The organism is Streptomyces sp. NPDC002324 (assembly GCF_053593335.1).
In genome coordinates, this window is record NZ_JBSFCF010000001.1 from 430155 (window position 1) to 486459 (window position 56305).

The following is a 56305-nucleotide window of genomic DNA, read 5'->3' on the forward strand; positions in this document are numbered from 1 at the left end:
CAGCCGCTCAACCGGCGGGCCCTCGCGGCGGGTGCCTCGGCGTGGCGCATCGCGCTGGCGGGCTGGCTTCCGGTCGCCGCCCTGGGCGTGCTGCAGACGGTCGCGCTGATGGCGGTGCTGCACTGGGCGGTCGGCCTGGAGATGGCGAGGGCGGCTGGGACGGTGGGCTTCCTGTTCCTCGTGACGGCGTGCTTCGCGGCGATCGTGCAGTGGCTCAACGCGCGCTTCGGGGCGGCGGGCCGGATCCTCGTCCTCGCCTTCCTGATGCTGCAGTTGACGTCCGCGGGCGGCACGTACCCCGTGCAGACCAGCCCCGGCTTCTTCAACGCGGTCCACCCCTTCCTGCCGATGAGCCATGTCGTCGACGCACTCCGCAGGCTCATCACCGGTGGCGGTCTCGGCCCGGTGTGGCAGGCGTGCGCGGTGCTGGTGGCCTTCACCGCCGGCGCCCTCGCGCTGACCGCCCTGTCCGCCCGCCGCAAGCAGGTGTGGACCCTGGACCGACTGCACCCGGAGTTGAGCCTGTGACCGCGCACGGCACGGTTCCTGTGACAATCAGGGCCATGGAAAGCACCAACGCCCCCGGCGGCGCAGGCGGGGGCCGCCGCGAGGCGACCCGGCAGAAACTCTACGAAGCGGCCGTCACCCTCATCGCGGAGCAGGGGTTCTCCGCGACCACGGTGGACGAGATCGCCGAGCGCGCCGGTGTCGCCAAGGGCACGGTCTACTACAACTTCGCGAGCAAGTCGGTCCTCTTCGAGGAGCTGCTGCGGCACGGCGTGGGACTCCTCACCGCCTCGTTGAGCGAGGCCGCCGAGCGGACCGCGCGGGAAGGCGGCAGCAGGGTCGACTCGCTGGACGCGATGATCCGGGCCGGCCTCGTCTTCATCGATCGCTACCCGTCCTTCACCCAGCTGTACGTGGCCGAGCTGTGGCGCACCAACCGTGCCTGGCAGTCCACGCTGATGGTCGTCCGGCAGCAAGCCGTCGCGGTCGTCGAGAGAGTGCTGCGCGAGGCCGTCGAGGGGGGCGAGCTGAGCGACGAGATCGATGTCGGCCTGACGGCGTCCGCCCTGGTCGGCATGGTCCTGGTGGCCGCGCTGGACTGGAAGGCGTTCCAGCCGGACCGCTCCCTGGACGATGTCCACGCGGCGCTGTCCCGGCTGCTGCAGGGCCGGGTGAGCGGAAACCGCTGACCGGGCCGGGACGGACGAGAAGCGCCGGCCCGAACTGGCAGCGTCCCCCGCGTGCCACCTCGAACCGGCGCTTTCCCGATCCCCCGTGCTCCCCCGTACTCCCCCGTGCCTCGCTCCCGCCGACTCCCGTCGACGGAAGGAGCGGTCGGAGCGCGGATGCCGTTCCGCCGCCCCGTGTCGGCGGTACCGCGGCCGCGCCCTTTCCCGTGCCTCCACCTTCTCCTTCGCGCAGGTCGGAGCCCATCCGCGCGCGTACTCATCTCACCCGCTGAGTACGTGTACTCAGCCCTGCGTACTCAACCCCAGCCCCGCCTGTTGCCGACTGGTGACGATCACGCCCGCGTTCGTACTCGCCGCGGGGCCCGGCCGCTCCCGCGAAAGTCCGGGGAAGCGGCGCCCGATAAGGTCGCCGACATGGCAAGAATCGCGGTGATCGGCGCCGGCCTCGGCGCCATGGCGGCCGCCGCCCGGCTGGCCGTCGCGGGCCACCACGTGGTGGTGCACGAGAGCACGGAGACCTACGGCGGGGCCGTGGGCCGCTTCGAGCGCGACGGCTTCGTGTTCGACACGGGTCCCGGGCTGCTGCCGCTGCCCGCCGTCTACCGCGACCTGTTCGTCAAGACCGGCAAGGAGCCGCTGGAGAAGTGCGTCGACCTGGTCCAGGTGGACCCGGCGGCCCGGCACGTCTTCGCCGACGGCACCGACCTTCGCCTTCCCAACGCCTCACGCGCGGGCGTGGTCGCCGCCCTGAACGCCGCGCTCGGCCCGGGCGCCGGCGACCGCTGGGGCGACTTCCTGGTGCGGGCCCGCGAGGCCTGGGACCACACCCGGCGGCCCCTTCTGGAGGAGCCGCTGCGGCCCGACCGAACGGTCCTCGCCGAGCGCGAGCCGTACCCCTCGGTGCCCCACAGGCGTCTCCTGCGCACCCGCCGCGCCACCACTCTGGCGGAGGTCGGCGCGTGGGAGCTGCGCGACCCCCGGCTGACGGCCCTCCTGGAGAGCCACGCCCTCGCGTACGGTCTGGATCCCCGGTCCGTCCCGGCGAGCGCGGCCGTCCTGCCGTACATGGAGCACGCCTTCGGGACCTGGTACGTCCGGGGCGGACTGCGGGAGTTGGCGCGGGCGCTGTACGAGCGGTGCCTGGCGCGGAAGGTCGAGTTCGTCTTCGGCGCCGAGGTCACCGGGATCGTCGAGAAGGACGGCCGGGCGGCCGGCGTGGAACTGGCGGACGGCTCGGTCGCCGAGGCCGACTTCGTGGTCGCCGGGGTCGCTCCCGATGTGCTGGAGCGAGGGGTGCGGCGGTCGGCCGTACGGAGCGAGGGCGAGGTTCCGGCGCAGCGGGGGGCGCCGAGCCGGCTGACCGTGCTGCTGGCGCTGCGGGGCGGTCGGCCGGAGGGCACGGCGCACCGGACGGTGGTGCACGCGCAGGACCGCGACGCCGAGCTGGACCTCCTGTTCGGCCCCTCCCCCGGGACGGTCGCGCGGCCCACGGTCACCGTGCTGCGCCCGGACGATCCGGCGCCGGTGCCGGACCCCGGCCATGAGGCGGTCACCGTCACGTGCGTGGTCCCGGCCGGGGAGCCGGACGCGGTCGAGGGGTACGCGGAGCGGCTGATCACCGCGGCCGAGCGTGCCGTCCCCGATCTGCGGGAGCGCCTGCTGTGGCACGAGGTCCGCACCCCGGCCGACATCGCCCGGACAACCGGTGCGCAGGGGGGCGCGATCCCGGCCCCGGCGCTCGCGGCGGCCGGCGGAAGGTTGCTGCACCCGTCCAACTCCACCGCGACACCGGGTCTGTTCACCGTCGGCGGCTGGTCCCACCCCGGCGGCGGCCTTCCGCACGCCGGGATGTCGGGGGCGCTGGTGGCCGGGCTGATCGTGGAGGGACCCGGTTTCCGCGGCTCACAGTGAGACGCCGGGGCTCATCGGGGCCCCGGCGTCCTTCGGAAAGCTGCGGAGAAGCCTTCAAAAACGGTACTGCTGCTCGTCGTAGCCGTTCTGGCCATTGCCATTGCCGTTGCCGTTGCCGTTGCCCTGGTACGGGTACTGCTCGTCCGCCGGGAGTTCGGAGCCGAAGGGGTCGTCGGTGTTGCGCTGTTGCGGTACCCAGACACCGCCGGGCGGGGTCTCGCCGTAGCCGCCGTTGCCGTACTGATCCTGGCCGTAACCCTGTTGCGCGTATCCCTGCTGCCCGTAGGACTGGTCGTACGAGGCCGTGGCGTCGTACGTCTGTGTGCCGATGTACGGGTCCGAGTAGGCGGCGTACTGCTGCTGGTTCGGGTCGTAGCCGTAGCCCTGCTGCTGGTCGTAGCCGTAGTAGGCGAAGGCCTCGTCCTGCGCGGACTGGTCGGCGGTCGCGTAGGGCTGGTCGGCGGCCCCCGCGTAGGCGTTGTCGTCGCGGTAGACGCCGTAGGTGTTCGTGTCGTCCGGCATGGGCTCCGGCGAGTACACGGTGGCGGGGGCGGACTGCGGGCGGACGAACACGTCGTCGTCGCGGTCGTCGAACGGGTCGTCGCCCTGCCGGTACGTTCCGGCGGCGGTGGAGTCCAGGTCCATGGCCTCCAGGGCCGGGTCCTGGGCCGGCTCGCCGCGCCGCCGCTTCTTGCCGGCCTTGGCGAACCCGGACTTGGGGGGCTTGACGCCGTCCTGCCCCTCGCTCTCGCCCTCGCCGGTGCGCGGTCGGACGGCCCACCCGGCCTCGAAGCCGCGGCGGAACGAGAGGGTGACGTAGGTCTGCCCGGTGGCGAACGCGATCGCGCCCAGCGCGATGACGATCACGTTGGGGATGAGCACACCGAGGACGACACAGAGGAAACCGGCGAAGGCGAGCAGCCGCCAGCGCAGACGCGCCTTGTACTGCAGCAGCACCTCACCCAGCAGCCACAACGCGACGACACCGAACGCGATGTAGAGGACCGTCCAGCCCATGTACGCCCCTCTCCCTGTGGCCGCTACGCAGTGTGTCGTACGCGAGTGCGACCGGTCTAGGCCCGTGACGGGTGGTGCGGACCCAGGTTCTCGTAGATTTCCAGAGTCGCGGTGGAGTTGTTCAGGGTGATGAAGTGAAGTCCGGGGACTCCTTCGTCCAACAGCCTCGCGCAGAACTCCGTGGCGAACTCGATGCCAATGGAGCGTACAGCGGCCGGATCGTCTTTGGCTGTGACGATCCGCTCTTTCAGGGCGTTCGGGATGGCGGCGTTACTGAGTTGCGGCAACCGTTCCAGCATCTTCACGCTGGTGACGGGCATGACCTCCGGGATGACGGGGGTCTCGCAGCCGGCCTTGGCCACCGCGTCCCTCAGACGCAGGTACGACTCCGGCTGGAAGAACATCTGCGTGATCGCGTAGTCGGCGCCCGCGCGGCACTTGTCGACGAAGCGCGCCACGTCGCTGTCCCAGTCCGGGGAGCGCGGGTGCATCTCCGGGAAGGCCGCGACGCCGACACAGAAGTCGCCCGACTCCTTGATCAGTCGGACGAGTTCGGCGGCGTAGGTCAGGCCCTGCGGGTGCGCGATCCACTCGCCCATCGGGTCGCCGGGCGGGTCGCCGCGGACCGCGAGCATGTTGCGGATCCCGGCGTCCGCGTACTGGCCGATGATGTTGCGCAGCTCGGCGATGGAGTGGCTGACCGCGGTGAGGTGGGCGACCGGGGTGAGGGTGGTGTCGGCGGCGATCTGCTCGGTGGCCTTCACCGTGCCGGCCCGGGTGGAGCCGCCGGCGCCGTACGTCACGGAGACGAAGCTGGGGGCGACCGCCTCGATCCTGCGCAGGGCGTTCCACAGGTTCCGCTCGCCCTTCTCCGTCTTGGGCGCCCAGAACTCGAAGGAGTACGTGGTCCTGCCCGTGGCGAGCATGTCGCGCACGGTGCGTGCGTGATCAGTCCTGGTCGAAGCGGTTCCTAGGGCCATACCGGCAGGTTAGTCAGGTCACGGCCGTCCCCCAACCAGAGAGGGGAAATTTGTCCGCTTTGCCGACCTGCTGTCCACGCCTTGGACAGCCGTGGGCGGCGGCCGGACCGGTCAGAGGGCCCGCAGGCGCTCGGTGAACTCCGCCGCGGCGGCTCCGGGGTCGTCGGCCTCCGTGATCGCCCGGACGACGACGGCCCGGCGGGCGCCGGCCTCGACGACCTCGTCGAGGTTGCCGAGGTCGATGCCGCCGATGGCGAACCAGGGGCGCTCGGTGCCGAGGGCGGCGGTGTACCGCACGAGGTCCAGGCCGGGGGCGTGGCGGCCGGGTTTGGTCGGGGTGGGCCAGCAGGGGCCCGTGCAGAAGTAGTCCACGCCTTCCTGGACGGCCGCGGCGGCCGCCTCCTCCTCGGCGTGCGTGGAACGGCCGACGAGGACGCGCTCACCGAGGATGGCGCGGGCGGCGGGGACCGGAAGGTCGCCCTGGCCGAGGTGCAGCACGTCCGCGCCGATGGCGTGCGCGACGTCCGCGCGGTCGTTGACGGCCAGCAGTCTGCCGTGCCGCCGGCACGCGTCGGCGAAGACCTGGAGGTGCTCCAGCTCCTCGGCGGCCTCCATGCCCTTGTCGCGCAGCTGCACGATGTCCACGCCGCCACCCAGGACCGCGTCCAGGAACTCCGGCAGGTCGCCCTGGCGCCTGCGGGCGTCCGTGCAGAGGTAGAGCCGGGCGTCGGCGAGCCGGGCTGCGGCGTCGGGCATGGGTGGGTCCCCCGTCGGCGGTGGGCCGTCGGTGCGGCGTACGGGACCGCGCCCCTCATGGGCCACGGCTTCCGTACGCCGTCCGGGCGGCTGCGTCGGTGCTGTCTCGGTGCTGCGGGTGTGGCGGGCGTCCGGGTCAGACGGCGAGCGCCTGGGCGCGGCGCTTCACCTCCGTGCCGCGATTCTCGCTCAGGGCCTGGGCCGGCGTGCCGGGCAGGCTCGGGTCCGGAGTGAAGAGCCACTCCAGCATCTCTTCGTCGCTGAAGCCGTCGTCCCTCAGCAGGGTCAGGGTGCCGGTCAGGCCCTTGACCACCTTGTCCTCGTCGATGAAGGCGGCGGGGACGTGCAGCGCGCGGTTCTCACCACGGCGTACGGCGATGAGCTGGCCTTCCTTCACCAGCTGCCGCACGCGGGTCACCTCGACGTCCAGCATCTCTGCGATGTCGGGCAGGGTCAGCCACGCGGGGACGAGAGCATCGATCTTTGCGTCAATCTCGGTCACGTCCCCAAGACTGCCATCTGGGACTGACAGTGGGTAGCCGGGCCTCCCCCGACGGGGGCGGCCCGGTGCGCGGGGCGGCGTCGGACGGCGGGAGGACGCGCCCGGTCTAGGCCGTCGCCGCCTTCAGGGGCCGGGCCGGGTCCCGCAGCAGCTCCGGGTCCATCGGCGTGCCCGCCTCGATCAGGCGGCGGCCCTGGGCCAGGTCCCGGGGACGGCCCACGGCCAGAAGAGCGACCAGCCGGGTCTCGCGGAGCCAACAGACCGACCAGGCGGCGCCGGTGGGGTCGCCGCGCCGGACCATGGTGTCGGCCGCGGCGTGGTGACCGGCGTACTGGACGAAGCGCCCGAACTGCTCGGACCAGAAGTAGGGGACCGGGTCGTAGGGCTCGGGGGTCTCGCCGACGATGTTCGCGGCGACCGTGCGGGGACCCTGGAGGGCGTTGTCCCAGTGGTGGACGAGGAGGCGCCTGCCGTACCGGCCCGAGGGGAAGGAGGCACAGTCGCCGACCGCGTAGACATCGGGCGCGGAGGCGCGCAGGTGGTCGTCGGCCACCACCTCGCCGTGCGCGCCCAGCTCGATGCCCGAGCCCGCCAGCCAGGCCGTGGCCGGGCGGGCGCCGATCCCCACGACGACCGCGTCGGCAGGCACCCGGGTCCCGTCGTCCAGGACCACCGTCCCGGGCTCGACGCGCTCCACGCGCGCGTGCGTGCGCAGGGTGGTCCCGCTGTCGGCGTACCAGGCGGTCATCGGCGCGGCCACCTCCGCCGGGAGCGCGCCCGCGAGCGGGCGTTCGGCGGCCTCGACGACCGTCACCGCGCAGCCCGCCTCGCGCGCGGCCGTGGCGAACTCGGCGCCGATCCAGCCCGCGCCGACGACCACGATGTCGTGTCGGCGGGCCAGGACGGGCCGCAGCCGCTCGGCGTCGTCCAGGGTCCGCAGCAGATGCACCCCGGGCACGCCCTCGGCGCCCGGCAGCATGATCGGTTCCGCGCCGGTCGCGAGGACGAGGACGTCGTACGGGACGGGCCCGGCGGCCGTGTCGAGCGCGTGGTCGGCGGGGCGCAGGCCGGTCACCTCGCGGCCCAGCCGGAGTTCGATGCCGAGCGCCTCGAAGTCGACGTCGAAGGCGGAGCCCTCGGCCTTGCCGAGCAGCACGGCCTTGGACAACGGCGGGCGGTCGTAGGGCTGGTGGGGCTCGGCGCCGATCAGTGTCACGTCGCCGGTGAAGCCCTGTTCGCGCAGCGCGACCGCGGTCTGCACGCCCGCCATGCCCGCGCCCACGACGACCACGCGCCGCGCCGGCGTCCCGCTCCTGTGCTGCGTCTGCTCGCTCACCCGGTCACCATAGACAACCGGCATTCGGTCGGTCAGCCGGTCGCGCGGCGGTCGCTCCCCGGCGGCGGGTCCGCGCGCTCGCCGACCTCCTCCACCACGCTCGTCCCGCTGCCCGGCCCCGACTCCCACTCCCAGGTCTCCTCCAACTGGACGCGCCCGTCGGCGAGTTCGGTCACCAGGGAGAGGCAGTGCCCGCAGGCGGTGGTCCCGTCGGTCTTCAGCTGCACGTACCGGAAGTCCAGCCGGTCCCCCGCGCGCGTGCCCACGAGATGGCCCCGCACGACGTCACCGCCCGCGTACTCGGCCCAGATCTCGCCGTCCCGCTCGTGGTAGACGAACCGGGTGCGGGTGCCCACCTGACCGGGGGCCTGGTCGGCGACCGGGGCGAGGACGAGACCGTCGAGCGAACGGGCCATGGGCGGAGGCTCCCTTTCTGGGACGAACGGCGAGGGCTAGGGTGGGCCACCGTAGAGCACTCGCGGGAGCCCGGACGCACCGGGCTGAGAGGGAGGCTGGCGGCCTCCGACCGTACGAACCTGATCCGGGTCATGCCGGCGAAGGGAGGGGCTGGACGCCCATGTCGCGTACGCACACGTCAGACGTCCTCGTCGTGGGGGGCGGAATCATCGGGCTCGTGACGGCGTGGCGGGCCGCGCTGCGCGGGTTCACCACGGCCGTGGCCGATCCCGCGCCCGGCGGCGGGGCCGCGCAGGTGGCGGCCGGGATGCTCGCCGCCGTCACCGAACTGCACTACGGCGAGCAGACGCTGCTGGGGCTCAACGTGGAGTCCGCGCGCCGCTATCCGGACTTCGTGGCCGAGCTGACGGAGGCGACCGGCCTCGACCTCGGCTACCGCCGCTGCGGCACGCTCGCCGTCGCGCTGGACGCCGACGACCGCGCCCATCTGCGTGAACTGCACGCCCTGCAGCGCCGGTCGGGCCTGGAGTCCGAGTGGCTGAGCGGCCGCGACTGCCGCCGCCTGGAGCCGATGCTCGCGCCGGGGGTGCGCGGCGGACTGCGGGCCGACGGGGACCACCAGATCGACCCGAGGCGGCTCTCCAGGGCCCTCGTCGCGGCCTGCGAACGCGCGGGGGTCGTGTTCCACCGGGCCAGGGCCGAGGAGCTGTCGGTGGTCCGGGAGCGGGCCACCGGGGTCCGGACCGGCGAGGGTGACCGGCTGACCGCGGAGCGGGTCGTCCTCGCCGCGGGCAGCCTCAGCGGGCGGCTCGCCGGGATCCCGCGGGACGTGGTGCCGCCGGTGCGGCCGGTGAAGGGACAGGTGCTGCGGCTGACGGTGCCGGAGCCGTACGCGCCCTTCCTGAGCCGTACGGTACGGGCCGTGGTGCGGGGCAGTCATGTCTACCTGGTGCCGCGCGAGAACGGCGAACTCGTCGTCGGCGCGACCAGCGAGGAGCAGGGCTGGGACACCACGGTGACCGCGGGCGGGGTGTACGAACTGCTGCGGGACGCCCATGAACTCGTCCCCGGGATCACCGAACTCCCGCTCACCGAGACCCGCGCGGGACTGCGCCCCGCCTCCCCCGACAACGCGCCGCTCCTCGGCCCCACCGGGCTCGACGGTCTGATCCTCGCGACCGGGCACCACCGCAACGGGGTGCTCCTCACCCCGGTCACCGGTGACGTCCTGGCCCATGTGCTGACCACCGGTGAACTGCCCTCGGAGGCGCGCGACTTCACCCCGCTGCGGTTCCGCGCCGGCGCGGCCCGCGAACTCCTGGAGCAGCCCGTATGAACACCACCGGGACGCTGACCGTCCTCGTCAACGGGGAGCGCCGGCGGATCGCTCCCGGCACGGCGCTCGACGCGCTGGTGCGGACGCTCACCCCGTCGCCCTCCGGTGTCGCCGCCGCGCTCAACGAAACCGTCGTCCCGCGCGCGCGGTGGACGACCACCGCACTCGCCGAGGGGGACCGTGTCGAGGTCCTCACCGCCGTCCAAGGAGGCTGATCCCATGGCAGACGACCCCTTCGTCCTCGGCGGTACGACCTACTCGTCCCGCCTGATCATGGGCACCGGCGGAGCGGCCGGCCTGGACGTCCTGGAGCGGGCGCTGGTGGCCTCCGGCACGGAGCTGACGACGGTGGCGATGCGCCGTGTGAACGCGTCCGTGCACGGCTCGGTGCTGTCCGTGCTCGACCGGCTCGGCATCCGGGTGCTGCCCAACACGGCCGGCTGTTTCACGGCGGGCGAGGCCGTGCTGACGGCCCGCCTCGCGCGCGAGGCGCTCGGTACGTCGCTGGTCAAGCTGGAGGTCATCGCCGACGAGCGCACCCTCCTGCCCGACCCCATCGAACTGCTCGACGCCGCCGAGACCCTCGTCGACGACGGTTTCACCGTGCTGCCGTACACGAACGACGACCCCGTGCTCGCGCGGAAGCTTCAGGACGTGGGCTGTGCCGCGGTCATGCCGCTCGGTTCGCCCATCGGGTCGGGGCTCGGCATCCGCAACCCGCACAACTTCCAGCTGATCGTGGAGCACGCGCGTGTGCCGGTGATCCTCGACGCGGGCGCGGGGACGGCCTCGGACGTCGCCCTCGCGATGGAGCTGGGGTGCGCCGGGGTCATGCTCGCCTCCGCCGTGACCCGGGCCCAGGAGCCGGTCCTGATGGCCGAGGGCATGCGGCACGCGGTGGAGGCGGGCCGGCTGGCGTACCGCGCGGGCCGTATCCCGCGCCGGCACTTCGCGGAGGCGTCGTCACCGGGCGAGGGGCTGGCGCGGCTGGATCCGGAGCGTCCCGCTTTCTGAGTCGGATCTCACGCCGCCAGGCCCTCACTCGAACAGCCGAACGAGTTCTGGCGCGCGGCCGCCTGTCACAGCCCTCCGACCCGGGTCACAGCTCTGCTGCAGTACGGCCCCGGAGCCCTGCGGCCCCTGGGCCCGTCGGCGGCGGCTCGTACACTCACCTGCGTGGACACGACCCTTCAGGACCCGCTTGTCGGCCAGGTGCTCGACGGCCGGTATCGAGTCGAGGCGCGGATCGCGGTCGGCGGGATGGCCACGGTCTACCGGACCGTGGACACCCGCCTCGACCGCGTGCTCGCGCTCAAGGTGATGCATCCGACGCTGGCCGCGGACCGGACGTTCGTCGAGCGCTTCATCCGCGAGGCCAAGTCGGTGGCACGGCTGTCCCACCCGAACGTGGTGGGGGTCTACGACCAGGGCACGGACGGCTCGTACGTCTATCTCGCGATGGAGTACGTGGCCGGCTGCACCCTGCGTGACGTGCTGCGCGACCGCGGGGCGCTACAGCCCCGGGCGGCGCTGGACATCCTGGAGCCGGTGCTCGCCGCGCTCGGCGCCGCGCACCGCGCCGGGTTCGTGCACCGGGACATGAAGCCGGAGAACGTGCTGATAGGGGACGACGGCCGGGTCAAGGTCGCCGACTTCGGGCTCGTACGGGCCGTGGACACCGTCACCAGCACCACCGGCAGCGTCCTCGGGACCGTCTCCTACCTCGCCCCCGAGCAGCTGGAGCACGGCACGACCGACGCCCGTGTCGACGTCTACGCGTGCGGTGTGACGCTCTACGAGATGCTCACCGGCGGCAAGCCGCACGCCGGGGACTCCCCCGCGCAGGTGCTGTACCACGCGCTGCACGACGACGTGCCGCCGCCCTCGGCCGCCGTGCCGGGGCTGCCGTACGAGCTGGACGCGCTGGTCGCCTCCGCGACCGCGCGCAATCCGGAGCTGCGGCCCTACGACGCCGTCGAGCTGCTCGCGCAGACGCTTCAGGCGCGGGCCGGGCTGAGCGAGGAGCAGCTGGACGCGGTGCCGCCGCAGGCGATAGCCGGGGGTCATGACAACGCGGAGGACCGGACGAGCGTGATTCCGCGCTCGCTGGCCGTGTCACGGTCCGTGGGGCTGGACCCCGACCCGGTCGACCGCACGAGCCGCTTCCAGTCGCCCCCGCCGCCGTCCCGGCGCACACGGGCCGTCCCCGCTTCCCGGCGCGGGCTGCTGGCGATCGTCGTGGCGGTGCTGCTCGTCCTCGGCGTGGGCGGGGGCATCTGGTACATCAACTCGGGCCAGTTCACCCAGGTCCCGGCGGTGCTGCAGCAGAGCGAGGCGGACGCCACGAAGCGGCTGGAGGGCGCGGGGCTGGACGTCGACGTGAAGGAGGCGTACAGCGACACGGTCAAGCGCGGCAGGGTGATCAGCACCGACCCGGCCCCCGGGGAGCGGATCCGGGACAACGACTCCGTGACGGTGACGATCTCCAAGGGCCCGGAGACCGTGAGGGTGCCCGAGATGAAGGGCCTCCGGCTGGACCTCGCGAAGGACCGGCTGAAGGGCGACGGTCTCGAACCGGGCCTGGTGAACAGGGAGTTCAGCGACGAGGTCGTCCGGGGCCAGGTGATCCGCACGCAGCCGGGCTCCGGCACCGAGGTGTCCGCGGGCACGGCCGTCCGGATCGTGGTCAGCCGGGGCGCCCCGGTGGCGGTGCCCGAGCTGGGCGGCGCCTCGGTCGAGGACGCCAGAGCCCAGCTGGAGGAGGCCGGCCTCAAGGTGAAGATCGCCTCGCGGCGGGTCAACTCCGAGTACGACAAGGGGCTGGTGGCCGAGCTGTCGCCGGGCGTGGGCAAGCAGGTCGGCACGGGCGACACCATCACCCTGACGCTCTCCAAGGGGCCTGTGATGGTCGAGGTCCCCGACGTCGTGGGCGAGAACGTGGACGAGGCCACGCGTCGGCTGGAGGCCGCCGGCTTCGAGGTCGAGGAGGACCGGGGCATCCTCGGCTTCTTCGCCGACGAGGTGAAGGGCCAGTCGGTCGACGGCGGCGACACGGCACCCAAGGGCTCGAAGATCACGATCGAGATCGGCTGACGGGGCGGCCGCCGGAGCCACCGGCCGGGCGCCGTCGGCCGCATGACACCCTGGGTGCCGTGAGCACCCAGCAGTCCCCCGGCCTTCCCGCCCTCTCCCGCCTTCCCGGCCCGTCCCGGAACCCCGTCGGCGGGCATGTCCCCGTCGCCGGTGGCCTGAACTCCGTCGGGCTGGCGTACGCGCGTGATCTACGGGCCGAGACGGTCCAGGTCTTCGTGGCCAATCCGCGCGGCTGGGCGACTCCGACCGGGAATCCCCGGCAGGACGAGGAGTTCCGGGCGGCCTGCGCCGAGGAGTCGATCCCCGCGTACGTGCACGCGCCGTACCTGATCAACTTCGGCTCGCACACCGAGGCGACGGCGGAGAGGTCCGTGGAGTCGATGCGGCACTCGCTGCGCCGGGGCCGGGAGATCGGCGCGCTGGGGGTCGTCGTGCACACCGGGAGCGCGACGGGCGGGCGGGACCGGTCGGTGGCGCTGAAGCAGGTGCGTGAGTATCTGCTGCCGCTGCTGGACGAGTTGACCCACGACGACGACCCGTATCTGCTCCTGGAGTCGACGGCGGGCCAGGGATCCTCGCTGTGCTCGCGCACCTGGGACTTCGGGCCGTACTTCGAGGCGCTGGACGCCCATCCGAAGCTGGGCGTCTGCCTGGACACCTGCCACATCTTCGCGGCGGGGCACGACCTGACCGGGCCGGACGGGATGCACCGAACCCTCGACCTGCTGGTGGAGACCGTCGGCGAGGGCCGGCTGAAGCTGATCCACGCCAACGACTCCAAGGACGTGGTCGGCGCCCACAAGGACCGCCACGAGAACATCGGCTCCGGTCACATCGGCGAGGACCCGTTCCGCGCGCTGATGACCCACCCCGCCACCGAGGGCGTACCCCTGATCATCGAGACCCCCGGGGGCAAGGAGGGGCACGCGGCGGACGTGGAGCGCCTGAAGAAGCTCCGGGACGGCTGACGCACCCGGGCACGCCGCGTCAGAGTTCGGGGCCCTCCCCGGGCTCCTCCTGGTAGGAGTAGCGCTGCTCCTGCCAGGGATCGCCGATGTTGTGGTAGCCGCGCTCCTCCCAGAAGCCGCGGCGGTCGGCGGTCATGTACTCGATGCCGCGGACCCACTTGGGGCCCTTCCAGGCATAGAGGTGGGGGACGACGAGGCGGAGCGGGAAGCCGTGCTCGGCGGTGAGGAGTTCGCCGTCCTTGTGGGTGGCGAAGATCGTGCGGTCGTCGGCGAAGTCGGCGAGGCGGAGATTGGAGCTGAAGCCGTACTCGGCCCACACCATCACATGGGTGACCTCGGGGGCGGGCGGCGCGGTCCCGAGGATCGTGCGGGCCGGGATGCCGCCCCATTCCGCGCCGACCATGCTGAACTTCGTCACGCAGTGCAGGTCGGCGACGACCGAGGCGTACGGCAGGGCGGTGAACTCGTCGTGGTTCCAGCAGTGCTTCTCGCCGTCGGCGGTGGCCCCGAAGACCCGGAAGTCCCAGCGCTCGGGACGAAACTTGGGGACGGGCCCGTAGTGGGTGACCGGCCAGCCGCGCTGGAGCCGCTGTCCCGGCGGGAGCTGCGACGACGCCGCGTTCTCAGATGCGCGATCTCCTGATTCGCGTTCCACCGGCTGACCCATGACTCCATCCTGACAGACCTCGACCGGTGCACATGACCAGGGTCCACCCGACTCGGACATTTAGAACTAAGGCTGTACTTACTTACTAAGCTCGCACTTACTGGACGATCTTCGACTGCGGTGCAATCATCGCGGCGCAACCTCCCCGTTCCCCCGCTTGGAAGGAGCTTCTGCGATGCAGGGCGACCCCGAGGTCATCGAATTCCTCAACGAGCAGCTGACCGCGGAGCTCACCGCGATCAACCAGTACTTCCTGCACGCGAAGATGCAGGAGAACTTCGGCTGGACGAAGCTCGCGAAGTACACGCGACACGAGTCCTTCGACGAGATGAAGCACGCGGAGGTGCTCACCGACCGGATCCTGTTCCTGGACGGGCTGCCGAACTACCAGCGGCTGTTCCACGTCCGGGTGGGCCAGACGGTCAAGGAGATGTTCGAGGCGGACCGCCAGGTCGAGGTCGAGGCGATCGACCGCCTCAAGCGTGGCATCGAGGTGATGCGCAACAAGGGTGACGTCACCTCGGCGAACATCTTCGAGTCGATCCTCGCGGACGAGGAGCACCACATCGACTACCTCGACACCCAGCTGGAACTTCTGGAGAAGCTGGGCGAGGCGCTCTACATCGCACAGCTGATCGAGCAGCCGGAGAGCTGAGCCGGGCGCGGGCCGAGGGCGGGCCAGGCCTCGACTAGGCCGCTTCCTCGAGTTCGGCGTAGACCGCCGCCCCCTGCTCGACCGGCTCCGGGCGCGGGTACGCGCCCCTGCCGAGGAGCGCCTGGATCCGGCGCACGCACGACCCGCAGTCCGTGCCGGCCTTGCAGGCCGACGCGATCTGGCGAGGGGTGCAGGCGCCGTCCGCCGCATGTTTCTTGACCTGCTGCTCGGTGACACCGAAGCAACTGCAGACGAACACGCGGTCCACCTCCCGCCGGGATCGAATACGAGGCGCCGTCCCGATGATCGGTGAGGCTAACCTAACCTTACCCGGCGGGTCCGAAGCGCAAAAGTGGAGTGGGGCGCGGATCGTATGTGATCCGCGCCCCACCTCGCGCTCCTGTAACAGGCGCATCCCCTGCTGATCAGCTACTAGTCCCGGTACAGCTCCGCGACGAGGAACGCCAGGTCCAGGGACTGGCTGCGGTTGAGCCGGGGGTCGCAGGCGGTCTCGTAGCGCTGGTGCAGGTCGTCGACGAAGATCTCGTCGCCGCCGCCCACGCACTCCGTGACGTCGTCGCCGGTCAGCTCCACGTGGATGCCGCCCGGGTGGGTGCCGAGGCCCTTGTGGACCTCGAAGAAGCCCTTGACCTCGTCGAGCACGTCGTCGAAGCGGCGGGTCTTGTGGCCGGAGGCCGCCTCGTAGGTGTTGCCGTGCATCGGGTCGGTGATCCACGCGACCGTCGCACCCGAGGCCGTGACCTTCTCGACCAGCTCGGGCAGCTTGTCGCGGACCTTGTCCGCGCCCATGCGCACGATGAAGGTGAGCCGGCCGGGCTCGCGGTCCGGGTCGAGGCGCTCGATGTAGCGCAGGGCGTCCTCGGCCGTGGTCGTCGGGCCGAGCTTGATCCCGATCGGGTTGCGGATCTGCGAGGCGAACTCGATGTGCGCGTGGTCCAGCTGCCGGGTGCGCTCACCGATCCACACCATGTGCGCCGACACGTCGTACAGGCGGCCCGTGCGTGAGTCCACGCGGGTCAGCGCCGACTCGTAGTCGAGCAGCAGCGCCTCGTGCGAGGAGAAGAACTCGACGGTGCGGAACTCCTCCGGGTCGGTCCCGCAGGCGTGCATGAAGTTCAGCGCGTTGTCGATCTCGCGGGCGAGCTGCTCGTAGCGCTGGCCGGACGGGGACGACTTCACGAAGTCCTGGTTCCAGGCGTGCACCTGGCGCAGGTCGGCGTAACCGCCGGTGGTGAAGGCGCGGACCAGGTTCAGCGTGGAGGCGGAGGCGTGGTACATCCGCTTCAGGCGCTCGGGGTCCGGGATGCGGGCGGCCTCGTTGAAGTCGAAGCCGTTGACCGAGTCGCCGCGGTAGGTCGGCAGGGTGACGCCGTCGCGGGTCTCGGTGCCCTTGGAGCGCGGCTTGGAGTACTGGCCGGCGATCCGGCCGACCTTCACGACCGGCACGGAGGCCGCGTACGTGAGGACCGCGCCCATCTGGAGCAGCGTCTTCAGCTTGTTGCGGATGTGGTCGGCCGACACGGCGTCGAAGGCCTCGGCGCAGTCGCCGCCCTGGAGGAGGAACGCCTCTCCCTTGGCGACGGACGCCATCCGGGCGCGCAGCTGGTCGCACTCGCCCGCGAAGACGAGCGGCGGATACGACTCGAGCTCCGCAACGACTGCGCGCAGAGCCTCGGTGTCGGGGTACTCGGGCTGCTGCGCCGCGGGCAGGTCTCGCCAGGTGTTGCCAGCGCTCGCGCTGGACTTAGCGTTCACGGTCACGACCTCCACATTACGGGGTCGTGTCGGGCGTCCATCCCCTTGCTCATCAAGTGAGACGAACCCCGCTCGATCGGGAGCGGGGTTCGTCGGACCCTCGGCCCCGCCGGTGACGGCGGTGCCGCGGGTGTCAGTGCAGGTTCATGACCGCGCTGTCGTCGAAGCCGACGGCGAAGACCGTCCGCAGCGACAGGTTGGCGGCGGCGCTGTAGCCGTCACAGGCGTTCTGCTTCTCGTCGGGCTCCTCCACGGCCTCGAACTCGTGAGGGAAGCTCGCCCGCAGCGTCGTACCGGCGCAGATGTGCTCGGTCAGCCCCCACAGCTCCTCCACCGGGTCCGCGCCGAGCTTCGGCCAGTAGCTCAGGGCCTGGGGCGTGCCCACCGCCCAGTTGCCGCCTGCGTACACCTTCCCGTCGACCGTGCGGTTGCAGGCCGTGGTCGCCCGGGTGTCGCCCACCCAGGTGTGCGAGAAGACGGCGGGCTGGAGCGCGCAGCCCTTGTGGAAGGCGAAGTTCAGCAGTCCGGCGCCGTCGGTCCAGGTCATGCCGCCCTGCAGGCCCACATAGCGGGACGCGGCGTAGGCGTCCTGGATCACGGTCTTGCCGCCGGACATGTTGAGCAGCCCCGGGTAGGTCGAGGCGCTCGTCGGGTTGAGCTGGTAGCGGACCACCCGTCCGCCCGCCGCGGTGCCGAACCACTCGCCGGTGACCAGCTTGTACGGGCTGCCGCCGGTCTTGTCGAGGGAGAGCCAGGAGTAGCACAGGGAGTCGGCGTCGGGCGTGCCGTTGACGGCGTCCGAGTCGCACGCGCCGGAGGGCGGCGGGGAGGTCTGCTTGTAGTAGTGGACCTGCGGCAGCACGTACGGGTAGCCGCAGGCGCTGGACTTTCCGGAACCGTCGATGCCGTAGGAGTTGATGCCGGAGCCGTAGGTGTCGACCTTGCCGAGCTTGTTGATGTCGAAGACGCGGATGCCGCCTGAGGTGTCCGTGACGTAGAGGTAGCTGCCGTACCAGACGATGCCGCCGCCGTGGCCGGTGACGAACTTGAAGTCCGCGCCGCCCTCCGTCGGCTCGGCGAGGAGGATGTGGCGGTACTTCCCGGTGTCCCGGTCGATGAGGCTGAGCTTGAGCAGGTTGTTCGTCCTGCACTTGTCGTTGGCCTCGTAGTCGCCGGCCGCGTTGGTCTTGAACGTCTCGTAGTGCCAGGCGACCGCGGTGACGCGCTTGTCCTGGATGGCGCCGTCGGCCCCGTCGGCGGTACCGGTGCTGCTCATGCCCTGCGGCCACCAGCGCGGCGTGGTGTCGTCGCCGTGCGCCGAGGACCAGCACCAGGAGATCTTCCTGGTCACCGGCGGCAGCGCCTTCGTCTCGTCGCCGGCGCACGCGCGCATGGTGCGCAGGTTCATCCAGGGGTCGGTCGCCCCGGCGGAGTTCTTCGTGTACTCGGTGGTGACGACGTCGGCGAGGTCGGCGTCCGCCAGCTCGCCGTCGAGGGTGGTGGCGGCCGACTCGGTGCTCGTGTCGGTCATCCTGAACCGGTCGCCGCTCAGCGTCAGCTTCGTCATCACCGGCTCGTCCGCCGCCACCGCGGGCTGTCCGGTGAGCCCGGTGAACAGAGCTGCCGCCGCCGCGACGCAGGCCAGGGGCCTCATTCTCCCTATGAGTGACACACTCGCCCTTCCGTATCACAGGTCGTCTCGCTCATGACAAGACTGCACAGTAAGTGATCTCGGGACGAACCCCCGCGCCGATCGCATGAGTTCCGGGGAGATGTCGGGTAGGGTGCGGCGCATGCTCGCGCACTCGATCCAGAACTGGTGGTGGACCGCTCATCCGGCGGCCCACTGACTGCGCGTACGCAAGACTTCGCGAAGGCCGCCCGAGGGGCGGCCTTCGGCGTTTCCAGGGCCCGGCCGCTCCTCCCCGATCACCGCGACGACCGTGATCCTTAAGGGAAGAGGAACCCATGGACCTGACCCGGCTGTTGTCCGACGACCGCCCGTTCGCGCTGCTGCGCCGCCGCACACCGGGCCTGCACGACCACGACACGGTCGAGCTGCTGATCGGTCCGGTGACCACCTGCGAGCGGCTCGCCGACCTGCCCGACGAGGGGCTGGCGCTCGTGCCCTTCCGGCAGATCCGGGAACGCGGCTTCGACGTCCGCGACGACGGTACGCCCCTGTCGGTGCTGGTGCCCGAGGAGTCGTACGAGCTGCCCCTGGACCGGGTCCTCGCCCAGCTGCCCGCGCACGACGTCCGGGTCGAGGGCGGGGGCTTCGACGTGGACGACGAGGAGTACGCGGAGATCGTCGGCCGGGTCCTGCGCGAGGAGATCGGGCGGGGCGAGGGCGCGAACTTCGTGATCCGGCGGACGTACGAGGGCATGGTCCCGGGCTTCGGGCGCGCCGACGCGCTCGCGCTGTTCCGGCGCCTGCTGCGGGGTGAGCGGGGCGCGTACTGGACGTTCGTGGTGCACACCGGTGAGCGCACGCTGGTCGGCGCCAGCCCGGAGGTGCATGTCCGGATGTCCGGCGGGACGGTCGTGATGAACCCGATCAGCGGGACCTACCGCTATCCGGCCGAGGGGCCGACACCGGAGGATCTGCTGGCCTTCCTCGCCGACGGCAAGGAGATCGAGGAGCTGTCGATGGTCGTCGACGAGGAGCTCAAGATGATGTGCACGGTCGGCGACATGGGCGGGGTCGTGGTCGGACCCCGGCTGAAGGAGATGGCCCACCTCGCGCACACCGAGTACGAGCTGCGCGGGCGGTCCTCGCTGGATGTGCGGGAGGTGCTGAAGGAGACGATGTTCGCCGCCACGGTCACCGGGTCGCCGGTGCAGAACGCGTGCCGGGTGATCGAGCGGTACGAGCCCCTCGGGCGGGACGGTGTCGGGCGCGGGTACTACGCGGGGGCGCTGGCGCTGCTGGGACGGGACTCGGGAGGGGCGCAGACCCTGGACTCGCCGATCCTGATCCGGACCGCCGACATCGCGGCGGACGGACGGCTGAAGGTGCCGGTGGGGGCCACGCTCGTCCGGGGGTCCGATCCGGCGGGCGAGGTCGCCGAGACGCACGCGAAGGCGGCGGGGGTGCTGGCCGCGCTGGGGGTGCGACCGGGGCGGCCCGTCCCCGAACGGGTGGGGCCGGCGCTGGCGGACGACCCCCGGGTGCGGGCCGCGCTGGACGGGCGGCGGGGGGCTCTGGCGCCGTTCTGGCTGCGGATGCGGGAGCGGACGGCCGAGCTGAGCGGGCATGCGCTGGTCGTGGACGCGGAGGACACGTTCACCGCGATGCTCGCGCACCTGCTCAGGTCCTCGGGGCTGGAGGTCACGGTACGGCGGTACGACGAGCCGGGGCTGCGGGAGGCCGTGCTCGCGCACGAGGGGGTGGTGGTGCTGGGGCCCGGCCCCGGGGATCCGGGCGACCTCGGCGACCCGAAGATGCGTTTCCTGCGGTCGCTGACCGCCGAGGTGCTGCGGGGGCATCGGCACGGGGTGCTCGGGGTGTGCCTCGGGCACGAACTCATCGCGTCGGAGCTGGGGTTGGAGATCGTGCGCAAGGAGGTGCCCTACCAGGGGGCGCAGACCGGGATCGATCTGTTCGGGCGCTCCGAGACCGTCGGTTTCTACAACAGTTTCGTGGCCCGCTGCGACGACGGGACGGCCGGGGAACTGGCGGCCCACGGGGTGGAGGTCAGCCGGAGCGGGAGCGGTGAGGTGCACGCGCTGCGCGGGCCCGGGTTCGCGGGGGTGCAGTTCCATCCGGAGTCGGTGCTGACGCTGGACGGGGTGAGTGTGGTGCGGGAGTTGGTGGCGGGGGTTGGGTCGCTGAGCGCGAGTTAGGGGCTCCCAGTAGCTCGGGGGTGCGGGTTTGCTTGGCGGGTGCGGCTCCGGTGGGGCTTCTCGCGCAGTTCCCCGCGCCCCTGAAAAGCAGGGGCCGCGCCCCGTGCTTTTCAGGCCCGCCGCCGGTTGCCTTGCAGGCCGCGTAGGGCTGGTCTCCAGGCCCGCAGGGCCTGGTCTTTCAGGGGCGCGGGGAACTGCGCGACCGGCTCCCACCGGACCCGCACCCGCCGAAGCGACCCGCACCCCCGAGCCGTGACGCGCCCGTCTCAGCCGAAGAAGACCCCGACCTCCTCGTACAGCTTCGGGTCCACCGTCTTCAGCCTGGCCGTCGCGTCGGCGATCGGGACGCGGATGATGTCCGTGCCGCGCAGGGCGACCATCTTGCCGAAGTCGCGGTCACGGACCGCGTCGATGGCGTGCAGGCCGAAGCGCGTGGCGAGCCAGCGGTCGAAGGCCGAGGGCGTGCCGCCGCGCTGGACGTGGCCGAGGACGGTCGTACGGGCCTCCTTGCCCGTGCGCCGCTCGATCTCCTTGGCCAGCCATTCACCGACCCCGGAGAGCCGGACGTGGCCGAAGGAGTCGAGCGAGCCGTCCTTGAGGACCATCTCGCCGTCCTTCGGCATAGCCCCCTCCGCGACGACCACGATCGGCGCGTAGGAGGCCTTGAAACGGGACGTCACCCAGGCGCACACCTTGTCGACGTCGAAACGCTGTTCGGGGATGAGGATGACGTTGGCGCCGCCGGCCAGGCCGGAGTGGATGGCGATCCAGCCGGCGTGCCGGCCCATCACCTCCACCACCAGCACGCGCATGTGCGACTCCGCGGTGGTGTGGAGGCGGTCGATGGCCTCCGTCGCGATGCCGACGGCGGTGTCGAAGCCGAAGGTGTAGTCCGTGGCCGAGAGGTCGTTGTCGATGGTCTTGGGGACGCCCACGCACGGCACCCCGTACTCGTCGGACAGCCGCGCGGCCACCCCGAGCGTGTCCTCGCCGCCGATGGCGATGAGCGCGTCGACCTCCTGCTTGGCGAGGTTGTCCTTGATACGGCGGATGCCGTTCTCCTGCTTGAGCGGGTTGGTGCGCGAGGAGCCGAGGATGGTGCCGCCGCGGGGCAGGATGCCGCGGACAGCGGGGATGTCGAGGCGGACGGTGTCGTTCTCCAGCGGCCCCCGCCAGCCGTCCCGGAAGCCGACGAAGTCGTAGCCGTACTCCTGCACGCCCTTGCGGACGACGCCCCGGATGACGGCGTTGAGCCCGGGGCAGTCGCCGCCTCCGGTGAGTACTCCGACGCGCATGGAAAAGTCCCTTCGCCGCGGTTGCCTGGTGAGGGTCACGCTAATAGTGATCCAGGTCACTTCGACATGCGCGGGAAGGTCAATTCCGGCGAATTACTGTTGATAGAGGGTGAGTTGATCGAAGTTGATCAAATCGCCTTCACTCTATGGGGTGATTCATGGCGTTTACTCGTCGTCGAGACCGCGCTCTATGGCATAGCGGACCAGCTCCACCCGGTTGTGGAGCTGGAGCTTGCCGAGGGTGTTCTGCACATGGTTCTGGACCGTGCGGTGGGAGATGACGAGGCGCTCGGCGATCTGTTTGTAGCTCAGCCCCTTGGCGACGAGCCGGAGCACCTCGGTCTCGCGGTCGGTCAGCTGCGGCGCCTTGGGCTCGTCGGCGCCCGGCGCGGGGGCGGGCTCGGAGGCGAGACGGCGGTACTCGCCGAGGACCAGGCCCGCGAGACCGGGGGTGAAGACCGGATCGCCGACCGCGGTACGGCGTACGGCGTCGACCAGCTCCTCCGTCGAGGCCGACTTCAGCAGGTAACCCGTCGCGCCGGACTTCACCGCCTCCAGGACGTCCGCGTGCTCCCCGCTCGCCGACAGGACCAGCACCCGCAACGCCGGGTTCGCGCCGACCAGTTCCTTGCAGACCTGCACCCCCGGCTTCGCGGGCAGGTTCAGGTCCAGGACGAGGACGTCCGGTGCGACGGCGCGGGCACGGCGTACCGCCTGCTCGCCGTCGCCCGCCGTGGCGACCACGTCGAAGCCGGACTCGGTCAGGTCGCGGGCGACGGCGTCGCGCCACATGGGGTGGTCGTCGACCACCATGACCCGGATCGGGCCGCCCCCGCCGGACGGTGCGCCCATGTCCACCGGCCCGCCGTCGCGCGCACCCTCTTCGCTCTCCACGCTCTCCACGCGCTCCGTCATCGCTTCTCCGCCTTCCCCCGTACGCCCTTGGGCTGTTCCGCGGCCCTGGGCACCTTCAGTTCCACTTCGGTGCCCTGTCCGGGCACCGAGATCAGTTCGGCCGTGCCGCCGATGTCGCGCAGCCGTCCCCGGATGGAGAGGGCCACGCCGAGCCGGCCCTCGCCCTCGGCCTGGGCGAGCCGGCCGTCGGGGATGCCGGGGCCGTCGTCCCGTACGGTCACGACGATCTCGTCCGGCCAGTCCTCGACCAGGATCCAGGCCCGTGCCCCGTCGCCCGCGTGCGCGCGCACATTGTCCAGGGCGGCGCCCACGGCCGCCGCCAGCTCCCGCGCGGCCGCCGGGGGCAGCGGCACCGGGCCGCCGGGCTCCGAGAAGGTGACCGTCGCGCTCGCGTACGGGGCGAGGAGGGCCCGCAGATCCACCGGGTTCCCGGCGGCGTCCGGGTCCGGCTCGTCAACCGCCCGTACGAGCGCTCCCCGGGCCGTGTCCTCGGAGATCCGGGATACGGGGACCAGGCCGCCGGAGACCAAGGTGCGCAGCGCGACCTCCTGCTCGCCCGCCATGCGCCCCAGCTCGGCCGCCTCGCCGCCGAGGGCGGTGCCCCGCCGCTGGACCATGGCGAGGACCTGCAGGACGCCGTCGTGGATGTCCCGGGCGAGGCGTTCCCGTTCGCGGGTGGCGGCCTCGATCTCCAGGGCGCGGGCGAGGGTGCGCTCGGAGGCGCGGGCCACCTCGACGACGTACCCGATGGCGATGGCGGCGACCCAGACCAGGATCACGTTGTGGACGGTGTCGCGGGTGGGGGCGCCGCGGTGGACCAGGTTGGCGACGGCGATGAGCGTGGAGGCGAAGGCGGCCCAGCGCCAGCCGCCCTTGATGGCGAAGGCCAGCACGGCGCCGGCGGTCCATATGGACGGCAGGGTGGGGCCGCCGGCCTCGACCCGGGCGGCCGAGTCGGCGAGCCGGGTGAGCAGGATGCCGACGATCGCGATGGTGAGGTCGGCCGCGAGGAACCGCTTGGTGCAGCCGGCCGCGCTCGCCACCTTCGGCAGGGTCAGCAGCGTCCAGCCGGCCAGCACCACGAAGTAGGCGATGGCCAGCCACGGACGCTGGAACTTGTCGTACGCGCTGACGAAGAGGCCGACGGCGTAGACCGTCGTCAGGATCCGGTAGCCGGTGAGCGCACGCCACAGCGGCTGCTCGACCGACATGCGCATGACTCGTTCGCGCTCAGGCATATCCCCCACCCCGCCCACCGGACCCCACGACGATCGCGTCCGGGAACGCGACCGTACCCGGGAAAGCGGCCGTTACGAAGCCGGCCGGTCCCGGTCGGTCCGGGTGTTCTCCGCCTGTCCCCGCTGTTCCCCGGCCGACCGGTCCTTGGCCGCCTGTTCCTTCTCGGCCTTGGCGAGGGCCGCCCTGGCGGCCTTGTCGGCCTCCTTCTCGGCCTTCGCCGCCTCCGCGATCTGCCGCTTGGCGGCGGTCGCGTAGATGTCCACGTACTCCTGGCCCGAGAGCTTCATGATCTCGTACATGACCTCGTCGGTCAGCGCCCGCAGCACGAAGCGGTCGTGCTCCATGCCCTGGTAGCGGCTGAAGTCGAGGGGCTTGCCGATCCGGATGCCGGGGCGCATCACCTTCGGCAGGACCTTGCCCGGCGGCTGGATCTTCTCCGTGTCGATCATGGCGACGGGGATGACGGGCGCGCCGGTGGCGAGGGCCACCCGCGCCAGGCCGCCGGGCTTGCCCCGGTAGAGGCGGCCGTCGGGCGAGCGGGTGCCCTCGGGGTAGATGCCGAACAGCTCGCCGCTCTCGATGACCTGTATGCCGCTGTTGATGGCGGCCTCACCCGCGCCCCGCGCACCGGAGCGGTCCACCGGGAGCTGACCGACGCCCTTGAAGAAGGCGGCCGTCAGCTTGCCCTTGATCCCGGGGGTGGTGAAGTACTCCGCCTTCGCGATGAAGGTGACCTTGCGGTCGAGGACCGCGGGGAGGAAGAACGAGTCCGAGAAGGAGAGGTGGTTGCTCGCGAGGATCGCCGCGCCCTCGGGCGGAATGTTCTCCAGGCCCTCCACCCAGGGCCGGAAAGTGACCTTGAGCGGTCCCCCGATAGCGACCTTCATCGCGCCGTACAACACCCGAGTGCCTCTCTCTGTTCTGAGGATCAGACCTTAACCCGGACGCCGGGAGAACAGTCCTACGCCCCTGGCCGGTGTCGGCCCCCGCCGGGCGAAGCCCCTGGTCGGTGTCGGAGCGGTCGCGTACGGTGAACCACATCCGCACTCATTCACACCCTTCTCACGAACAGGAGACCGAACCGTGCCGGTCCTTCCTGGAGCCGAGCCGTACCACCACGAGGGCGGGGAGGCCGGAGTCCTCCTCTGTCACGGGTTCACCGGGTCCCCGCAGTCGATGCGCCCCTGGGCGGAATATCTGGCCGCGCGGGGGCTGACCGTCGCGCTGCCCCTGCTGCCGGGACACGGCACCCGCTGGGAGGACCTCCGTCCGACCGGCTGGCAGGACTGGTACGCGGAGGTGGACCGCGAGCTGCGGGCCCTGCGCGAGCGCTGTGCGCACGTCTTCGTGGCGGGGCTGTCCATGGGCGGCGCGCTGGCGCTGCGGCTGGCCGCCAAGCACGGGGACGCGGTCGACGGCGTGGTGGTCGTCAACCCGGCGAACAAGGTGCACGGCCCGGCCGCGCACGCCCTCCCCCTGCTCCGGCACTTCGTCCCCACCACCAAGGGGATCACCAGCGACATCGCGAAGGAGGGCGTCGAGGAGGTGGGGTACGGCCGTGTGCCGCTCCACGCGGCGCACTCGCTGCGCAGTTTCCTCCGTCTCGTCGACGGCGAACTGCCCCAGGTGACCCAGCCGTTGCTGCTGCTGCACAGCCCGCGGGACCATGTGGTTCCGCCCGTCGACTCCGAGCGCGTCCTCGGCCGGGTGTCGTCCACGGACGTCACGGAGATCCTGCTGGAACAGAGCCACCACGTCGCGACGTTGGACCACGACGCGGGCCGGATCTTCGAGGAGAGCCTGGCGTTCGTCACCCGGCTCGTGACGGAGTCCGGGGCGGCGCGGGTGAAGGAGTCCGACGCGGAATCCGTACAGCAGTCTGACTCGGGATCCGCGAGGCAGACCGGTCCGGGATCCTTGGAGCAGAGGGAAGGGACGGCCACTGGTGGCTGAGCACGACTCCGAGCGTGAGCCGGAGGAGAAGGGAGCGCCTCTCGGCGCCTCGCCCGGCGACACCCCGGGCGGCTCCTCGGGCGGCTCCGCGGGCGCCTCGTCCGGCGAACCGCCGGGCGGGTCCGCCGGTGAGGAGCAGCACGTGCCGTTCGACGAGGACGCCGCGTGGCGGGCCATCGTGGCCGGGTTCGGCACCGAGCCCCCGGACCCGCCAGGCACCAAGCCCTTCCGGTCGGTGGAGGATCTCGCCCTGCTGGAGGCCGAGCCGGAGGACGCCGAGGACAAGTCCCCCGACGCCGCGGACGCCGCCGGCCCCGCTGCCCCCAGGCCGCTGGGCAGCTCGGTGGCGTTCGCCCCCGGCGTCGGCGCGGGCCCGCGCGACTACAGCGTGCCCGACCCGGTCGGCGAGGACCCGGACCAGGGCGACCCGGACGCCGACGACGAGGACGGGGAGGGCCACTTCGTACCGCCCGAGCCGCCCCCGCTGCCGGAGGCCGACGCGACCGCCAAGTTCGCCTGGCTGGGGGTGATCGGCGGCCCGGTCCTGCTGCTGCTCGCCGTCCTGCTCGGCTGGGAGATGACCTGGTGGCTCACCACCCTCGGCATCGGCGGCTTCCTCGGCGGTTTCGCCACCCTGGTGATGCGGATGAACGGCGACGACGAAGGTGACGACGATCCCGGCCGGGGCGCGGTCGTCTGACCCCGCGGCCACCGTCGTACGAGGGCCCGTCCGGGAGTGTTCCGGGCGGGCCCTCGCCGCTGCCGCGGAAAGGGCCGGGGCGGAGGCCGGGTCGCAGCGGTCCCCGCCGGCCCCGGCTAGGGCTCGGCGGGGACCCGGAGCGCGGCCAGGACCGGCAGATGGTCCGTGGCCGTCCTCAGGTCGTCCTCGCGGACGCCGGGGTGGTCGAGGGGGACGCCGCAGCCGAGGACCTCGATGCCGGGGGTGGCCAGGATCGCGTCGATGCGCTGGTGGGGGTCGGTGGGCGTGGAGCTGTACTCGCCGCCCCAGGGTGTGGTGGTCCAGCAGTCCTGGAGTTCTCCGGCGAGACGGCGGAAGGTGCGGCCGTCCGGTCGCTCGTTGAGGTCGCCGCCCGCGACCGCGTGCGGCGCACCGAGGGCGGCCAGCCGGTCCAGGAGCAGGCCGCCCTGTTCGTACCGCTCGTCCTTCTGCAGGGAGAGGTGGCAGGACAGGACGCCGAGCCGGGCGCGGCCGAAGCGGACCACCGCCGTGGCGAAGCCGCGTCGGTGCAGGCCGGGGGTGAGGGGCAGGAGCACGTCGTCGGTCTGTTCGACGGTGGCGCGCAGGCTGCACAGCAGCGCGGGGCCGGAGGCGGTGGCGCCGCCGGAGAGGGTGACCAGCTGGGAGGCCGCGGCGAGCCTGGCGAGTTTCTTGCGCCAGCGGAAGAAGCGGGGGGCCTCCTGGACGAGGACCAGGTCGGGGGCGCAGGCGGTGATCACTCGGGCGAGGGCGTCGGTGTCGTCCCGCATCGAGCGGATGTTGTAGCTGAGGACGCGGATGATCGCCGAACCGTCGGGGTTCGTGCGGGAGTTGGGCAGCGGCGTCATGTGGATCAATGTACGCCCAAGGACTCGGGTGCATTTGTCCTTGTGCGGGTGCCGGTGCGGCGTGTTCCCGGGCCACGCGCCGGGCGTACGCCGATACGCCCCCGTGCCCCCGGCCCGGAGAACCAGGACGGGGGCACGGGGGCGTACCTCTCGGCTACATGATCGGGTCGGGCTCTCTCGCCAGGTCCGCCGCGCCCACCAGGCCCGCCTCGTTGCCCAGTTGGGCGGCGATGACCTCGGCCACGGGGCGCCAGTTGCCGCCCACGAGCCAGCGCTTGTAGGACTTGCGGATCGGGTCGAGGACCAGCTCGCCCTCGTCCGACAGGCCGCCGCCCACGATGAACGCGGAGGGGTCGAAGAGGGAGGCGAGGTCGGCGAGGCCGGCGCCGGCCCAGCGGGCGAGTTCGCGGTAGGAGTCGACGGCGACGGGGTCGCCCTGGCGGGCCGCCATGGAGATGTGCTTGCCCTCGATCCCGTCGGGGGTGCCGTCGCCGAGGCCGAGGAGGATGTCCGCGTTCTCGGGGGTCGCGTTGGCGCGCTGCTTGGCGTACCTGACCAGGGCGCGCCCGGACGCGTACTGCTCCCAGCAGCCCTGCGAGCCGCAGCCGCACAGCAGCCCGTCGGGGACCATCCGGATGTGGCCGAACTCGGCGGCCACGCCGTAGTGACCGCGGCGCAGCTTGTTGCCGATGATGATGCCGCCGCCGAGGCCGGTGCCGAGGGTGATGCAGATGACGTTGCGGTGGCCCTTGCCGGCGCCGAACCTGTACTCGCCCCACGCGGCGGCGTTGGCGTCGTTCTCCACGACGACCGGCAGGCCCACGCGGGCCTCGACCTTCTCCTTGAGCGGCTCGTTGCGCCAGTCGATGTTGGGGGCGAAGTAGACCATCGACCGCTGCCGGTTGACGTAACCGGCCGCGCCGATGCCGACACCGACGATCTCGTGTCCGGCTCGCGCGCCCTCGACGGCGGCGGCGATGGCGTCCACGATCCCCTCGGGCGTGCCCGGGGTCGGCACCTTGTGGGTCGAGAGGATGTTGCCTTCCTCGTCGACCACACCGGCCGCGATCTTGGTACCGCCGATGTCGACGCCGATGGTGAGTCCCATGAATCCCTCAGTTTCGGTCGAGCCCCGCTACGGCCAACCGTACCCGAGGCCCCGCCCCCGCAGCCCCGGCGTCCGCCGGGCGGACGGCCCGGCGTCAGTCCAGGTCGATCCGCTCTCCGGGGCCCGGTTCGTCGCCCTGGCCACGGCCTTCCCGGTGGGAGGCGTCCCGGCTCGTCCAGCGGCGCTCCTGGGCCTCGACGGCGGAGCGGTAGGCGGCGAGCAGTTCGCCGCCCGCGGAGGCGAGGTGGTCGAAGACGTCCGGGTTGCGTTCGATGACCGGTTCGACGGCGGCCTTGGCCTGCCGGACGACCTGGCTGACCATCTGCTGTGCCGCTCCGCCGGCGACCGCGCCGAGCAACGGCGACTGGAGCCCGGACAGTTTCTCCGCGACGGTGTCGACGAGCTTGCGCAGTTCCTCGGCGGCCGAGCCCGGCGGCGGACCGTACTTCGCCCGGCGGCGGGCCTTCTCCGCGGCGAGGTCCTCCTCGCACGCGGTCGCCCAGGCGTCGGAGTCGGTCGCGCGCGCCCGGTCGGTCGTGCGGTCCTGCTCGGCCGACCGCGCCTCCTCGGCCGCGTCCTGACGACCGGCGTCGGACGTGGGGCGCTCTTCGCTCATGGCGGGCTCCTGCCTACGGTTCGTACCTTCGACGTTACCCGAACGGGGGTATGCGGTTCACCGTGTCCGGGGCCACAACAGCGGGTCCGGCGCGAATCGGATCCTCAGTTCGCCGTCGCGCAGGGCCGCGCCGTCGACCGTGCAGCGACGCAGTGCCGACGGGAGCGGAACGATACGGCGGAACTGCCCCACCGTGACGACCAACTCGTCGCCGCGCCGGACGAGATCCAGCTCGTCCCGTATCGCCCCGGGCAGCGGGATGTGCCACACGAGCACGCCCTCGTCCCCGAGGTTGTCGGTGACGGCCCACTCGACGCGCGCGGAAACGTCACCCGTACCGGGGACCCCGAGGGCGTCGAGGTCTTCGCCGCCGCGGGGGTCGTGGCCGAGGTGGGCGACGCGCCGCACGGAACGGGCCCCGCTCGGCGCGGGCGCCTCCTCCCACTCCTCCAGAGCCTTGCGCTGCTGGGAGACGAGGCCGGCGAGCCAGGTCTCGTGCGTGCCCTCGGGCAGCACACGGTTGGCGATCAGCATGTCGACGGGCAGGGCCCGCAGGGCGAATCCGACGCCCGCGAGGCGCACGTGGTCGGCGCCGGCCGGGCCCGGCTCGGCGACCAGCCGCACCGTCGTCCCCGGGTCCTCGACGATCGCCGCGACGGCGGCCAGCTCCACGTCCCACCGGCCGGCCGTCTCGTACAGCCACTCGGCGGGCATCGGCACTCCGGCGAGCCGGCCGAGGACCGGCCGCAGCGCGCGGGCCGCCTGCCGCTCGGGCGGGAGCAGCCGCCGCAGGTAGCGCCGCAGCTCCTCCGGCAGGGCGAGCAGCGCGAGCGCCTGGGGGGCGGGCGGCAGGTCGACGACGAGCAGGTCGTAGGCCTCCGACAGCGCGGCGTCGCGCAGCGCCCGCAGCAGGGCGAGTTCCTCGGCGCCGGGCAGGGGGGTGAGTTCCTCGGCGTCCAGCCGGGCGGCGCCGAGCATTCCGAGGACGGAGGCGGCCCTGTCCTGGAAGGCGACGAGGTCCTCGCGGAACCCGGCCGCGGCGTCCGGCCGCCATGCGGTGAGGTTCCGCGCCGCCCGGACGGGCTCGGGTCCGGTCGCCACGCCGAGCACGGCTCCGAGGGCGTCGGCCCGGTCCGCGCTCAGCACGAGCGTCCGCGCGCCCTCACGGGCCGCCTCGACGGCCGTGGCCGCCGCGACCGTCGTACGGCCGCTGCCGCCTTGCCCGGTGATCAGGATGGTGCGCATGAGGGTGAACGGTAACCCAGCGCAGGGGTGCTCACCGACGCCGAGAGAGGGCCGGCCGGGCCCGCCCCCGTCGCCCCGGCCGCACGGACGCCCGCGGCCGGGACAGCGGCTCGGCGGTCTACGCCCCGGACTCGACCCGCTTCTTCAGACCCGCCAGCGCCCGGTCGATGATGACCTTCTCCGCCTTGCGCTTGATCATCCCGAGCATCGGGATCTTGACGTCGACGGTCAGCTGGTAGGTCACCTCGGTCACCGAGTCGCCGACCGGCTTCAGGAGGTAGGAGCCGTCGAGCGAGCGCAGCATCTGGGACTTGACCAGCGTCCAGGAGACCTCGTTCGCGCCGGTCCAGGTGTACGCCAGCGTCTGGTCGTCCTTGATCGCGCCCGCGTCCATGACGAGCCGGACCTGCTCGGCGCGGCCCTGGCCGTCGGTCTCCAGCACCTCCGCCTCCTTCACCTCGCCCGTCCAGTCGGGGTAGCGGGCGAAGTCGGCGATCACTGCCATGACGTCGGCCGCCGCAGCCTCGATCGTGATGCTCGAACTGGTGAATTCCGCCATCGCCGTGGCTCCTCCAGAGACTGTCCGGTGAGGGAGGTGGGTGCGCACGTATGTGCAGCGTGAAGGCTACCGCCTGCCAAGGCTCACCATTCCAGCGCCCACGGCTTCCCGGTCCCCGCGAAGTGCCCCACGTTCACACACTCGGTGGCCCCGATCCGCATCCGCCGCGCCAGCGGCTGGTGGACGTGCCCGAACAGCGCGTACCGGGGACGGGTCCTGCGGATGGCGTCCAACAGCGCCCGGCTCCCCCGCTCGAAGCGGCGTGCCACCGTGTCGTACACCAGCTCGGGAACCTCCGGTGGGATGTGCGTGCACAGCACGTCCACCTCCCCCACCGCCTCGATCTTGGCCGCGTACTCCTCGTCGCTGATCTCGTACGGCGTCCGCATGGGGGTGCGCAGGCCGCCGCCGACGAAGCCGAAGACCCGTCCGCCGATCTCCACACGTTCGCCGTCCAGCACGGTCGTCCCCGGGCCGGCGTACTCGGGCCACAGCGTCGGCATATCGACATTGCCGTAGGTGGCGTACGTCGGGACGGGGAACGCCGCGAACATCTCGGCGTACTGCTTGCGGACGGCCTCCTCGATCACGGCGGAGCGGTCCTCCTCGACACCCGCCCACAACCTGGCCCCGAGTTCGCGCGCCTCCTCGAAGCGGCGGGCGGTGCGCAGTTCCACGAGCCGCGAGGCGTTCTCGGCGCCGAAGAGGTCGGGGAAGATGCCGCGGGAGTGGTCGGCGTAGTCGAGGAAGAGGACCAGGTCGCCCAGGCACACCAGGGCGTCCGCGCCCTCACCCGCCCTGGCCAGGTCCGTCGCGTTGCCATGCACGTCGCTGACCACGTGGATCCGCGTCCTGTCTTTACCGCCCGGTGTGCGTGCCATGGCGATCAAGCGTAGGCGTGTGCGGCATACGTGAACAGAGTCGGCCGGACGTGCGGTTACTGGCCAGTCAGTAAGTTGGGGGATTATTCTGCTCGGGAGAACCCCACGTGTGACGCGAAGAACATCTCGCCCGACCCCCCTCGCGTAGAGGCCATACCGACGGGTAACGTCCGGGCAGTCCAGTTGTGCTCAGGTTTTCAACCACCAGGAACGAAGAACAAAGGCGGACCTGAGCGCTCTCCCGCCCTTGGACCGCACCGTCGCAGCACACACAGAGTCGTGGCGCCGGCGCCCTATGAGGAGCAGCAGTCTTGCGCGAGTTCAGCCTTCCGGCTTTGTACGAGGTCCCGACGGACGGCAATCTCACGGACATCGTCCGGAGAAACGCCGCGCAGCACCCCGATGTCGCCGTCATCGCCCGCAAGGTGGACGGCGCCTGGCAGGACGTGAACGCCGTCCAGTTCCTGGCCGAGGTACGCACGGCGGCCAAGGGCCTCATCGCCTCCGGGGTCCAGGCGGGCGACCGGGTCGCGCTGATGTCCCGTACCCGCTACGAGTGGACCCTGCTGGACTTCGCGATCTGGACGGCCGGCGCGGTGACCGTGCCGGTGTACGAGACCAGCTCGCCGGAGCAGGTGCAGTGGATCCTCGCCGACTCGGGCGCGACCGCCATGATCACGGAGCTGGACGGGCACTCCGCGGCCGTCGAGTCGGTGCGCGAGGGGCTGCCGGCGCTGAAGCACGTGTGGCAGATCGAGGGCGGCGGGGTGGAGGAACTGGGCCGCCTCGGCCAGGACGTCACCGATCACGCCGTCGAGGAGCGCAGCTCGATCGCGAAGGCCGACGACCCGGCCACCATCGTCTACACCTCCGGCACCACCGGCCGCCCGAAGGGGTGCGTCCTGACCCACCGCAGCTTCTTCGCCGAGTGCGGGAACGTGGTGGAGCGGCTGCGGCCCCTGTTCCGTACGGGCGAGTGCTCGGTCCTGCTGTTCCTCCCGCTCGCGCACGTCTTCGGGCGGCTCGTGCAGGTCGCGCCGATGATGGCGCCGATCAAGCTGGGCACCGTACCGGACATCAAGAACCTCACCGACGAGCTGGCCTCCTTCCGGCCGACGCTGATCCTCGGCGTGCCGCGGGTCTTCGAGAAGGTCTACAACTCGGCGCGGGCCAAGGCGCAGGCGGACGGCAAGGGCAAGATCTTCGACAAGGCCGCGGACACCGCGATCGCGTACAGCAGGGCGCTGGACACCCCGTCGGGTCCGGCCCTCGGCCTGAAGATCAAGCACAAGGTGTTCGACCGGCTCGTCTACAGCAAGCTGCGGGCGGTGCTCGGCGGCAAGGGCGAGTTCGCGATCTCGGGCGGTGCCCCGCTGGGCGAGCGCCTCGGCCACTTCTTCCGCGGCATCGGCTTCACGGTGCTGGAGGGCTACGGCCTCACCGAGTCCTGTGCGGCGACCGCGTTCAACCCATGGGACCGCCAGAAGATCGGTACGGTCGGGCAGCCGCTGCCGGGTTCCGTCGTCCGGATCGCGGACGACGGGGAGGTGCTGCTGCACGGCGAGCACCTGTTCCAGGAGTACTGGAACAACCCGGGCGCGACGGAGGAGGCGCTGGCCGACGGCTGGTTCCACACCGGCGACATCGGCACCCTCGACGAGGACGGCTATCTCAGCATCACGGGCCGCAAGAAGGAGATCATCGTCACCGCGGGCGGCAAGAACGTCGCCCCGGCCGTGATCGAGGACCGGATCCGGGCGCACGCCCTGGTCGCGGAGTGCATGGTGGTGGGCGACGGGCGGCCCTTCGTGGGCGCGCTGGTCACCGTCGACGAGGAGTTCCTGGGCCGTTGGGCCGCCGAGCACGGCAAGCCCGCGGGCTCCACCGCGGCGTCGCTGAGCGCGGACGCCGATCTGAACGCGGCCGTGCAGGCCGCGATCGACGACGGCAACGCCGCGGTGTCGAAGGCGGAATCGGTGCGGAAGTTCCGCATTCTGTCCTCCCAGTTCACGGAGGAGTCGGGCCACCTGACGCCGTCCCTGAAGCTCAAGCGCAACGTGGTGGCGAAGGACTACGCGGACGAGATCGAGGCGATCTACCAGAAGTAGTCACACACGTACGAGGCTATGGCGCGGTGTCCTCCACGAGGACCCGCGCCATCGTGCGTTCGGCGAGCGCGGTGATCGTGACGAACGGGTTCACCCCGATCGAGCCGGGCACCAGCGAGCCGTCGGTGATGTACAGCTTCGAATACCCCTTCACCCTTCCGTAGTCGTCGGTCGCCCTGCCGAGCACGCAGCCGCCCAGCGGGTGGTAGGTGAAGTCGTCGGCGAACACCTTGTTGGACGAGCCGAACAGGTCGTACCGGTACATCGTGGAGTTGGCGGAGTTGATCCGGTCGAAGAGCTTCTTGGCCATGGACGAGGAGACCGCGCTCTGGGCGGCGCTCCAGCCGAGCTTCGCCGAGTCGCCGGCGGCGTCGTAGGTGAAGGAGGCGCGCTCCGGGTTCTTGGTGATGGCGAGGTAGAGGCTGACCCAGTGTTCGAGGCCGGTGGGCAGGGGGGCGATCTCGGCGAAGACGGGGTTGGCGGTGTTGGCCCAGTCGTCGATGCCCATGACCGGCATGGTCGACTGGTTCGCGCCGACCGTGTCCCACAGGTGGTTGGCCCGGCCGAGCATCACGTTGCCGTTCGAGCCCCAGCCGGTGCCGACACTGGCGTCGAGCGCGGGGAGGGTGCCCTTCGCCCGGGCACGGACGAGGAGTTCGGTGGTGCCGACGCTGCCCGCGCCGAGGAACAGATAGGTGCAGCCGTACTCCTTGGTCTCGACGACCGCGCCCGTGCCGTCGATCCGGTCGACGGTGACGACGTACGTCCCGTCGCCCAGCCGGCGGATGCCCCGGGCCCGTTCCATGGTGTGGATGGTGACGTTGCCGGTGCCGAGGGCGGCGGCGAGGTAGGTCTTGTCGAGGCTCTTCTTCCCGTGGTTGTTGCCGTAGATGACCTCTCCGGCGAGAGCCGACTTCGGCGCGGTGCCTGCCGCTTCGCGCTGCATGTGGCCGAAGTCGTAGACGCTCGGCACGAAAGTGGTCCTCAGCCCGGCCTTCTCGGCGTGGGCCCGGGAGACCCGGCTGAAGCGGTACCACTCCGTGGACTCGAACCACGCAGGGTCGACGGTGTTGACGCCGAGCATGGAGCGGGCGCGGGGGAAGTACGTGGAGTACATCTCGGCGGTGTCGACGGTCGGAAACTGTTCGGCGAAGTACGACCGGAGCGGGGTGACGGCCATGCTGCCGTTGACCAGGGAACCGCCGCCGACCCCCCGGCCCAGGAAGACCGACATGTTGGCGTAGCGGACGCGGTCCAGGACGCCGGGGTAGCTGCTGATGTCCTGGTTGACGACGTCCAGCCAGAGGAACGTGGCGAGCGGGGCCTCGGTCCGGGTCCTGAACCACATGGACCGCTCGTCCGGTTCCCTGGTCGAACAGAAGATCTTGCCGTCGGCGCCGGGGGTGGTCCAGGCCCGGCCCATCTCCAGGACGAGGGTGCGGATGCCGGCCTGGCCGAGGCGGAGGGCGGCCACGGCGGCGCCGTAGCCGGAGCCGATGACGATCGCGGGGGCGTTGTCGACCGCGTCGGGCTCGGCCGCGCGGGCGGACTGGAGGCCGATACGGGTGAGACCGAGGGTGGCCGCGGTCTGGAGCGCGGCCATACCCAGTATGTGACGTCTCGTCAGCTGACGCTGCATCAGTTTTGCTGTCATGTGCGCAGCATGTGCGGATTATCGGACTCCGACTAGAGGCCGCGTCCTACCGGCGGCCGTTACCGGGGCGCCGGGTGCTCTTGAAAGACGAGTTCCGGTCGTCTTGTGGCTGGTCGCGCGGTTGCCCGTGCCGTCACGGGTCTACAGCAGGGTTTTCAAAGTTTCCGCCAAGAGGTCCCAGCGCCATTTCTCCTCCACCCACTCCCGTCCCCGCTGTCCCATACGGGCCCGAAGCTCCGGGTCGCCGAGGAGGGTGACGACGCGCTCGGCGGTGTCCGTCGGGGAGCCGCCCCGTACGACCCAGCCGGTCTCGCCGTCGAGCACGGCGTCGGGGGCGCCGCCCGAGTCGCCCGCCACCACCGGCAGACCGGTCGCGGAGGCCTCCAGGTAGACGATCCCGAGTCCCTCCACGTCCAGACCGCCCCGGCGGGTGCGGCACGGCATGGCGAAGACGTCGCCGGCCCCGTAGTGGGCGGGCAGCTCGGCCCAGGGCACCGCGCCGGTGAAGCGGACGGACCCGGCGACCCCGGTCTCGCGGGCGAGCCCGCGCAGCTCCTTCTCGTACGGTCCACCGCCGACGATCAGCAGCACGGCGTCCGGCTCCTTCGCCAGGATGCCCGGCATCGCCCGGATCAGCGTGTCCTGCCCCTTGCGCGGCACCAGCCGGGAGACACAGACGACGACCGGGCGGTCGGTGAGCCCGAGCCGGGCCCGGACCTCCGCGCCGCCGGAGCCCGGGTGGAAGGTCTTCTCGTCGACACCGGGCGGCAGCTGGACCATCCGCCCGGCCGCGTCGGGGGTGAGGGCCGTGGCGATCCGGGAGCGGGTGTACTCGCCCAGGTAGGTGATCGTGTCCGTGCCCTCGCCGATCCGCCGCAGCAGCTGCCGGGCGGCGGGCAGCTGGGCCCAGCCCGCCTCGTGGCCGTGCGTGGTGGCCACCAGCCGCTCCGCGCCCGCCCGGCGCAGCGCCGGGGCCATCAGGCCGAGCGGGGCCGCCGCGCCGAACCACACCGACGTGCAGCCGTGTTCCCGCAGCAGTGCGACCGCGCGGCGGGTGACGGCGGGCGTCGGCAGCAGCATGGTCGTCCGGTCGCGTACGACGGTGAAGGGCTGCTCGGCGTCGAAGTCGGCCGTCGCCCGGACGCCCTCCTGGCTCCGCTTCCAGGTCGAGGCGTAGACGACGATCCGCTCGGGGTCCAGCCGCAGCGCCATGTTGTGCAGAAACGCCTGGATGCCGCCGGGCCGGGGCGGGAAGTCGTTGGTCACGATCAGGGTCTTGTGCATCGCCGCCGACCCTACCGAACCGCTTCCGGCCGGGTGCCCCCAGGCACATCCACACCGCCCCGGCCACCGCCCCGCCCGGCCACGCTTCACGGCCGCTTCACAGGCCGGCGGGGGATCATGTCCCTCACAGACGCGGAACGCGGCGCGGACGGACAGGGACTCACGTGGCTCAGAACGACATGACGGGCTCTCGCCGGCTCCCGTTCGGGCTGCTCACGCTCTGGGGCGCGACCCGGCTTCTGTTGCTGCTGTTCGTCTTCAAGGTGTACGTCTTCCCGGGCCCCGACGTCACCGGTGACGTCTCGGTGATCTACCGGGGGTGGTACGAGACCCTGCGCACCGGGACGTATCCCCTGGACGACGTCACCTGGCAGTACCCGCCCGCCGCCGCCCTCGCGATCCTCTCCCCCGCGCTGCTGCCCTTCCTGGACTACGCGTCGGCGTTCTTCGTCCTCGCGTTCCTCGCCGACCTGGTGGTGCTCGCGCTGCTCCTGTACGCGGGCGCCCGCCCCGGTGGGTCCGGGCGCGGCGCCCGGGTGTGGGTGGTCGGCCTTCCGCTGCTCGGCCCGACCGCGTACGCCCGCTACGACGTGATGGTGACGGCGGTGGCGGTGGCGGCCCTGCTCGCGGGCAGCCGCCACCCGCGCGCGATGGGGGCGCTGACGGCCTTCGCGGCCCTGCTGAAGGTCTGGCCGGCCCTGCTGCTCCTGGGCGTCCGTGAACGCGCCGCCTGGGCATGGGCGGCGGGTACCGGTCTCGTGGTGGCCGGCCTCTTCGCCCTCTCCATGCCCGGTGCCTTCGCCTTCCTGACGTTCCAGCGCGAGCGGGGTACCGAGGTGGAGTCGCTGGGCGCCCTCGTCCTGCACGTGGCCCGGCACTTCGGCTGGGACGGCGAGGTGCTGCTCAACTACGGCTCCGTGGAGTTCCTCGGCGCCCACGTCGACACCGTCAGCGACGCGGCCCTGCTGCTCAGCGGGGTGGCGTTCGCCTGGCTGCTGCTGTGGCGGGTGCGGGCCCGGCGGTTCGCGCCGCACACGATCGCGGACGCGGCGTTCGCGGCGGTGCTGATGTTCACGGCCACGAGCCGGGTGATCAGCCCCCAGTACATGGTGTGGCTGGTCGGTCTCGCCGCGGTGTGCCTCTGCTTCCGGGCGAGCCGTATGGGACTGCCGGGCGCCCTGGTCCTGGTGGCGTGCTTGGTGACGGTCCTGGAGTTCCCGGTCTGGTTCGACCGTGTCGTGGCCAGCGACTGGCTGGGCGTCACGCTCCTCTTCGTCCGCAACGGGCTGCTGGTGCTCGCGGCGGTCCTCGCGGCGGTGCGGCTGTGGCGGGAGACGGTGCGGGGGGCTGTGCCGGGGGGTGTGTCCGGGGGCGTGGCCGGGGGCGTGGCCGGGGGCGTGGCCGGGGGCGGGTCCGGTGGGGGCTTGTCGCGCAGTTCCCCGCGCCCCTGAAAAGCAGGGGCTGCGCCCCGTGCTTTTCAGGCCCGCGGGGCCTGGTGCTTCTAGGGGCGCGGGGCCTGGTGCTTCTAGGGGCGCGGGGAACTGCGCGAGAAGCCCCACCGGGCCGCACCCGACCACGCACCCCGACACACCCCAACCTCACCCCAGTTGGGCCCGCACATACTCCCGCCAGCGCCCCGTGAAGTCCCCGACCGTCGTCCCCAGCACCTCCCGCAACGCCCCCTCCACCGCCCCCTCCCGCGACGCGTGCGCACCGACCGCCCGGTAGAACGCGTCGAGGCGCGCCTCGCCCCACCGGTCGGCGATCATGCGGCAGGCCAGCCAGCCCCCCTCGTACGCCTCGGCGAGCCGGCCGGAGTCGCTGGAGAAACCGAAGTCGGAATCGGCGGGCAGGTCGGCCGGGGCCCCGCCCTCCGCGACGGCGCGCCGCAGTTCGGGAGCCACGTCGGCGGCCGTACGGCCACTGCCGCGGTAGCCGACCCAGTCCGCGTAGCCCTCGGAGAGCCACAGGGGCGTGGAGGCGTCGGTGTGGACGCGGGTGGCGACATGGGTCGTCTCGTGGGTGAGGACGACCTGCTTGCCGAAGTCACCGAGCAGCGCGTACGCGTCGGGGTTGACGACGATCCGGTCCGCCGGCGCCCTCGTCGAGCCCCCCGCCTCCCCGGTGGTGACCGCCGCGATCCCCCGGTACCCGGAGGCGGGCGCCCCCAGCAGTCCCGCCATCTCCTCCAGCGACTCGGGGACGACCACCACGACCCGCCGCGCCCAGTCCTCGCCCCACGCCTCGGTGACGGCGGGCACGGCCCGGTCCGCCAGCGCCGCGTACGCCCGCAGGTCCGCCGCCGACCGCCCGACCCCCAGCACCAGACTCCGCGCGCCGCGCACCGTCCGTATCCGCCCCTGCTCCCACAGCTGTTCGGTGCCCTCCTTCGAGGGCTCGTCGGCGGCGACCCGCCACACCCCCTCGTCGTCCCGGACGAGGGTCAGCGTCCGTACGGCGGTGACGGGCGCCCGGTCGTAGCCGCGTATCCGGTAGCGGAGGGCGGCCTCGGCCGTGGCCCGGTCGCCGGAGCGGTGGAAGGCGGTCAGGTCGTACGACCAGGAGGCCAGCGGCAGACTGCGGAGGTTGGCGAACTCGGCCTCTCCGGTGGCCAGTTGGCCGGAGGAGGGGGCCGCCGCCTCGGTCGCGCGGTAGGCCGCCCCGTCCCGTTCCAGCACCGCCGCGGCCCGTCGGTCGAGCATCCGCAGCACGTCGGAGCGGGCCGTGTCGGGCGCCGCCGGGCCGCCACAGCCGACGAGGAGGGCGAGGGCGAGCGCGACCGCCGGGGGAACCCGTCCACGGCCCGGGAGCACCCCGGACCCGTCACGCGCCGTGCGCCTTCGGCCAGCCACGTTCCCGATCGTACGGGGCCCCGGCCGGCGGCGGCCGGGGCCCGGCGCCGGTCAGGGACGGGTGACCGAGGCGATCGGCATCATGCCGACGGGGTCGTGGCGGACCGGGGCGCCCGGGTAGGGGGCGTGGATGACCTGGCCGTCGCCGACGTACATGCCGACATGGCTGGCGTCGGACCGGTAGGTGACGATGTCGCCGGGCCGGGCCTGCGAGAGCGGGACCTGGGTGCCCGCGTAGCGCTGGGCCTGCGAGGTGCGCGGCAGCCCGACGCCGGCCTGTCCGTACGACCAGACCATGAGGCCCGAGCAGTCGAAACCGTGGGGGCCGGTAGCGCCCCACACGTACGGCTTGCCGAGGGCGGAGCGGGCGGCGGCGACGGCGGCGGCCGCGCGGCCGTTCGGGGCGACGGCGCCGGAGGGGTCCGGCATGTCGGTGCGGCCGGGGCCGGTGGAGCGGGAGGCGCGGTCGTACTCGGCGCGCTCCTCGTCCGGGAGGGAGTTGAGCAGCCGACGGGCCGCCGCGAGCTTCCCCTCGACGGCCCGCTTGTGCCGGGCGACGGCCTTGCGGCTCTTCTCCAGCTCCGTGAGCTTGCCGCGGGCCTCCGCACGGTCCTGGGACAGTTCGCGCAGGGACTGCCTCAGGTCGTGGAGTTCGCCCGCCTGGTGGACGCTGATGCGGTCCAGGGCGGCGGCCGTGTCGAGGTAGTCGTCCGGGTCGTCGGAGAACAGCAGCGCGATCGACGGGTCGAGGGCGCCGGAGCGGTACTGGGCTCCGGCGAGCGAACCCAGCGACTCCCGCATGACGTTGACGCGGTCCTGCTGCCGGGCGATCGAGTCCTGCGCGGTGCCGACCTGGTCGCGCAGTTCGTCGGCGCGCTCGTCGGCCTTGTTGTAGGCCTCGGTGGCCCGCTCGGCCTCCTCGTACAGCCGGTCCACCTCGGCCCGGGTGGTGTCGTGCGGCGCGGCGGCGGCCTGCTGGACGGGGATGGCGCCGAGGGCGGCGGCAGCGGCGGACAGCACACCGAGGGCGGCGGCCGCGCCCCGGTCGAACCCGGACGGTACAAGGCGACTGTGGGACACCACGGGAAGCCGCACTCCCTTCGACGACGGACAGGGCCCTCCCCCGGGCCGGACAGCGACCCGGAGGGTGCGTGCTCACGGCGGGTGAGGGAAGCGCGGCCGACAGTAGCCGCGCGACCGTGTCCCAGCCAAAGACCTCGGCGGCCACACAGCGTGACGTCCGGGCTGGGGCCCAGGTCACCAGCGGGGAAAGGGGTCAGCGCGCGGCACGGGAATTCGCCCGTTCGGGCGGCCCTGTGTCCTGATCTTGAACAAAAACAGGGCCGACCGTCACGTTCTGTGACGGTCGGCCCTGATCAGGCGGGAGGGCGTCAGGCGACGCGGACACCGAACTGGAAGGAACCGATGGTGCTCATCGACTCGTAGCGGACGACCTTGCCCGGGTACGGGGCGTGGATGACCATGCCGTTGCCCGCGTAGAGGCCGACGTGGCCGAGGTTGTTGAAGAAGACGAGGTCGCCCGGCATGAGCTGGTCGCGGCCGATCTTCGTGCCGTCGTTCTGCTGCGTGTACGTGGTCCGGGTGATCGACACACCGGCCTGGGCGTAGGCCCACTGGGTCAGCCCGGAGCAGTCGTAGGAGTTGGGGCCGCTGCCGCCGGAGACGTAGGGCTTGCCGAGCTGGGTGTCGGCGGCGGCGAGGGCGGCGGCGCCCCAGCTGGAGGCGGGCGCCTCGTCGCCGAGCTCGACGCGTTCCCCGGCGTCGCGGCTGGCGCGGGTCTCCTGCTCGTCCAGATCGGCCTTCTCCTCGGCCGTCAGGGAGTTGAGGAGCTTCTGCGCGGCGGCCAGCTTGCTCTGGACTTCCTTCTTCTTCTTGGCCAGGGTCTCGCGGGTGTCCGCGAGGTCCTCCAGCTTCTCCGTGGCCTCCTGGCGCTGCTGCGCGAGCGTGCGCTGCTTGTCCTGGATCTTCTTCAGCGCCTCGACCTGCTGGCTGGTCAGCTGGTCGAGCGTGGCGGCCTTGTCCAGGTAGTCGTCCGGGTCGGCGGAGAGGAAGAGCTGGATCGAGGAGTCGATGCCGCCCGAGCGGTACTGGGCGCTGGCCGCCAGGCCTATGCCCTCACGCAGCTCGTTGAGCTCCTCCTGGCCCTTGGCGACGTTGTCCTGGATCGTGGAGATCTCTTTTTCGAGCTTCTCCTGCTTCTCCTCGGCCCCGTTGAGCTTGTCGGTGGCCCGCCCGGCGTCCTCGTACAGCTTGTGGACCTTGGCCTTGACCTCGTCCTTGCTCGGCTTCTCCGCGGGCGCGGCGTTGGCGGCCTGCGCACTCAGGGCCACGGCAGCGGCGGCGGCGGTGGTGAGCACGGTCACGCGCGCACGGCTCGGCTGCTTGAGTCGACGGTGGGACGCCACGGTAGGTGAACTCCTTCATGTGAGCGACCGGCCGGCGGGGACTCCGGCGACGATCACCCGTTCAGAGGTTTGAGCCCAGACCCTAGTGACCCAACGGTGATCACTTCAAATCCCCCACAGGAAAAATCCCGTCCCAGGGCGCACAATTTACACTCAACGCACATGCGGTAATGCTCGGTTGACGCTACGTCGCGCAACGTTTCGGTCAATTCGGGCATAGAGCCTGTTTGTTGCGGTTGGGGCGGACGGGGTCGAACGCTCAGGTAAGCCGCTTGAGGAGCACCGCAGACGCCACCGGGCGGGCACCCGCCTTCGCGATCCCGTCGGCGACCTCCCGGTCGGTGGAGGCGACGATGACCGGCCGGCCGGGCGGCTCGGCACGCACCAGCTGGCGAATCAACTCGTCGGCGGTGACACCCGGCTTGGAGAACAGCACCCGCACCCCGCGCGGCGGCGCGAGCAGCACCGGCGCGGCCAGCTCGGCCCCGTCGAAGACACAGGTGACCTCGGCGCCGGTCTGCGCGGCGAGCTGGGAGAGCTGTCCGAGGAGCCTGAGGCGCTGCTTCTCCAGCGGCATCTGCGGATAGCCGGTCTTGGTCACGTTGTAGCCGTCGACGACGAGATGCGCCTGCGGCAGCGCCAGCAACTGGTTCAGGATCGCCGGGTCGTTCTCCGACAGCGCGCGGGCGGCGATGTCCTTCGGGGTCATCCGCCCCGGCTCGACCGCGTCGACGGTCTCGGCGGGCCGTACGGAGACCGGCGGCAGCGCCAGCTCGCGGCGCAGCCCCTGGGCGGCCTCCAGCACGGTGTCCAGCAGCAGCCGCACCCGCATGTCCTCGACGCTGCGGCCCTCGCGGGCGGCCCGCCGGGCGGCCTCCAGGGCCGTCTCCGCCTCGCCGAGCCGGGCCTTGAGCCGCCGGCTCTCGCTCTCGGCGGCGGACACCTGGGCGTGGCCCTCGGCGCGTACGGTCTCCATCTCGGCGTGCAGCTTGCGCAGGGCGGCCTCGCCCCGCTTGACGTCGCTGAGGGCGGCCCGGAGCTTGCGGTGCATCGAGTCGGCCTCCTTCTTGGCCGCCTCCAGCTCCGTGCGCAACCGCTCCGTCTCGGACTTCGTGTGACCACGGGCCTCGGCGAGCTGCTCGCGCAGCCGCTCCAGCTCGGCACGGCTCTCCTCGTCGGCCCGCTCGGCGTCCGCCCGCAGGGCCTCCTCGCCGGCGGCGGCGACCAGCTTCACCCAGCCCGTGGGGCGCAGCACATAGGCCGCGGCCGCCACGTCCAGCGGGTCCGCGGCCGGCGGCGGCGTGCCCGTGTCGAGGGCGCCGGACAGTTCCGGGTGGGCCTCCCGGAACCGCTCCCCGATCCGCTGCCTGAACAGCGTGTCGCTCTCCACGGCGGCCGCCATCGCGTTCCCGGCGAACTTCACCCGGCGGGTCGGGGTGAACCGGGCGTACTGCCTGAGCTGTGCGGGCAGTTCGGCGACCGTCAGGCCGCCGAAACCGTCCGAGACGATCTGCACGACCCGTTTGCGCACGCCCTCGGGCAGCGGTCGGTCGAGCACCTCGGCGGCGCCGTCGCCCGGCCCCCCGCCTGCGCTCTCCACCATCCGTCACCCCACTGTCCGTGCGGGACCGGCTCCCTCAGGAGTCGGCGCCCGGCCTGTCCACGAGTTCCACCTGGTCCACTGCGTTGCACCAGCGGCAGCGCACCGACTCGATGGTCTCACTGACCACCTCGCGCTCCTCGACCTTGGGCTGCCCGGCGAGGTCGAGGTGCACGTACTCGACGACCTTCGACGAGCGGGTCACGTCGAACCGCGTGAGATTGCCACAGAGCGTGCAGCGCCAGCGGGTCGTGTCCGTCGGCAGGGGAACCGTCATCGTGGCTGCTCTTCCTTCTTCCAGTCTCCGTGAAGCGCCGACGTCCCGGTGCTTGTGGCTCGTAACCCTACGGCCTGACCGGTACCGGACGCCCGTTCGCCCACGGCGGCGGCGCCGATCGGCTCCGGCGCTGCGGCCGATCCGCGCGGGCGGCGAGGCGGTCTGTGCGTGTGGGTCCCGTTACGTCATGCTCTGCGCATGATCGGCAAGTGGATCGCCCCGGCCGCCCGGGCCGTACGGAACGAGTCGGCACCCGTCACCTACGGGCTGATCGCCGCCTGCTGTGCGATTTTCCTGATCGGACCGGCGGCGGGCCTCAACCCCGCGTACGGCACCGGGGACGAGCTGCTCGCCGCGCAGCGCGCGTACTTCCACCGCTGGGGCGTCGTCCCCGTCGAACTCTTCGACGGCACTCCGCGCGCGGCACTGACCCCCCTCACCGCGCTCTTCGTCCACGGCAGCTGGCTGCACCTCCTCGGCAACATGCTCTTCCTCTTCGTCTTCGGGGCGATGGCCGAGGAACGCATGGGCCGGGTGGCGTTCGCCCTGTTCTACGTGAGCTGCGGCTACCTCGCGCTGGTGGCGTACGCGGCGGCGCACTCCGGGTCGCCGCAGTCGCTGGTCGGCGCCTCGGGGGCGATCTCCGCGGTCCTCGGCGCGTTCCTGTACCTGTTCCCGCGGGCGCGGGTGACGAGCCTCCTGCCGTTCCTCTTCTTCCTCCCGCTGCGCTTCCCGGCGTGGGTGACCCTGCCGTTCTGGGTGAGCCTGCAGTGGCTGGCGGCGGGGCGGCAGACCGCGGGGCCGGGGGTCGCGTATCTGGCGCACCTGGTGGGCTTCGGACTGGGGTTCGCCTTCGCGTGGGGGCGTTTCGGGCGTGGGGCTAGAGTGAAACCGCCAGCGGACGCGTCAGGACACGTCCCTGCTCCGGCCCCCGAGGGAGAGAAACAGCCGTGATCACCGCGATCGTGCTCATCAAGACCAGCGTGGACCGGATCCCGGAGATCGCGGAGTCGATCGCCGCGATCGACTCGGTGACCGAGGTGTTCTCCGTGACCGGCACGTACGACCTGGTCGCCATGGTCCGGGTGAAGGAGCACGAGGCCCTGGCGGACGTGATCCCCGGCCGTATCAGCAAGATCCCGGGCGTCCTCGGCACGGACACCCACGTCGCCTTCCGCGCCTACTCCCAGCACGACCTGGAGGCCGCCTTCGCCATCGGGCTGGACGGCTAGGGGCCTCTCGCGCCGGCCGCTCCGGCGAGGGTCAGGCGGGGAGGTCGACGGCCGCGATGCCCTCGGAGGTGACGGTGTACAGCCGGGCGGCGCCGACGACCGGGCCGGTGCCGTTGCCGGCCTGGGTACCGACCGTGAGCCTCCAGAGCCGGCTCCCGTCGCCGTCGACGGCGTGCAGCTCGCTGCCCGACCGCAGGTAGAGGACACCGGCGCGCTCCACCGGGGTGGGCAGGGGCTCGATACCCGGGTACGTCCACCGGGCTTTGCCGTCGGCGCTGGTCGCCACCAGGAGGTCCCGCTGCACCGCGACGAAGACGTCGGCGACGACGGTCGTGGTCGAGGCGTTGCCGCCGCCCCGGCCATGGGCCTGCCACACGGTCTCACCGTCACCGTTCACGCCGTACAGGATGTTCTGCTCGTCGTTCGTGCTCACGGCGAGCGTGTCCAGGAGGTACGCGGGCCGGGCGACGTCGCCGCCCAGCCGGACCTTCCACACCTCGGCGCCGTCCGCGACCTGGAGGGCGTGCAACCGGTCGTCGTACCCTCCGACGTACGCCATGTCCCCGACGACCAGCGGGGCCACGTCGGGTCCCCCGGGGATCGGTACGTCCCAGACCGTCTCGCCGCCTGTGTCGTAGGCCCGCACTCCCCCGCCGCCGGAGCCGCCGTAGGTGACGAGGGCGTGGTCGCCGGCGATCACGGGAACGTCCCTGCGGTTCCCGGGCAGCTTGCGCGACCACTTCCGCCCGCCCCGCGCTCCGACCGCCTCCAGGCGCGCGGACGCGCCCCCGCCCGCCGCGGTGACGACGAGGACGGTGCCGTCCGGGGCCACGGCCGGCGGGGACATGGCGGCGAACTCCGCCCCCTCGCGCGCGAACCGCACCGTCCAGCGCGGCAGGGCGTCGGCCGTGGCGAGCGCGAGCAGTTGTCCGCCCTCCACCGACACGTACAGCGTCTTCCCGTCGGGCGACAGCGCTCCGCAGGGCCCCGACGAGTCGACCACCTGCCCGACCGGCACCTTCCACGCGACTCTCGCGGGCGCCGCCGTCCCGGAGGCCCCACGGCTCCCTTTCCCGGTCGCCGAGTCGTCCCCCGCTTCCGACTGCCGCGTCCACAGCCATCCGCCCACCCCACCGCCGACGGCCGCCACCGCCGCAGCGCCGGTGAGAGCCCGCAGCACCCCGCGCCGCGAGGGCGAGAGCCGGGCGGGCACCTCCGCCACCGCCGGCGGAAGACCCTGTGCCGCCGGTAAGACGTCCGCCGCGGGCGACGGAGCATCCCCGGGAGGCAAGGACGTCCCGGGCGCCGCCGCGTCCGTCATCGTCACCGGAGCCACGTACTCGACCCCGCTCTCCCGCTCCCCCGAGTCCCGCTCCGGCAGCCACCGTTGGGCGCCGGACCACCCGGCGACGGCGGTGCTCCACTCCTCCCCCGTCCCCTTGCGCGACGCCCCCTTCGTGGGCCCGGCCGCCGCGACGACCTCCTGCGGTGTCGGGCGCTCGCCCGGCTCGGCGCGCAGGCAGGACTCCACCAGGGGCCGGATGCCGTTCGGCACGCCGGACAGATCGACGTCGTGGGTGAGGATGCGCAGCAGGACGACCGCGTCCTTGCCCTCACCGAAGGGCTCACGGCCCGCCGCCGCGTACGCGAGGACGGCGCCGAGGGAGAAGACGTCGCTCGGCGGCCCCACCTCGGCACCGTTGCGGATCTGCTCCGGCGAGACATAGCCGGCCGAGCCGACGACGGTCCCGGTGCGGGTCAGGGCCGTGCCCTCCAGCGCCCGTACGATCCCGAAGTCGATGACGCGCGGGCCGTCGGCCGCCAGCAGAATGTTGGACGGCTTGAGATCGCGGTGGACCATGCCCTGGGCGTGGATGGCGGTGAGGGCCCCGCCGAGCGCGGCGGCCAGCACGCGCACCGCCTCCTCGGGCAGCGGCCCCCGGTCGAGGACGGCGTCGCGGAGGTTCGGCCCGTCGACGAACTCCGTCGCCATCCAGGGCCGTTCGCCCTCGGTGTCCGCGTCGACGACCCGTGCGGTGTGCGTGCCGTTCCCGCCGACGGACCGCGCGGCGCGCACCTCGTGCCGGAAGCGGGCCCGGAAGGTGCGGTCCTCGGCGTGCTCGCCCCGCACCACCTTCACGGCCACCAGCGCCCCGGTGCTCGCCTCGGCGAGGTAGACCTCGCCCATACCGCCCGCGCCGAGCCTGCCCCGCACCTCGTAGGGGCCTATCCGCCGAGGGTCCGTCTCGCGCAGTGCCCGCACCCCGTGCACCCGTGCTCCCCTGTCCACCGCCACCGTTCGGCTGCCGAGGGGAGCGTATACGTCGGGGACACGTCAGGGGATCAGCCGGTTCGGGTCAGACGGCCGGAACACAACGGCCGTTCTCCGTACGGTAGTTCCACTTCGCGCCGTCCCGTACGAGTTCCTTCACGGCGCGCACGAAGCGCTCCACGTGCTCGTCGGGAGTGCCCGCGCCGAAGCTCACCCGGATCGCGTTGAGGGAGCGCTCGCCGGGCTCCGCCTCGGGCGCGCCGCACTCGCCCTGGTTCTGCGGATCGCTGCCGAGGAGGGTACGGACGAGGGGGTGGGCGCAGAAGAGGCCGTCGCGTACGCCGATGCCGTACTCGGCGGAGAGGGCGGCGGCGAAGTGGGAGCTGTTCCAGCCCTCGACGACGAAGGAGAGGACGCCGACGCGCGGGGCGTCGTCCCCGAAGAGGGAGAGGGTCCGCACCTCGGGCACCTCGGCGAGCCCGGCCCGTACGGCGTCGATCAGATACCGCTCCCGGGCGACCAGCGTGTCGAACCCGGCCTCGGTGAGGGCCTTGCAGGCGGAGGCGATGGAGTGGACGCCGATGACGTTGGGCGAGCCGGCCTCGTGGCGGGCGGCGCTCTCGTGCCACTGGACGTCCACGCCGCCGTCCGTCCGCCGGGTCACCTTGCGGCTGGCGCCGCCGCCCGCGAGATACGGGTCGGCCGCACGCAGCCAGTCGGCGCGCCCGGCGAGCACGCCGGACCCGAACGGCGCGTACAGCTTGTGTCCCGAGAAGGCGACCCAGTCCACGTCCAACTCCTGTACGGAGACGGGGTGGTGGGGCGCCAGCTGGGCGGCGTCGAGCACGATCCGCGCGCCGTGCGCGTGCGCGGCGGCGGCCAGTTCGCGCACCGGCCAGATCTCCCCGGTGACGTTCGAGGCACCGGTGACGCACACCAGCGCCGGCCCGTGCGGGTCACGCCCGGCCAGCGCGGCCTCCAGGGTGGCCACGGCCTGCCCGGGCGTGCGCGGCGCGTCCAGGTAGGTCACCCGGGCGTCGCGCCAGGGCAGCAGCGAGGCGTGGTGCTCGGTCTCGAAGACGAAGACCTGGCAGTCGGCGGGCAGGGCCCCGGCCAGAAGGTTCAGGGAGTCCGTCGTGGAGCGGGTGAAGACCAGCTGGTCGTCGGCCCGGCAGTCGAGGAACTCCGCGACGGTCCTGCGGGCGTTCTCGAAGAGGTCGGTCGACAGCTGGGAGAGGTAGCCGGCACCGCGGTGGACGCTGCCGTAGTAGGGCGCGTACGCCGCCACGTCGTCCCACACGCGCTGCAGGGCCGGGGCGCTGGCGGCGTAGTCGAGGGCGGCGTAGGTGACCTCGCCACCGGTGACGAGGGGGACGGTGACATCCCGGCCCAGAACGGGCAGCGGGGCACAAACGGCACGGTCGGCGGCAAGGGTGGAGACAGACATGGCGAACTCCCGTGAGGGGCATGCCGAAAGAGGGCATGCGGAGAAAAGAGAAAAGGGTGCGCGGAGGCGGGGCTCGGCGGCCCTATCGCATTCGCTTGCTCACGGAAGACTCCCTCGAAGCCGCGCTTGCCGTAGACCTCGCTGCCTACGGCCCGGTCTTCACCCGGGGCACCCCGCCACGACGGAGGGTTGCCGGACAGCCAGCCGGGGCTTTGGGCTGTCACTCATGACCTGATCAGGAACGTACGTGAAGTGATCGGCGTGCCGCAACTCGTGTCCGGATCGCGGAATGGGGCGCGTGACGGGTCGAGGGCACGGGCTTCGTCGGCGGGTGCGGGTCCGGTGGGGGCTTCTCGCGCGGTTCCCCGCGCCCCTGAGAAGCAGGGGCTGCGCCCCGTGCCTCTCCCCGCCCGACGCCCGTCCTTCGCCCGCCCGACCTCCGTCTTTCAGGCCCGCAGGGCCTGATGCCTCGTGGGCGCGGGGAACTGCGCGAGAAGCCCCACCGGGCCCGCGCCCGACGAACTACCGGTTGGTGGCAGCGACCCACCGTTCGAGAGCTTGTCGCGCCGCCCCCGAGTCGATCGACTCCGCGGCCCTGGCCATCCCGTCCCGCAACTGCTCCGCCAGCGGCCCGGACGTCGGCGACAACGCCACCAGCGCCGCCGCCGAGTTCAGCAGCACCGCGTCCCGCACGGGCCCGGTCTCGCCGCCCAGCAACCGGCGCGCGACATCCGCGTTGTACGACGCGTCGGCCCCCCGCAGCGCCTCCACGGGCACCAGCTCCAGCCCCACGTCGCGCGGGTCGAAGGCCTCCTCGGTGACCTTGCCCTCGCGGACGACCCACACCCGTGACGTCGCCGTCGTCGTCAGCTCGTCGAGACCGTCGTCGCCCCGGAAGACCAGCGAGGAGTTGCCGCGCCCGGCGAAGACGCCCGCCATGATGGGGGCCATCCGGGGGTCGGCGACACCGACGGCCTGGGCGCGCACCTTCGCGGGGTTGGCCAGCGGGCCGAGCGCGTTGAAGACCGTCCGGATGCCCAACTGGCCCCGCGCGGCGGCTACATGACGCAGCGCCGGATGGAACTTCACCGCGAAGCAGAAGGTGATCCCGGCCTCGTCGGCGACCTCGGCCACCCGCTTCGGCGTCAGCTCCAGATTGACGCCCAGCTTCTCCAGCACATCGGACGCGCCGGAGGCCGACGACGCGGCCCGGTTCCCGTGCTTGACGACCTTCGCGCCCGTACCGGCGACGACGATCGACGACATCGTGGAGATGTTGACCGTCTTGGCGCCGTCCCCGCCCGTGCCGACGATGTCGACCGTCTCCCCGGCCACCTCGATCACGTTGGCGTGCTCGTAGAGCGCGTCGACGAGACCGGTGATCTCGTCGACGGTCTCCCCCTTGGCCCGCAGCGCCACCACGAACCCGGCGATCTGCGCGTCCGTCGCCTCGCCGCGCATGATCTGGTCCATCGCCCAGAAGGTGGCACCGGCGTCCTGGTCGTGCCCGGACAGCAGCGCGTTCAGTACCGCCGGCCAGGAACGGCCCGCCGCGGTGTCGCCTCCAGCGGGGGTCACAGCGCTCATAGCCGCTCCTGGGTGTCGTCACCGCGGGCGGGAAAGGGCCGCGCGGATCGTGAAATCACTGATGCGCCCACCCTATCCAGGTCGGAGCACGGCGAAGGGCCCCTGTCCGAAGATCGGACGGGGGCCCTTCGACCGTGGTGTGGCGAAGCGGGACGATCAGTGGTGGCCGTGGCCGCTCGTGATCTCCTTGTACTCCTCGACGGTGGGCTTGGCGATCTGGTTGTCCTCGCCGTAGTAGCCCTTGCTCAGCTTGGCGCGGAGCTTCGACAGGCGCGTGATCTTGCGGGCGACACCGTTCTCGTCGACCGCGGCACCGATCTCGGCAGGCGCGTACTGCTCGTGCGCCGTGAGCGTGTGCAGCTGCTCCTGGCTGAGCGGCTCGTGGACCTCGATGAACTCACCGTGCGGCAGACGCTTGATGATGCCGGTCTCCCGACCGTGCAGCACCTTGTCCTTGTCCCGGCGCTGCAGGCCGAGGCAGATGCGCTTGGTGACGACGAACGCGACCACCGGGGCCACGAAGAACGCGATCCGGACGAACCAGGTGATCGAGTTGATCGACAGGTGGAAGTGGGTCGCCCAGAGGTCGTTTCCACCACCGATCAGCAGGACCATGTACCAGGTGATCCACGCGACACCGAAGGCCGTACGGGTCGGGACGTTGCGCGGGCGGTCCAGGATGTGGTGCTCGCGCTTGTCGCCGGTGACCCAGGACTCGATGAACGGGTAGACCGCGATCGCGACCAGGACCAGCGGGAAGATCACCAGCGGGATGAACACGCCCAGGACGAGCGTGTGGCCCCAGAAGTTGATCTCCCAGCCCGGCATGACACGGATCAGGCCCTCGGAGAAGCCCATGTACCAGTCGGGCTGGGCGCCGGTGGACACCTGGTCCGGCCGGTAGGGGCCCATGGTCCAGATCGGGTTGATCGTGGCGATCGCCGAGATGACCGCGATGACGCCGAAGACCAGGAAGAAGAAGCCTCCGGCCTTCGCCATGTACACCGGGAGCAGCGGCATGCCGACGACGTTGTTGTTCGTCTTGCCGGGGCCCGCGAACTGCGTGTGCTTGTGGTAGAAGACCAGGATCAGGTGCGCCACCAGCAGGCCGAGCATGATGCCCGGCAGCAGCAGGATGTGGACCGAGTAGAAGCGGGCCACGAAGTCGCCGCCCGGGAACTCTCCGCCGAAGAGGAAGAACGACAGGTACGTGCCGACGATCGGCACGGACAGGACCGCGCCCTCCATGAAGCGGACACCGGTGCCGGAGAGCAGGTCGTCCGGGAGCGAGTAACCGGTGAAGCCGGTGAACATGCCGAGGACGAACAGCAGGAAGCCGAACAGCCAGTTGACCTCACGCGGCTTGCGGAACGCTCCCGTGAAGAACACGCGCATCATGTGCACGAACATGCCGGCGAGGAAGATCAGCGCCGCCCAGTGGTGGATCTGCCGGATCAGCAGACCACCGCGCACCTCGAAGGAGATGTGCATGGTCGAGTTGAACGCCTCGGACATCAGCTGGCCCTGCAGCGGGACGTACGGGCCGTGGTACTCCACCTCGTTCATCGACGGGTGGAAGAACAACGTCAGGTACACACCCGTGAGGATGATGATGATGAAGCTGTACAGGCAGATCTCACCCAGCATGAACGACCAGTGGTCGGGGAAGATCTTGCGCATGTTGGACTTGGCCAGGGAGTAGATCCCGAGCCGGCCGTCGGCCCAGTCGGCGACGCGCTCGCCGGCCGGTGCCTTATCGCGCCTGTCGCGCGAACCGGTGGTGGTCGTAGTGCTCATCCGCGCTCCCAGAAGGCAGGACCGACGGGCTCGTCGAAGTCGCCGACCGCTTCGAGGTAGCCGTCTTCACCGACGGTGATCCTCAGCTGCGGAAGGGCGTGACCCGCGGGGCCGAAGATGACCCGGCCGCCGTCGGCGAGGTCGAAGGTGGACTGGTGGCAGGGGCAGAGCACGTGGTGTGTCTGCTGCTCGTACAGGGAGATCGGGCAGCCCACGTGGGTGCAGATCTTCGAGAACGCCACGATGCCCTCGTGGGACCACTCCAGCTCGCGCTTGTCCTTGATGTCGTCCGGCTGGATCCGGACGATCATCAGGGCGTCCTTGGCGATGTTCTTCTGGAAGTCGTGGTCGTGCTCGCTCAGGCCGTCCGGCATGGCGAAGGTCAGCGACCCCACCGCGACGTCCGAGGGACGCAGCGGCTCGTTGGTGTTCATGTTGAGGAGCTTCTTGCCCTTGGCCCAGGTGGTGTGCCGCAGCTTGGTGCCGGGCGCCGGACCGAGGCCGCCCAGCAGCATCACACCGGAGAGCGGGAACAGGGCCAGCGCGCCGAACATCGTGGTGCGGATCAGCTTGCGACGGCCGAGCGCGGACTCCTTGGCACCTTCCGCGAAGTCCGCCAGGACCTTGGCCTTGACCTCGGGCGCCGCCTCGATCGGGTGACGCTCGTCGGCGACCTCCACGTCCGACATCAGCGTGCGGGCCCAGTGGACCGCGCCCGCGCCGATGCAGAACAGCGAGACGCCCAGCGTCATGCCCAGCGCGAAGTTCAGCGCGCTGATGTGACCGATCGGCCAGACGTAGATCGACTTGTGCACGTCGATCACGAGGTACGAGGCGATGAAGGCGACGGTGGCCAGCATCGACACCGTGAACATCAGGGCGACCGTCCGCTCGGACCGCTTCGCGGCCCGCTCGTCGATGTCCTGGACCCGGTGCTCGTGGGGCGGGAGGCCGGGGTCCGAGAAGGGGTTCCTCTCGTCCGCGACCTGCACCGCGCCGTGCGCGTCCTGCTCGATGGGCAGGTTCTCTTCTGGAATCTCTTGGCTACTCATGACTTCTTGGCCTTTGCGGTCCGAGCGGCGACCCAGACGGCGACGGCGATCAGCGCGCCGAGCCCGAACACCCAGCCGAAGAGACCTTCGCTGACCGGGCCGAGTCCGCCGAGGCTGAGGCCACCGGGCTCCACGGTTTCGTCGCCGTTGACCGCGTCGAGGTACGCGATGATGTCCTTCTTGTTTTCTTCCGTCAGCGTGGTCTCGGGGAAGGACGGCATGTTCTGCGGGCCCGTCTGCATGGCCTCGTAGATGTGCTTCGGGGAGACACCCTCAAGGTCCGGCGCGTACTTGCCCTCGGACAGCGCACCACCCTTGCCGGTGAAGTTGTGGCACTGCGTGCAGTTGGTGCGGAACAGTTCGCCGCCCTCGGCGATGTCCGCGCCCTCGGGGTCGTACGCGCTCTCGGTCGGGATCTCCGGACCGGCGCCCAGCGACGAGATGTACGCCGCGAGCTGGTCGATCTCGGCCTGCGAGTACACGACCGGCTTCTTCGGGATCTGCGCGCCCGGCTGCTGGGCCGGCATACGGCCGGTGCCGACCTGGAAGTCGACTGCCGCCGCGCCCACACCCACCAGGGAAGGACCGTCGGTGGTGCCCTCACCACCCTTGCCGTGGCAACTGGCGCAACCGACCGAGTAGAGCTTCTTGCCCTCCTCGATGGTCAGGGTCTGGGCGGTTTCGTCGGCCTGCGCCTTGTCCGCGGGGGCGAAGGCGGTGTACAGCCCCGCGCAGGCCGCCAACGCGATGAATAGGACGACGACCGCCGCCAGCGGATGGCGTCGTCGTGCGGAGAGCTTTTTCACGGATTACCCCGGTGTCAGGATCTTCTGCGTCGGTGCTTCTGGAAGGGTCGTTCTCGGTTCGAGGCAGGCGTACGGTCCGCCCGGCCCGGCCGCCCGGTCTACTTGATCATGTAGATCGTGGCGAACAGGCCGATCCAGACGACATCGACGAAGTGCCAGTAGTAGGACACGACGATGGCCGCGGTGGCCTGCTCGTGGGTGAACCTCTTGGCCGCGTAGGTGCGTCCGAGGACCAGCAGGAAGGCGATGAGGCCGCCCGTCACGTGCAGTCCGTGGAAGCCGGTGGTCAGGTAGAACACCGAGCCGTACGGGTCGGACGAGAGCGACAGGCCCTCGTGCTTGACCAGCTCGGTGTACTCGAAGACCTGACCGCCGATGAAGATCGCACCCATCACGAACGTGACGATGAACCACATCCGGAGCTTCTTCACGTCCCCGCGCTCGGCGGCGAAGACACCGAGCTGGCAGGTGAGGGAGGAGAGCACCAGGATCGTGGTGTTCGTCGCCGAGAACGGGAAGTTCAGAGTGCCGGCCTTCTCGTGCCAGAACTCCGGACCGGTCACCGATCGCAGGGTGAAGTACATCGCGAAGAGGGCCGCGAAGAACATCAACTCGGAACTCAACCAGATGATGGTTCCGACGCTGGTGAGGTTCGGCCGGTTGACCGACGGGTGCGCGTGCCCGGTTTCTACTGTCGTTGCTGTCGCCACGACCGACATTATGTCGGTCGCTTATCCCGCCCTCACTCCGGGGGGTGCCGTTCGGAGTGTTGCTCCCTTCCGTACCGGTGCTGACGTGGTGTTCGAGGGAGTAGCATCCGCGCATCGGGCCCTGTCCGTCTTGTTGTCCGTACGACGTCCGACCACTGCGTAACGGAGGAACAATGCAGCCCACCGCCACGGTGCTGGTCTACAGCGACGACTCGGGCACCCGGGAGCAGGTGCGGCTGGCCACCGGCCGGCGACCGGCTGCCGACGTGCCGCAGGTCGAGTTCTTGGAGTGCGCCACCCCGGCCGCCGTCATCAAGGAGCTGGACAAGGGCGGGATCGACGTCGTCGTCCTGGACGGTGAGGCCGTGCCCATGGGAGGCATGGGCGTGTGCCGGCAGATCAAGGACGAGATCTTCGAGTGCCCGCCCGCGCTGGTGCTGATCGCGCGGCCGCAGGACGCCTGGCTGGCGACCTGGAGCCGGGCCGACGCGGCGGTGACGCTGCCGGTGGAGCCGGTGGAGTTCGCCTCGGCACTGGCGTCGCTGCTGCGCCGGAAGCAGGCGCTGAGCGCCTAGTGCCCCAGCGGGCGGGGGCGCCGGCCCGCCGCGGGCCCGCCCCTACACCGACTCCGGTCTCAGGCGGGCCTGCACCTGGGGGGAGGGCGTCTCCGCGGTGCCGCCGACCAGGGCGCTGCCCTCGCGCCAGTTCTTCCAGTCGAGGTTCCAGTCGCCGTAGCCGTTGCCGAAGGGGGCCATGGTGTCGCCGGCCGAGTTGACGACCTCGACGATGTCGCCCTCGTTGATGGTGTCGTAGAACCACTCGGCGTTGCCCATGCTCATGCCGGTGCAGCCGTGGCTGACGTTGGCGTACCCCTGGGAGCCGGTCGACCAGGGGGCCGCGTGGACGTACTCGCCGCTGTTGGTGACCCTGACGGAGTGGTGCACGGTCAGGTCGTAGAAGTCCGACGCGCCTATGCTGGCGCTGGTCATGCGAACGGTACCTTCCTTGGCCAGGACGACCTTGACGCCGTTGCGGGTGTCGTAGCCGGGCCTGCCGGTGGTCACCGGTATCTCCTTGATGACCTGGTCGTTCTTGTAGACCGTCATCCGGTGCGAGGAGGCGTCGGTGACGGCGACTATCTTGGCGCCGGTCGTCAGCTCGATGGGCTCGGCCTTCCCGCCCCAGAGCCGGTCGCCGACCTTGAGGCCCTCCAGGTTGCTGTGCACCCGGATGGTGGCCTCGGCGGGCCAGAACTCCTTCGGGCGGTAGTGGAGCTTCTTGTCGTCCACCCAGTGCCAGGCGCCCTCCGCGGCGGGGGTGGAGTCCACCTTCAGCGCGCGTTCGACGACGGCCCTGGCGGCCTTGTCC

At 71.6% G+C, this 56305-nt stretch carries 53 protein-coding genes and 2 riboswitches (2 of these 55 only partly in view); of the genes, 18 read left to right on the top strand and 35 right to left on the bottom strand.

Going from position 1 to position 56305, the window contains the following annotated elements:
• From ACWCRJ_RS01815 to ACWCRJ_RS01825, 3 genes are all read left to right on the top strand, one after another.
• Positions 1-528, top strand: partial view of a YhgE/Pip family protein gene (locus tag ACWCRJ_RS01815; protein WP_450937391.1) — the end only. Its footprint begins 1557 nt before the window's first position; only the last 528 of its 2085 coding nucleotides appear in the window; the start codon falls outside the window, past its left edge; the stop codon is at positions 526-528.
• Between the two features lie 35 nt (positions 529-563).
• Positions 564-1196 (top strand): TetR/AcrR family transcriptional regulator, encoded by a 633-nt coding sequence (locus ACWCRJ_RS01820; RefSeq protein WP_450937392.1) that lies wholly within the window; start codon positions 564-566, stop codon positions 1194-1196.
• 414 nt (positions 1197-1610) lie between these two features.
• Positions 1611-3107: a phytoene desaturase family protein gene (locus tag ACWCRJ_RS01825; RefSeq protein WP_450937393.1), complete on the top strand. Its 1497-nt coding sequence runs from the start codon at positions 1611-1613 to the stop codon at positions 3105-3107.
• 54 nt (positions 3108-3161) lie between these two features.
• Here the strand turns inward: ACWCRJ_RS01825 and ACWCRJ_RS01830 are convergent, their stop codons facing one another.
• The 6 genes from ACWCRJ_RS01830 to ACWCRJ_RS01855 form a co-directional block, all read right to left on the bottom strand.
• On the bottom strand, positions 3162-4124 hold the full coding sequence (locus tag ACWCRJ_RS01830; protein WP_450937394.1) for an SCO2102 family sporulation regulator: 963 nt from the start codon (positions 4122-4124) through the stop codon (positions 3162-3164).
• 56 nt (positions 4125-4180) lie between these two features.
• On the bottom strand, positions 4181-5104 hold the full coding sequence (gene metF, locus ACWCRJ_RS01835; protein ID WP_046913840.1) for a methylenetetrahydrofolate reductase [NAD(P)H]: 924 nt from the start codon (positions 5102-5104) through the stop codon (positions 4181-4183).
• Positions 5105-5215: 111 nt separating this feature from the next.
• On the bottom strand, positions 5216-5860 hold the full coding sequence (thiE, locus tag ACWCRJ_RS01840) for a thiamine phosphate synthase (protein ID WP_450937395.1): 645 nt from the start codon (positions 5858-5860) through the stop codon (positions 5216-5218).
• A gap of 136 nt (positions 5861-5996) precedes the next feature.
• Positions 5997-6362, bottom strand: coding sequence for an Rv2175c family DNA-binding protein (locus ACWCRJ_RS01845; protein ID WP_005478255.1), 366 nt, complete (start codon positions 6360-6362; stop codon positions 5997-5999).
• Between the two features lie 106 nt (positions 6363-6468).
• Positions 6469-7698, bottom strand: coding sequence for an NAD(P)/FAD-dependent oxidoreductase (locus tag ACWCRJ_RS01850; RefSeq protein ID WP_450937396.1), 1230 nt, complete (start codon positions 7696-7698; stop codon positions 6469-6471).
• Positions 7699-7730: 32 nt separating this feature from the next.
• Positions 7731-8114: a hypothetical protein gene (locus ACWCRJ_RS01855; protein ID WP_450937397.1), complete on the bottom strand. Its 384-nt coding sequence runs from the start codon at positions 8112-8114 to the stop codon at positions 7731-7733.
• Positions 8115-8166: 52 nt separating this feature from the next.
• Positions 8167-8278, top strand: a riboswitch (TPP riboswitch).
• Here ACWCRJ_RS01855 and thiO point away from each other — a divergent pair.
• From thiO to ACWCRJ_RS01880, 5 genes are all read left to right on the top strand, one after another.
• On the top strand, positions 8276-9451 hold the full coding sequence (gene thiO, locus ACWCRJ_RS01860; RefSeq protein WP_450937398.1) for a glycine oxidase ThiO: 1176 nt from the start codon (positions 8276-8278) through the stop codon (positions 9449-9451). (Overlaps the previous riboswitch by 3 nt.)
• A gap of 14 nt (positions 9452-9465) precedes the next feature.
• The gene (thiS, locus tag ACWCRJ_RS01865) at positions 9466-9666 is read left to right on the top strand and encodes a sulfur carrier protein ThiS (protein WP_450937589.1); all 201 of its coding nucleotides are present in this window, start codon (positions 9466-9468) and stop codon (positions 9664-9666) included.
• A 4-nt stretch (positions 9667-9670) separates the two neighbouring features.
• Positions 9671-10465 (top strand): thiazole synthase, encoded by a 795-nt coding sequence (locus ACWCRJ_RS01870; protein WP_450937399.1) that lies wholly within the window; start codon positions 9671-9673, stop codon positions 10463-10465.
• A gap of 162 nt (positions 10466-10627) precedes the next feature.
• Complete coding sequence (gene pknB / locus ACWCRJ_RS01875) at positions 10628-12544, top strand: Stk1 family PASTA domain-containing Ser/Thr kinase (protein ID WP_450937400.1); 1917 nt, start codon at positions 10628-10630, stop codon at positions 12542-12544.
• A gap of 59 nt (positions 12545-12603) precedes the next feature.
• Positions 12604-13512 (top strand): deoxyribonuclease IV, encoded by a 909-nt coding sequence (locus ACWCRJ_RS01880; protein ID WP_450937401.1) that lies wholly within the window; start codon positions 12604-12606, stop codon positions 13510-13512.
• Between the two features lie 19 nt (positions 13513-13531).
• Here ACWCRJ_RS01880 and ACWCRJ_RS01885 read toward each other — a convergent pair whose 3' ends face one another.
• Positions 13532-14179 (bottom strand): sulfite oxidase-like oxidoreductase, encoded by a 648-nt coding sequence (locus ACWCRJ_RS01885; protein ID WP_450937402.1) that lies wholly within the window; start codon positions 14177-14179, stop codon positions 13532-13534.
• A 175-nt stretch (positions 14180-14354) separates the two neighbouring features.
• Here ACWCRJ_RS01885 and bfr point away from each other — a divergent pair, with 175 nt between their 5' ends.
• Complete coding sequence (bfr, locus tag ACWCRJ_RS01890; RefSeq protein ID WP_450937403.1) at positions 14355-14834, top strand: bacterioferritin; 480 nt, start codon at positions 14355-14357, stop codon at positions 14832-14834.
• 34 nt (positions 14835-14868) lie between these two features.
• Here the strand turns inward: bfr and ACWCRJ_RS01895 are convergent, their stop codons facing one another.
• The 3 genes from ACWCRJ_RS01895 to ACWCRJ_RS01905 form a co-directional block, all read right to left on the bottom strand.
• Positions 14869-15102, bottom strand: coding sequence for a (2Fe-2S)-binding protein (locus ACWCRJ_RS01895; protein WP_450937404.1), 234 nt, complete (start codon positions 15100-15102; stop codon positions 14869-14871).
• Between the two features lie 164 nt (positions 15103-15266).
• Positions 15267-16616 (bottom strand): class II 3-deoxy-7-phosphoheptulonate synthase, encoded by a 1350-nt coding sequence (locus ACWCRJ_RS01900; protein ID WP_028796916.1) that lies wholly within the window; start codon positions 16614-16616, stop codon positions 15267-15269.
• Positions 16617-16743: 127 nt separating this feature from the next.
• On the bottom strand, positions 16744-18264 hold the full coding sequence (locus ACWCRJ_RS01905; protein WP_450937405.1) for a hypothetical protein: 1521 nt from the start codon (positions 18262-18264) through the stop codon (positions 16744-16746).
• Between the two features lie 139 nt (positions 18265-18403).
• Between ACWCRJ_RS01905 and ACWCRJ_RS01910 the strand changes: the two genes are divergently transcribed.
• Together ACWCRJ_RS01910 and ACWCRJ_RS01915 are read left to right on the top strand one after the other, a co-directional pair.
• Positions 18404-18460, top strand: a complete 57-nt coding sequence (locus ACWCRJ_RS01910) for a trp operon leader peptide (protein ID WP_356123226.1) — start codon at positions 18404-18406, stop codon at positions 18458-18460.
• 118 nt (positions 18461-18578) lie between these two features.
• Positions 18579-20456, top strand: a complete 1878-nt coding sequence (locus tag ACWCRJ_RS01915; RefSeq protein ID WP_450937406.1) for an anthranilate synthase family protein — start codon at positions 18579-18581, stop codon at positions 20454-20456.
• Positions 20457-20722: 266 nt separating this feature from the next.
• Here ACWCRJ_RS01915 and ACWCRJ_RS01920 read toward each other — a convergent pair whose 3' ends face one another.
• The 4 genes from ACWCRJ_RS01920 to ACWCRJ_RS01935 all read right to left on the bottom strand — a co-directional run bounded on the left by ACWCRJ_RS01920 (position 20723) and on the right by ACWCRJ_RS01935 (position 24792).
• The gene (locus ACWCRJ_RS01920) at positions 20723-21751 is read right to left on the bottom strand and encodes a 6-phosphofructokinase (RefSeq protein ID WP_450937407.1); all 1029 of its coding nucleotides are present in this window, start codon (positions 21749-21751) and stop codon (positions 20723-20725) included.
• A 165-nt stretch (positions 21752-21916) separates the two neighbouring features.
• On the bottom strand, positions 21917-22564 hold the full coding sequence (locus ACWCRJ_RS01925; RefSeq protein WP_450937590.1) for a response regulator: 648 nt from the start codon (positions 22562-22564) through the stop codon (positions 21917-21919).
• Positions 22565-22662: 98 nt separating this feature from the next.
• On the bottom strand, positions 22663-23904 hold the full coding sequence (gene macS / locus ACWCRJ_RS01930; protein WP_450937408.1) for a MacS family sensor histidine kinase: 1242 nt from the start codon (positions 23902-23904) through the stop codon (positions 22663-22665).
• Between the two features lie 72 nt (positions 23905-23976).
• Positions 23977-24792, bottom strand: a complete 816-nt coding sequence (locus ACWCRJ_RS01935) for a lysophospholipid acyltransferase family protein (protein WP_450937409.1) — start codon at positions 24790-24792, stop codon at positions 23977-23979.
• 196 nt (positions 24793-24988) lie between these two features.
• On the opposite strand from ACWCRJ_RS01935, the gene ACWCRJ_RS01940 reads away from it, so the two are divergent.
• Both ACWCRJ_RS01940 and ACWCRJ_RS01945 read left to right on the top strand, forming a co-directional pair.
• The gene (locus ACWCRJ_RS01940; RefSeq protein ID WP_450937410.1) at positions 24989-25858 is read left to right on the top strand and encodes an alpha/beta hydrolase; all 870 of its coding nucleotides are present in this window, start codon (positions 24989-24991) and stop codon (positions 25856-25858) included.
• Positions 25851-26558 carry a hypothetical protein gene (locus tag ACWCRJ_RS01945; protein WP_450937411.1) on the top strand — a complete coding sequence of 236 codons (708 nt, stop codon included), beginning with the start codon at positions 25851-25853 and terminating at the stop codon, positions 26556-26558. The genes ACWCRJ_RS01940 and ACWCRJ_RS01945 overlap by 8 nt, the downstream gene beginning before the upstream one ends.
• 116 nt (positions 26559-26674) lie before the next feature.
• Here ACWCRJ_RS01945 and ACWCRJ_RS01950 read toward each other — a convergent pair whose 3' ends face one another.
• From ACWCRJ_RS01950 to ACWCRJ_RS01975, 6 genes are all read right to left on the bottom strand, one after another.
• The gene (locus tag ACWCRJ_RS01950; protein WP_450937412.1) at positions 26675-27424 is read right to left on the bottom strand and encodes an endonuclease/exonuclease/phosphatase family protein; all 750 of its coding nucleotides are present in this window, start codon (positions 27422-27424) and stop codon (positions 26675-26677) included.
• A 154-nt stretch (positions 27425-27578) separates the two neighbouring features.
• Positions 27579-28532 carry an ROK family glucokinase gene (locus ACWCRJ_RS01955; RefSeq protein ID WP_450937413.1) on the bottom strand — a complete coding sequence of 318 codons (954 nt, stop codon included), beginning with the start codon at positions 28530-28532 and terminating at the stop codon, positions 27579-27581.
• Between the two features lie 94 nt (positions 28533-28626).
• Entirely contained in the window at positions 28627-29148 is a 522-nt protein-coding gene (locus ACWCRJ_RS01960) for a DUF5304 domain-containing protein (protein WP_450937414.1), read from the bottom strand.
• Between the two features lie 57 nt (positions 29149-29205).
• The gene (locus ACWCRJ_RS01965; protein WP_450937415.1) at positions 29206-30393 is read right to left on the bottom strand and encodes an ArsA family ATPase; all 1188 of its coding nucleotides are present in this window, start codon (positions 30391-30393) and stop codon (positions 29206-29208) included.
• A 118-nt stretch (positions 30394-30511) separates the two neighbouring features.
• Positions 30512-30952 (bottom strand): SRPBCC family protein, encoded by a 441-nt coding sequence (locus ACWCRJ_RS01970; protein WP_450937416.1) that lies wholly within the window; start codon positions 30950-30952, stop codon positions 30512-30514.
• 83 nt (positions 30953-31035) lie between these two features.
• Positions 31036-31791 (bottom strand): metallophosphoesterase family protein, encoded by a 756-nt coding sequence (locus ACWCRJ_RS01975; protein WP_450937591.1) that lies wholly within the window; start codon positions 31789-31791, stop codon positions 31036-31038.
• A gap of 353 nt (positions 31792-32144) precedes the next feature.
• Here ACWCRJ_RS01975 and ACWCRJ_RS01980 point away from each other — a divergent pair, with 353 nt between their 5' ends.
• Positions 32145-33941 (top strand): AMP-dependent synthetase/ligase, encoded by a 1797-nt coding sequence (locus ACWCRJ_RS01980; protein ID WP_450937417.1) that lies wholly within the window; start codon positions 32145-32147, stop codon positions 33939-33941.
• Positions 33942-33957: 16 nt separating this feature from the next.
• Here ACWCRJ_RS01980 and ACWCRJ_RS01985 read toward each other — a convergent pair whose 3' ends face one another.
• Positions 33958-35595 carry a GMC oxidoreductase gene (locus tag ACWCRJ_RS01985; protein ID WP_450937418.1) on the bottom strand — a complete coding sequence of 546 codons (1638 nt, stop codon included), beginning with the start codon at positions 35593-35595 and terminating at the stop codon, positions 33958-33960.
• Positions 35596-35736: 141 nt separating this feature from the next.
• Entirely contained in the window at positions 35737-36879 is a 1143-nt protein-coding gene (locus ACWCRJ_RS01990) for a glycosyltransferase family 4 protein (RefSeq protein WP_450937419.1), read from the bottom strand.
• A 179-nt stretch (positions 36880-37058) separates the two neighbouring features.
• On the opposite strand from ACWCRJ_RS01990, the gene ACWCRJ_RS01995 reads away from it, so the two are divergent.
• Positions 37059-38330 carry a glycosyltransferase 87 family protein gene (locus ACWCRJ_RS01995; protein ID WP_450937592.1) on the top strand — a complete coding sequence of 424 codons (1272 nt, stop codon included), beginning with the start codon at positions 37059-37061 and terminating at the stop codon, positions 38328-38330.
• A 147-nt stretch (positions 38331-38477) separates the two neighbouring features.
• Here the strand turns inward: ACWCRJ_RS01995 and ACWCRJ_RS02000 are convergent, their stop codons facing one another.
• The 5 genes from ACWCRJ_RS02000 to ACWCRJ_RS02020 form a co-directional block, all read right to left on the bottom strand.
• On the bottom strand, positions 38478-39692 hold the full coding sequence (locus ACWCRJ_RS02000; RefSeq protein WP_450937593.1) for a hypothetical protein: 1215 nt from the start codon (positions 39690-39692) through the stop codon (positions 38478-38480).
• A 90-nt stretch (positions 39693-39782) separates the two neighbouring features.
• On the bottom strand, positions 39783-40814 hold the full coding sequence (locus ACWCRJ_RS02005; RefSeq protein ID WP_450937420.1) for an NlpC/P60 family protein: 1032 nt from the start codon (positions 40812-40814) through the stop codon (positions 39783-39785).
• A 308-nt stretch (positions 40815-41122) separates the two neighbouring features.
• The gene (locus ACWCRJ_RS02010) at positions 41123-42157 is read right to left on the bottom strand and encodes an NlpC/P60 family protein (RefSeq protein WP_450937421.1); all 1035 of its coding nucleotides are present in this window, start codon (positions 42155-42157) and stop codon (positions 41123-41125) included.
• Positions 42158-42416: 259 nt separating this feature from the next.
• Positions 42417-43760, bottom strand: a complete 1344-nt coding sequence (locus tag ACWCRJ_RS02015) for an NYN domain-containing protein (RefSeq protein ID WP_450937422.1) — start codon at positions 43758-43760, stop codon at positions 42417-42419.
• Positions 43761-43794: 34 nt separating this feature from the next.
• Positions 43795-44034: a hypothetical protein gene (locus ACWCRJ_RS02020; RefSeq protein WP_005478302.1), complete on the bottom strand. Its 240-nt coding sequence runs from the start codon at positions 44032-44034 to the stop codon at positions 43795-43797.
• Positions 44035-44232: 198 nt separating this feature from the next.
• Here ACWCRJ_RS02020 and ACWCRJ_RS02025 point away from each other — a divergent pair, with 198 nt between their 5' ends.
• Positions 44233-44988 (top strand): rhomboid family intramembrane serine protease, encoded by a 756-nt coding sequence (locus ACWCRJ_RS02025; protein ID WP_450937423.1) that lies wholly within the window; start codon positions 44233-44235, stop codon positions 44986-44988.
• The gene (locus ACWCRJ_RS02030; RefSeq protein ID WP_450937424.1) at positions 44985-45266 is read left to right on the top strand and encodes an Lrp/AsnC family transcriptional regulator; all 282 of its coding nucleotides are present in this window, start codon (positions 44985-44987) and stop codon (positions 45264-45266) included. The genes ACWCRJ_RS02025 and ACWCRJ_RS02030 overlap by 4 nt, the downstream gene beginning before the upstream one ends.
• 31 nt (positions 45267-45297) lie before the next feature.
• On the opposite strand, the gene ACWCRJ_RS02035 is transcribed toward ACWCRJ_RS02030, so the two are convergent.
• The 7 genes from ACWCRJ_RS02035 to ctaE all read right to left on the bottom strand — a co-directional run bounded on the left by ACWCRJ_RS02035 (position 45298) and on the right by ctaE (position 54946).
• A complete protein-coding gene (locus ACWCRJ_RS02035; protein WP_450937425.1) occupies positions 45298-47538 on the bottom strand; it encodes a protein kinase domain-containing protein in 2241 nt (746 codons plus the stop codon).
• Between the two features lie 85 nt (positions 47539-47623).
• Entirely contained in the window at positions 47624-48985 is a 1362-nt protein-coding gene (locus tag ACWCRJ_RS02040) for an aminotransferase class V-fold PLP-dependent enzyme (protein ID WP_450937426.1), read from the bottom strand.
• A gap of 117 nt (positions 48986-49102) precedes the next feature.
• Positions 49103-49217: riboswitch (SAM riboswitch) on the bottom strand.
• Positions 49218-49507: 290 nt separating this feature from the next.
• Positions 49508-50572 carry an anthranilate phosphoribosyltransferase gene (trpD, locus tag ACWCRJ_RS02045; protein WP_450937427.1) on the bottom strand — a complete coding sequence of 355 codons (1065 nt, stop codon included), beginning with the start codon at positions 50570-50572 and terminating at the stop codon, positions 49508-49510.
• Between the two features lie 156 nt (positions 50573-50728).
• Positions 50729-52369 carry a cytochrome bc1 complex cytochrome b subunit gene (qcrB, locus tag ACWCRJ_RS02050; RefSeq protein ID WP_450937428.1) on the bottom strand — a complete coding sequence of 547 codons (1641 nt, stop codon included), beginning with the start codon at positions 52367-52369 and terminating at the stop codon, positions 50729-50731.
• Entirely contained in the window at positions 52366-53421 is a 1056-nt protein-coding gene (qcrA, locus tag ACWCRJ_RS02055) for a cytochrome bc1 complex Rieske iron-sulfur subunit (protein WP_450937429.1), read from the bottom strand. The genes qcrB and qcrA overlap by 4 nt, the downstream gene beginning before the upstream one ends.
• Positions 53418-54227: a cytochrome bc1 complex diheme cytochrome c subunit gene (qcrC, locus tag ACWCRJ_RS02060; RefSeq protein WP_450937430.1), complete on the bottom strand. Its 810-nt coding sequence runs from the start codon at positions 54225-54227 to the stop codon at positions 53418-53420. The genes qcrA and qcrC overlap by 4 nt, the downstream gene beginning before the upstream one ends.
• A 98-nt stretch (positions 54228-54325) precedes the next feature.
• A complete protein-coding gene (gene ctaE, locus ACWCRJ_RS02065) occupies positions 54326-54946 on the bottom strand; it encodes an aa3-type cytochrome oxidase subunit III (RefSeq protein ID WP_005478323.1) in 621 nt (206 codons plus the stop codon).
• A 164-nt stretch (positions 54947-55110) separates the two neighbouring features.
• Here ctaE and ACWCRJ_RS02070 point away from each other — a divergent pair, with 164 nt between their 5' ends.
• On the top strand, positions 55111-55512 hold the full coding sequence (locus ACWCRJ_RS02070) for a response regulator (RefSeq protein WP_046914514.1): 402 nt from the start codon (positions 55111-55113) through the stop codon (positions 55510-55512).
• 42 nt (positions 55513-55554) lie between these two features.
• On the opposite strand, the gene ACWCRJ_RS02075 is transcribed toward ACWCRJ_RS02070, so the two are convergent.
• Positions 55555-56305, bottom strand: the 3' portion of a protein-coding gene (locus ACWCRJ_RS02075; RefSeq protein WP_450937431.1) for an Ig-like domain-containing protein. Its footprint extends 497 nt past the window's final position; 751 of the gene's 1248 nt are visible here — the last part of the coding sequence; its start codon lies beyond the right edge, outside the window; the stop codon is at positions 55555-55557.

Coding starts and splice junctions, on each gene's coding strand:
- ACWCRJ_RS01820 (WP_450937392.1), top strand. CDS start 564: ATGGAAAGCACCAACGCCCCCGGCGGCGCAGGCGGGGGCCGCCGCGAG.
- ACWCRJ_RS01825 (WP_450937393.1), top strand. CDS start 1,611: ATGGCAAGAATCGCGGTGATCGGCGCCGGCCTCGGCGCCATGGCGGCC.
- ACWCRJ_RS01830 (WP_450937394.1), bottom strand. CDS start 4,124: ATGGGCTGGACGGTCCTCTACATCGCGTTCGGTGTCGTCGCGTTGTGG.
- metF (WP_046913840.1), bottom strand. CDS start 5,104: ATGGCCCTAGGAACCGCTTCGACCAGGACTGATCACGCACGCACCGTG.
- thiE (WP_450937395.1), bottom strand. CDS start 5,860: ATGCCCGACGCCGCAGCCCGGCTCGCCGACGCCCGGCTCTACCTCTGC.
- ACWCRJ_RS01855 (WP_450937397.1), bottom strand. CDS start 8,114: ATGGCCCGTTCGCTCGACGGTCTCGTCCTCGCCCCGGTCGCCGACCAG.
- thiO (WP_450937398.1), top strand. CDS start 8,276: ATGTCGCGTACGCACACGTCAGACGTCCTCGTCGTGGGGGGCGGAATC.
- ACWCRJ_RS01870 (WP_450937399.1), top strand. CDS start 9,671: ATGGCAGACGACCCCTTCGTCCTCGGCGGTACGACCTACTCGTCCCGC.
- ACWCRJ_RS01885 (WP_450937402.1), bottom strand. CDS start 14,179: ATGGGTCAGCCGGTGGAACGCGAATCAGGAGATCGCGCATCTGAGAAC.
- bfr (WP_450937403.1), top strand. CDS start 14,355: ATGCAGGGCGACCCCGAGGTCATCGAATTCCTCAACGAGCAGCTGACC.
- ACWCRJ_RS01905 (WP_450937405.1), bottom strand. CDS start 18,264: ATGAGGCCCCTGGCCTGCGTCGCGGCGGCGGCAGCTCTGTTCACCGGG.
- ACWCRJ_RS01915 (WP_450937406.1), top strand. CDS start 18,579: ATGGACCTGACCCGGCTGTTGTCCGACGACCGCCCGTTCGCGCTGCTG.
- ACWCRJ_RS01920 (WP_450937407.1), bottom strand. CDS start 21,751: ATGCGCGTCGGAGTACTCACCGGAGGCGGCGACTGCCCCGGGCTCAAC.
- ACWCRJ_RS01925 (WP_450937590.1), bottom strand. CDS start 22,564: ATGGTGGTCGACGACCACCCCATGTGGCGCGACGCCGTCGCCCGCGAC.
- macS (WP_450937408.1), bottom strand. CDS start 23,904: ATGCCTGAGCGCGAACGAGTCATGCGCATGTCGGTCGAGCAGCCGCTG.
- ACWCRJ_RS01935 (WP_450937409.1), bottom strand. CDS start 24,792: ATGAAGGTCGCTATCGGGGGACCGCTCAAGGTCACTTTCCGGCCCTGG.
- ACWCRJ_RS01950 (WP_450937412.1), bottom strand. CDS start 27,424: ATGACGCCGCTGCCCAACTCCCGCACGAACCCCGACGGTTCGGCGATC.
- ACWCRJ_RS01955 (WP_450937413.1), bottom strand. CDS start 28,532: ATGGGACTCACCATCGGCGTCGACATCGGCGGTACCAAGATCGCGGCC.
- ACWCRJ_RS01960 (WP_450937414.1), bottom strand. CDS start 29,148: ATGAGCGAAGAGCGCCCCACGTCCGACGCCGGTCGTCAGGACGCGGCC.
- ACWCRJ_RS01965 (WP_450937415.1), bottom strand. CDS start 30,393: ATGCGCACCATCCTGATCACCGGGCAAGGCGGCAGCGGCCGTACGACG.
- ACWCRJ_RS01970 (WP_450937416.1), bottom strand. CDS start 30,952: ATGGCGGAATTCACCAGTTCGAGCATCACGATCGAGGCTGCGGCGGCC.
- ACWCRJ_RS01985 (WP_450937418.1), bottom strand. CDS start 35,595: ATGACAGCAAAACTGATGCAGCGTCAGCTGACGAGACGTCACATACTG.
- ACWCRJ_RS01990 (WP_450937419.1), bottom strand. CDS start 36,879: ATGCACAAGACCCTGATCGTGACCAACGACTTCCCGCCCCGGCCCGGC.
- ACWCRJ_RS01995 (WP_450937592.1), top strand. CDS start 37,059: ATGACGGGCTCTCGCCGGCTCCCGTTCGGGCTGCTCACGCTCTGGGGC.
- ACWCRJ_RS02015 (WP_450937422.1), bottom strand. CDS start 43,760: ATGGTGGAGAGCGCAGGCGGGGGGCCGGGCGACGGCGCCGCCGAGGTG.
- ACWCRJ_RS02020 (WP_005478302.1), bottom strand. CDS start 44,034: ATGACGGTTCCCCTGCCGACGGACACGACCCGCTGGCGCTGCACGCTC.
- ACWCRJ_RS02025 (WP_450937423.1), top strand. CDS start 44,233: ATGATCGGCAAGTGGATCGCCCCGGCCGCCCGGGCCGTACGGAACGAG.
- ACWCRJ_RS02040 (WP_450937426.1), bottom strand. CDS start 48,985: ATGTCTGTCTCCACCCTTGCCGCCGACCGTGCCGTTTGTGCCCCGCTG.
- trpD (WP_450937427.1), bottom strand. CDS start 50,572: ATGAGCGCTGTGACCCCCGCTGGAGGCGACACCGCGGCGGGCCGTTCC.
- qcrB (WP_450937428.1), bottom strand. CDS start 52,369: ATGAGCACTACGACCACCACCGGTTCGCGCGACAGGCGCGATAAGGCA.
- qcrA (WP_450937429.1), bottom strand. CDS start 53,421: ATGAGTAGCCAAGAGATTCCAGAAGAGAACCTGCCCATCGAGCAGGAC.
- ctaE (WP_005478323.1), bottom strand. CDS start 54,946: ATGTCGGTCGTGGCGACAGCAACGACAGTAGAAACCGGGCACGCGCAC.
- ACWCRJ_RS02070 (WP_046914514.1), top strand. CDS start 55,111: ATGCAGCCCACCGCCACGGTGCTGGTCTACAGCGACGACTCGGGCACC.